Below are 41987 nucleotides of genomic sequence, written 5' to 3'. Positions count from 1 at the left end.
AAAGGAAGCTGATCTTTTTTGTCCGAACAGCGTTCGGATTAATTTTACAATCTACCACAAAATAAAAAGAAACCCTTAAACGGGCTTACAAAGAGAAATAACATGATTAATGAATTAAAGGATAATAGTTTCGAAGTTGTCGGAGCTTTAACTGATGTTCACCCAACTAAAAATGATGTGACTAAGGTTACTTTTGAAATTCCTACTGATTCACTGGAAACTAAGATGATGAGCCTAACTAAGGATTACGCCAGCACAAACAGAATTAAGTACTGATGAAGCTGACGGTCAGACTGAACTTGATGGAATGGATGAAGAGGTTTAGCTTTTTCAAAACGCTAAGCCAAACAAAAAAAGCTGCATCCCCAATCACGGGAACACAGCCATCGCTATATGAACTCAACAACTCATTATAGCAAAGGATGGCGGAGAATGTGAATGAGGATGCGGTGATTGAAGCGTCAAAACGTGAGTTGAACAAATGCGGTCAGCTTATGCGTCAAGCAGGAAGAAGAATGTCAGAACTGAAGTCACCAGTATTCGATGCACAGCCGAAGTCGCCATCGTACAGCAATCATACAGAAGAGCGAATGGCTAAGCGGTTAGATGCAGAGAATGAATTGCGTGACATACTGTTGGCAATTGAACTCTGTGACAACAAGTCTAAGCAAATACTGTACGACCTTTATGTTGATCCATCTGAATATAGTGACATTGAAGTCATGTTACACGTTGGCTATCAGTCATCTCGCTATGCCTACTACAAGCGGAGAGCTTTGCTTAGGTTCGCTGAAGGCTACAAGCAAGGTGAGATATTCGAGAAGCTGGAAACATTGGCATAAAATCGTAAGGTTATTGGACTAAGAGCGTAAGCACAGACCGTTTACAGGGGTTATATTGGTATCAATCAATTACTGGTTAACCGGTGCCGAGGTTGGTTACTTAGGTGGTTCGATTCCACCTCTCGGTGTAGTAAGGTAGAACGACACTTTACTAGCCTGGCAGAGGCATTGTATCTGACCGTTAGCGAGGCTGTGGGCGATAACACAGTCCAGTCGTTAGAGATGTGGTGGAATGGTAACGTTCGAGTCAGTTGAGTATCTCTACGGGGACTGACCTGACTCGGTTAGCAAAAAGACGAAGAGGAAGGTTATCAGGTTCGAATCCTGGTCAGTGACATTGTGCGCTTTCAAACTTAACCAGTAAGGGTGCAGGAACACCCAATGCGCAGTTAATTTAAAATTAAACGGCCACTTCATTGTGGCATTACATAACTAGTTAAAGTCACATTAACATGTGGCTTTTTTATTTGGCCTTGGGGAGGACACATGGACGTAAAATTATTACAAGGTGATTGCCTTGAATTAATGAAAGATATACCAGATGGAAGCGTTGATATGATTCTGGCAGACTTACCATATGGAACGATGAAAAATGCTAAGTTAGATGGCTGGGTAAACCAAACAACAGAATGGGACGAGGTTATAGATACAGGCAGACTTTTTTCAGAATATGAGAGATTGTTACGCATGAATGGTGTCGCTATTTTGTTTTCACAGGAACCATACACGTCGCATTTGAGAATGTTCAAAAGCGAAAATTTGATTTTTTTATACCCCATGATATGGAAAAAAGACCATTTTGCAAATGCTTTAATAGCTAAGAAAGCGCCAGTTTCGTATTTTGAAGATATAAATGTTTTTTCAAAAAAATATGACAAACAAAACTTACACCCATTGAGAGGATATTTCCAAAAGATTTTAGAATTTGCGGACGTTGATTTAAGCAAAATAAATTCAGTTTTGGGACACAGACGAGCTGAACACTGTTTTTATACAGAATCTTCTCAATTTGGATTGTGTACTGAAAAAACCTACCAAGAATTAATTTCAAATTTTGAAATAAATAAAATGAACGGATTTAAAGATTTTTCAGAATTGGAAAAAATAGATAAAAGATTTGAAAGAACGTTCAATTTACAGAACGGGAAGAAATATAACTCAAATGTATTGGAGTTCAAAAAAGATTACGAAGGACTACACCCAACCCAAAAACCAGTAGCATTATTTGAATACCTAATAAAGACATACACAAATGCAGGTGATACTGTACTAGATAATGTAATGGGCAGTGGTACAACAGGAGTGGCATGCAAGAACCTAAACCGAAACTTCATCGGCATAGAACTGGATGATAAATACTTTGAGATAGCAAAACGGCGGATAAGCGAAGCGTGAAATAAATCCGATACGAGCGGTTCCGCAAGCTAGGCTATCGATCAATGCCAGTCGTCACAATCTACAAGGTAGACGGCACACATGATGAATGGTGCGATTTACGGGTTGACAATATCAAACAATACACGGAAGACTAATAGGTGTTGAAAATCGGGATGGAGCGTTATGGACATTAACCTGCTACACGGCGATTGCCTAGAATTGATGAAAGATATACCAGATGGAAGTGTTGACATGATTCTGGCAGACTTACCATATGGGACGACCTCAAATAAGTGGGATGTTGTAATCCCATTTGAACCACTGTGGAAGCAGTATGAAAGAATTATTAAAAATGAAGGTGCTATTGTTTTATTTGGGCAAGAACCGTTTAGCAGCCGTTTGAGGCTTAGCAATGATAAAATGTATAGATATGATTTTGTCTGGGAAAAATCTAGGGCAACCGGGTTTTATAACGCCAACAAAATGCCTTTACGTTGTAAGGAAAATATCACAATTTTTTACAAACATTTGCCAACATATAACCCTCAAAAAACAAAAGGATCCCCTTACTATCACAAAGCAACAAAAAACAGATCTGGAAGCAATTATAGTTCTACTTCAAAAAGCACTGACACTAAAAGCGATGGTGACAGATACCCAAGGGACATAATTAAATTCAACAATGTAATTAGAAATATATCACATCCAACCCAGAAACCAGTTCCGCTACTTGAATACTTGATTAAAACGTATACTAATGAAAATGAAACCGTACTAGATAACTGTATGGGGTCTGGTAGTACTGGCGTGGCATGTGTGAATACTAAGCGCTCATTTATTGGCATGGAATTAGATGATGAATACTTTAAGATCGCTTCATCTCGTATTGAAGATGTTGAGCAATGTTAGGCGGTTAGTCATAGTGACTGGCCGCTTTTTTGCATGGGGGGGAATTATGAAACATAGACAACGCTGTTACCACACAGTAGCAGGAACTAACTACTTAGATAAGATTGAAGTCTTGTATGGTAGTGGAGAAGAGATGTACTACCGTGAGGGTGATCCATACACAGAGCTGCCATCACAGTATGTGAGAGCAGTGCAAGGCTACCAACGGTTCCGTAAGTTCTACCAGCCTAAGCCAGTGAAGCACTATGCCAAGGGTTAGAAGGTGTAGACAACAGGGCTGTCATGCTATGGCTATGTTTCCTAACCATTATTGTCCACAACACATTGAGCATGAAGCAGAGTACATTGCTAAGCGTGAGCAGTTCGCATCACAGCATAGCAAGACTTACGAGCGGCACTACAATCTTGTGACACGTAAGCGCAATGAGGTTAAGGCAGAACAGGACAGCTTCTATCATACGAAGCAATGGCAGTCATTAAGAGCTGAGGTCTTGGCAAGAGACAACCACCTTGACCAGTACGCATTGCTCCAAGGCGAGGTGAAGCAAGGTAACCTAGTAGATCACATCGTACCGATTGAGTATGCACCAGAGCTTAAGGATGACGTGAACAACCTAGCAACAACTACCTTCGCTAGTCATAAGGCCAAGACTAAGTGGGAGCAGTCATACTATGGCACAGGACAAGGCAACCAGTTGAAACAAGTGGCAATGATAAAAAATATTCACGATTTGCCATGCTTTAAATGAATCGATTTAAAGACGTTTATCAGGCGATTACAGCTCGTTTAATTATTTGAATGTAGTTACACCAAAAGACAATTCAAATAGTTTTAAGCCCCCCCGTGTGTTGTGTCACAGAGGAGCACGCACAGTACCATCGTCTTGCGTAAAAATTGCAGAAATTAAAAGTTTTCAAAATCTGGGAAAGGAGACGCCACATGAATTCGAAAAATGCAGGTCGAAAACCAAAATTGCAAGCTAAAAAAGGCGACCGAAAAGATCAACAAAAACGTGCTGATGACTTTAAGAACGCACAATCAGGGTTAAAAGATATTCAACAAAATCCACCAAGATATTTAGACGCTACTGCGAAAAGCATGTGGCGTTTTTTAGTCTCCGAACTGACTAAGGGTGATCTAATTAAGCAGCTCGATGCAACAGAATTAGAACTCTTTTGCAAACAGTATTCAATTTACCGTGAAGCGGTCAAAGCTGTTGATGAACACAGTGTCGTTTTTCCAATTTACAAATGGTATGACACTGGCGATGGTAAGATGAAGCGTGAACTATCGGGGATGGGCAAAAATCCTGCTGTTAGTGTTGTTGATTCGATGTCACGTCAATTGAAATCCTTAGCCAATGATTTAGGGCTTAACTTCAATGCACGTTCATCAATGAAGATGGCTAGCAATGATGCTGACAACAAAGATAAGGACGCACAAGCTGCACTTATGAAGATGTTTGGCGGTGGTGCTAAATGATGCGAGAGATTGATTTAACACAATCGCATGATGTATTCGGTGAGTTTGGACGTGAAGACTATAAGGACGTTCGTAAAAAGTACACCGACCCTGGTACTCAATATGCGTTTGCAGTTTTAGAGAAAAGACAGATGGCTGGGTACCTCATTAAGTTGGCTTGTTTCCGTCACCTTCAAGATTTGAAACGTGCAGAAGCTAGTGAGTTTAAGTACCACTATGACCTCGATGAGGTTAATAAGATCCTGTCGTTTGCAGCCTTGTGTCCGAACGTTGACACTGGCAAGCCCACGAAACTAATGGGCTGGCAGAACATGATTATGTGTTCACTGTTTGGTTGGCGTGATGAACAGAACCAGAAACGCTTCACCCATGCAATTGTCTCTGTTGCCCGTGGACAAGGTAAGACTTACTTTGCTGCGATTGTGATGTGTTATTCACTACTGATCGAGACTATGGGCCTGCGTAACCAAGATTTACTAGTTGCATCAATTAACTACAAGCAGACTGGCAAACTATATGGCTATGTTCATGACATGCTGTCAAAATTGACCGCAGAGTTCCCATTTAAGGAGTTAGCTGAATCTAAGCAATTAAAACTGCTGACCGACCAAATTATTGAGCGTGAGCCTAATAACATTGTTCGTGCCATCTCACATGAAGCTGGTCAGTTCGATTCATTTCATTTCAGAACAGCTGTTTTTGATGAAATCGGTGAGATTAAGTCACGAGACAAGATTTCAAAAATCACATCTGGCCAAACAAACGTGGATAACCATCAGTTTATTCAGATTTCGACTGCTTATCCTGACCCATCTGTGCCATTTCATGAAGACCAGAAACGTGAACAACAAGTTATGGAGCAAGACTTTAAGCGTGCTAATGACTCACATCTTTGTCTTGTGTGGTCACAGGACAGCTTAGAAGAAACGTTTGAACCTGATACGTGGGTCAAGTCTAATCCGTTACTAGATTTACACGATCCAACAGGAAAGCTGCTTAAAGGATTGATTGATGAACGTGACTCACACGCAATGAGCGGCACGTTGTCAGATTTTCAAAACAAGAACATGAATATGTGGCTGCAAGAAGCTACTAACAGTTTTCTCAAGCTGGCCGACATTGAACGGGCTGTCATACCCAAGTTCAATATTCATGGCCGACAAGTCTACATTGGCTTTGATTACTCGATGTTTAGTGATAACACTGCGTTCTCATTTGTTTATCCGTATCAGGATAAGCATGGAAAGAATAAATGGCACATTGAACAGCATTCATTTATTCCATGGCAAAAAGCTGGCTCAATTGAAGCCAAGGAAAAGCAAGATGGCATTGATTACCGTGAGCTGGCTAAACAAGGCTGTTGCACGATTACGAGCCACCCACAAGGACTAATTAATGATGATCAGGTCTACCAATGGCTGGTTGGTTATGTGACTGATAACGAATTGGACGTAGTGTTCTTTGGTTACGATGCCTGGGGTGCAACGAATGCGATTAAACGTCTTGATTTGAACACAGAATGGCCGCTTGAACCTATCAGACAGCGTACTAGCGAGTTAAAAGACCCAACCAAGTTCTTACAAACGGGATTTGTTGAGAACTCGCTGTCTAGACTAGACGATAAAATCATGGAACAAGCCTTGATGAATGCTCAAGTAATCGAAGACAAGATAGGCATTCAGGTCGACAAAGCCAAGGCCACACTCAAAATTGATGTGGTTGACGCAATTATCGATGCGTTTTATCAGGCTATGTATCACTTTGAAGACTTTGCAGATGTGAATGACCCGTCAAAACAGGTTGAGCGAATGAGTGAACAAGATGTACTGGACTATATTCGCAGTGGCCAATACGGATTCTGAAATAAGGAGGAAGATAATGGTTCGACAAATAAATAAGCTACTTGGAGGACTTGCGGCGTACACACCAACAGTCCTTTTTTTGTGTGGAATTATTCTACTGTGTGTGACCGCCTATGTGTGTTTAGGAGTGATGGTGGGTGGATTCACAACAGGAATCTTACTGGTTATTGTGGGTTTGGTTATGGATAAATCCAACGAGAAAACTGTTGGAGGTAAATAGCCATGGCACTTTTTAAACCAATGAACTTAGCACCGACTATGCCACAGCCAGTCAGTATCAACGATTCATCAATCATCAACTTTTTGCGTCCTAACGGCTACTTACCGTTAGACAAGGCGTTGCATAACTCAGATGTGTACTCGGCTGTTTACCAGCTGTCAGCAGACTTAACAACGGCTCACATCATTGCCAATCGTCCGCAAAACCAAGCGTTAATCGACAATCCATCAGCCACTAGCAACCGTCATGGATTCTGGCAGGCGATGTTCGCTCAACTTTTGCTTGACGGTAACTCATATGCGTATATCTGGCGCAATCAAAACGGAATACCGCAACGATTCGAGTATCTTCGGCCAAGCCAAGTGCAGGTTGATGAGTTAGCCGATGGCGGTGGACTGTTGTATTCACTAACATTTGACGAACCAGAGATCGGATTGATGAGTAACGTCAGCCAGTCAGACATGGTTCATCTTCGATTGATGAGCAAAAACGGTGGCATGACCGGTATCTCACCGCTTTCTGCATTGCAGGAAGAACTAAACATCAAGAACTCGGCCAATGATTTGACTCGCAAGGCTCTGGGCAAGGCAATTGTGCCAAACGGGATTCTCAAAATCACTAAAGGTGGACTGCTCGGACGAGATGACAAGGTTAGCCTGTCGAACGATTTTGCAGCACAGGTTGATCAGTCTAACGGACCAGCAGTGCTTGATGACTTAACCGAGTACACACCGCTTGAGGTGTCGACTGATGTTACTAGGTTATTAGCACAAACAGACTGGACTTCTAAGCAGATTGCCAAGGTGTACGGCATTCCGGACAGCTACTTGAACGGTCAGGGTGACCAACAAAGCTCATTGACCATGATTCAAGGCATGTATGCAAATGCATTACGCCGTTATGCAGGCTCTGTTGAAGCAGAGTTGAACCAGAAGCTAATAGCTAAGGTGACGGTTGACATTAACCCAGCCATCGATTCAAACGGGACTTCGTTCGCTGGAGTAATTGGCACGTTGGCAAACAACAAAGCCATCACAGGCGAACAAGCCACTTATATGTTGAAGAATATTGGATTCATGCCTGAGGGTGCACCGGAGTACGTTGACCCAACGGCAAATACTACGAAAGGAGGCAATGATAATGACAGTGAAGATACCAATCAAGGGTGATGTGGTTGATTCAGACACAGCCGCCTTTTATAGCTACTTCAACATGCAATGTGTTAGTCCACAAGCAGTCTCAGATGCATTGCAAGAAGCTGACGGAGATGACGTTGAATTAGACATTAACTCAGGTGGCGGCGATGTATTTGCCGGATTCGAAATCTATACCACGTTACGAAATTATTCAGGAAATGTGGCCGCCATTGTTTCAGGTCTGGCCGCTTCAGCAGCGTCAACAATTGCAATGGCAGCCAACAACCTGAAGATGTCACCGGTCGCGCAGATCATGATTCATCAAGCTCAAAGTGTATTGCAAGGAAACACTGATGACTTAACCCATGAAGCGGGTGTGTTACAAGGCATTGATCAGTCAATTGCGGCTGCTTACGAGCAACGAACTGGCATTGGCCAAGGTGAGCTGCTCAACATGATGGCTAAGGAGACCTGGCTTGGCGCTAAGGACGCAGTCGACAAAGGCTTTGCAGATGAAATCATGTTTAACGACAAACCAGTCGTATACAACAGCGTTTCACCAATCCCAAGTAAAGCGGCGTTAGCAAAGTTCAAGACGTTGTTGGCAAAGGAAACTACACCAAAAGAACCAGTACAACCAAATACTGACAAAGAACAGCCAACTACTGACGATTTACTCGCTAGTAAGTTGGCTGTTTTAGCAGACGAATAAAAAGGAGATTCATATGTTTAAAATTAACGAAATCAATGATGCCTGGATTGAAGCCGGGCAAACAGTTGATGAAATGAACAACAAAATAAACACCGCCTTGATTGACCCTAAGTCAACTAAGGAAGATGTGGAAGACTTGAAAAATAAGCGTGATAACAGTGTTGCACGCCGTGATTCGTTGAAAGAACAATTAGACATCGCACGCAAAGATGCAGAAACAATCAAGCCCACAAACAGTGCTAACAATGTTGACCCAATTAAGCCTAAGGCTGATGAAAAGGGTACGTTTGTTAACAAGTTTCGTGGCATGGTTCGTGGCGATTCAGCTATTGTTGACGAGTTAAAGTCTGACTTAGACGCCAACGGAAAAGGCGTTGGTCTGACCATTCCACAAGACATTCAAACAAGTATCAACACTCTCAAACGGACGTTCCAAAGTCTTGAACCATTAGTTACAACTGAAAATGTTAGCGCACCAACTGGCACACGAGTAATCGAACCAGACCAAACAATCACACCTTTTGCCTTAATTGATGCAGAAGATGGCTTGATTGGTGACAACGATGACCCAACTTTGACGCAGATCAAATATGCCATCAAACGTTATGCAGGTATCTCAACACTGACGAACTCACTTTTGAGTGACAGTGATGAATCATTGCTTGCTTATATTACGAACTGGGTTGCTAAAAAGGACGTCATTACTCGCAACAGCGCTATTTTGACTGAATTAGGAAAGCTTCCATCAGCTCAAAAGACTACTGTTGCCAGTGTTGATGCTTTAAAGGACATTTACAACAAGGAAATTGACCCACTTATCTTTGCAACTTCCGTATTTATCACTAACCAATCGGGCTTTGCTGTATTAGATAAGGTTAAGGATAATTTTGGCCACTACTTGTTACAGCCATCAATTACTAACCCATCACAGAAACAACTTTCTGGTAAGGATGTAGTAGTGATTAATGACCGTTTCTTGCCAAATGACGGTTCAAACTTCCCACTTTATATCGGTGACTTGTCACAAGCTGTTCACTTATTCGACTTGCAACAGATGAGCTTATTGACTACCAACATTGGCGCTGGTTCATTTGAACATGATTTGACTAAGCTTCGTGCAATCGACCGTTTCGATGTTCAATTATGGGACGCTGGTTCAGTTGTATATGCACCATTCAGTGCAATCGCTGATGTTGTTCCAGCTACTGGTACACCAGCAAAGGCTTAGTAGGAGGTAATCCGAATGGCCCAATATAAAGTGATTCAGGATTTTACCGACAGCAATGATAAAAGCGCTGATGCTAATGGTGACCTACACGTATACAGGGCTGGTGATGCTTACCCGTTCCAACCATATGCAGGTGCACAAACAGCAGACCGCATTGCATTGCTGACCAGTTATGATGGTCCGAATGATGACTTCGATGGGCCTGTTATTGAGCAACTGACTGACTAGGAGGTGCAATATGCAGGCAGATTTAGCGACGTTGAAGAACTCGTTGCGACTAGACATTAGTGACGATGATGACCTGCTACAGGGCTATCTTGATGCTGCTAAGTATAATTTGTGTAACGCAATTGGTGCGCCTGATGGCGATGCATTCTATCAGAACGTAACCGTCAAAGATGAGCTTCAAATGGCGATATTGGCACAGGCAAGTGCTTATTACCAGAACCGTTCATCAATCACTACTACTCCAGTTGTGACTGTCGACCTAGTTGTTAACAGCATTGTTGGCCAGCTAAGAGGCAGATATGCCACATTGAAGGGTGGTGGAGCTGATGGCACGCAATCTGAACCCAAGTCGAATGAGGCAACGGGTGAAGTTCGGGACAGTGAAGTCACAACGGAACAAACAGGGAATAACAGTACCAACGTTTAGCGAAGTGACTTCTGTTTGGTTCGGTCCATGGACATTAACACAATCACAAGAAATGGCCTTGTCTGGCACAACTTTAGCCGGAACAAAGGTCATTTTTGTATATCATAATCCAGCATTGGCTAGGCTTAATCGTGCACAGATTAGCGGTCTTGAATATGAAGTTGTTGATTTAAACATTGAAGAAGACCCAGGGCCATCGTCATTTGACTTGATCACATTAAGACGGGTGACAGCTCGTGAGTGATGATTTTGAAGAACAACTCAATGGCTGGCTGGAACGAGTAACTAATGACGCTACGGTCACACCAGAAGAGCAAGCACAGATTACTGGTGCTGGTGCAGAGGTGTTTGCTAAGTCGTTAGAGCAGCACACGCCATATGATGCTAGTCGGCAACATAAGCATTTACGTGATTCCATTGTCTTTGATCCTGGTAAAACAGTCGATGGCAAAGCAGGCAACACTGACGTTGGATTTACGGCAAACAAGGCTTATATTGCACGGTTTCTGAATGATGGCACTAAAAAAATGGTACCAACACACTTTAGAGAAGAAGCAGAAGCTGATTCGAAGAACAGTGTGTTGGCAGCCATAGAAGCAAAGTATAGAGAACTAAAAGGAGAGTGAGTGTAGATGATAGTAATCCAAGTTGCAGAGCTAATTGAAGAAGCCAAAATTGAGGGAATCAACAACGTCTATACGAACAACATTCCTGCTAGTGCTCCAGATGATAAGTCAGTCACTGACTTACGTATCACCGAGCTTCCAGAAATTGATGATGATGCAGGTTCAGACCAAACAACCACCATCACAAAAGGTGTCTCAATTGACATCTTCTACTCAACTGATGCAGATTCAGATGACCTTGAGAGTCGCATTCTGAATTTGATGATGAATAATGGTTGGTTCCGCATATATAGCCCTGGTCATACGTTAGATCCGGAAACTATGCAGTTGAGTAAAACAATGCATTTCACACAAAAATTTGATCGAAATCTAAAAGGCATCGCTTAGGCGGTGCCTTTTTAGTGGAAAAGGAGATTCAAAATGGCAAGTTCAATCGGTTTATCCAGTTGGAAACTGGCTTTAATTGATCCAATGACTAATTTAGTTATTCCAACTGAAAAAGGTGGTTTACCAACCACTGATTCAAAATATAACGGAGTATTTATTGCTAATTTATTGACCTCACGCGGGGCAACAACAGCCAACCTTTCGGGAATGGATGGAGCTATTCAAAAGATTTACGGGTCTGATGCAGTTGCCGATGTCTCTGTCGGTAATCCAGAACCAACTGTTGCATTGGCTGCTAACTCACTTCCCCATGAAGTACAAGCCTTAGTTCAAGGGTTAACCAAGATTTCAGAATCAGGATCATATCGTAAGCAAGCTGGTTCACGACTGCCTTACGTTGCCTTGATGACGGATTCACACGATTGGGACGGCAACCGTATTCACTTTGGCTTCTTCATGGGTGTTATGGCTCTGGCAAATGCTAACCAAGCAACCAACAATAACCAACAGCAACGTGCTACAGATTCCTACACGTACACGGCTATTGCGTCTGATGCCGGTGATCCATATGAAGTTCTTTGGGAAGCAGAAAATGGTTACGACTATGACAAGTTCGCACATCATATCTTCCCTCAAACGGCTGCTGATGTTATTCAGCCTTCGGATCAAGCTGAAGGCAGTCACCCTGTTGCTAACGTCAAACCTGATGCTGGTGTAGGTGGAACTGGTAACAAATAGTCGTAAACATTTTGTCGCCAACAAATACACAGTACCGAACGGGGCGGCTAATTATGGAGGAATTTTAAATTATGTCTGTAAAAATCGATGCAAAAATTATCGGTATCAAGGCACCAATTGTAGTTAAAACAACAAATAAAAATATGCGGCTAGTCGTTAAAGCAAATAAGGCATTAGCTAATGCGAGTGATCCCGTTGAAAAAACTGATTTACAAACTTTAGGAGCGTTAGAAGACGCTATTACCGTTCCGTATGAATGCATTGTTAACATCTTAAAACTGACTAAAACACAGGCTAATAAATTGGACGAGTTGGAATTTGATGAAGTTATTGAATTCACGGGACGTATTAGTAATGCCATTCTGAATAACGAAGATGATGATGGTAAAGCCATCGACACGGCAGATTCAAAAAAGTAAGCCCGCATCGTCGCAACATGGAGATGCAAAACTTTTATGAGGCACTACGTTACGACGAACAAGTCGGGTTAAAAGACATGAACGTTTTACCGAAGGATTGGGACGACATTGACTACTTCGAGCTGCATGAAATTATGTCAGCACGAAGTGAAGAGAATCGTCCGCAAGACCCTGTTGCAATGATTAACCGTTAGGAGGCGATTAAATGGCGGGTGGTACACCTAGTGGCACAATTGGTACCCGAATTAGTATGGACGGGTCACAACCGATTGAAACCATGAAACAATTGCGTGAGGCCGTTAAGTCGTTAACTAACGGATGGAAGGCACAAGAAGTTGAACTAAAGTCTGCGGGAAAATATTTGGACGCGGCTAAGGCTAGATTTGATGGACTTAGTGAATCAATAAAGCAGCAGCAGACTTTTATAACACGATTAAAGACAGAACAAAGCGGGTTAGACACTTCTACAAAGGAAGGTTCGACCCGTTTTACTGAGCTCTCAAATCAAATTAATGAGGCAACTGTCAAAATGGGGTCAATGCAAGGTCAATTAGATCGTGCAAAAAACTCCATGAACTACTACAAGTCAGGAATTGCTGATTTACAGTCTGAACTAAAGCGAACTGAATCAGTGTCTGCATCGTTTGTTGCACGTTTAACGGCTGAGGGAAAGGCGTCGGAGGCAATGAAGGCCAAGTCCGATGCTTTGCACAGTTCGTTAAGTAAAATGAGCGAGCTTTACACGAAGCAAGAAAGTGAGCTTTCTCGCATTGCCAACGAAAGCGGTAAAGGATCTGATGCTTACGCCAAGCAATCAGTACGCGTTGACGAACTGGGTGCCAGAATGGCGAAGGCACAAGGCGAAGCTAAAAGTCTTGATGCAACCATCAGTCGTGAACCGCATAGCTGGTTTGGACGCGTCACTCAAAGTGCACAACGATTGACTGGTCAGCTGAACAAGACGGAAGACGCAGGAAAGAAGACTGGGTCAGTTTTCGGCGCTACATTCCTGGGCAATGCAGTTGCCAATGGTGTATCTGCATTGACCAGCCGTCTAACAGACACTGCAAAGCAGTCTATTCAATTGGCACAGGCTGGAGAACGTGCTAGTCGTGCTTGGGAAACGATGGGATTGTCCGCAAAAGATGTTCAGTTGTTGCAAACCCAAGTTGGAGAACTAAGAAACAAGACAGGCTACAGCGTTGACAGTGTTCGAGCGTTGCAAAAGTCATTCTATGGACTGACCGGTAATGCTAAGGACACTGATCAACTAACAAAGTCCATTGTTGGGATGCAGTCAGCGGCAGGATTAAGCGAAAACTCGCTATCACGTGTCGGCAAACAATTAGGACGAATGTCCGGTAGTGCGAATGTTTCCACGCAACAATTTAAGCGATTGACGCAACTAGCACCAAATATGGGTAACGAGCTTGCTAAGGCTGCTGGTATGTCACGTAAAGCCTTTGATGAAATGGTTGCTTCAGGGAAATTAAGCGGTAAGGAGTTACTTGATTTAAGTGAAAAAGCCTCAAATCAAGCAGACGGTAACTTCAAACAGCTTAACAAGACCTCTGAAGGTGCTATTAATCAAATTAAAGGGTCTTGGACATCGATGAAGTCAGAGTTTGGACAAAAGATTGTTAGTGTTCAGACTACGGGACTTGGCGATTTAGCTAATATTATGCAATCTCCAGCAATGAAAGGTGCTGTTGATTCATTAGCACAAGGAATCGCGCACATTGCTGATGAAGCTTCAAAATTAATCGGTTATGTATCAAAGCATCAAGCCGATATTGGTGGAATTATTGGCAGCCTAGCACAAATCACCAAAATGCTATTTTCCGGTGCATGGTCTGCTGTCGCTGGGACAATCAATACTATTGCCGACGCATTTGGTTTGCTATTTGGAAATGCGCATAAGAGTACCGATCCACTTAAAAATCTGAATCGATTGCTTGCTGGAATTTCTAAACATCAAACGGCAGTTAAGGCAGTCGGTGCCGCGTTGATTGGAGCATTTGCTACAGCCAAGTTAATGAGTGGTATCACAGGGCTTGCCAAGGGTATAGGCGGTGTGACTGCAGCATTAAAAGGGGTTAGCGATGCAGAAGGAATAGCGGCTATTACTCAGAAAGCTTTGAACGTTGCTATGAAGGCTAATCTATTTGTTGCGATTGCTGCTGCAGTAGTAGCTGTTGGTGTGGCTCTCTTTGAGTTATACAAGCACAACGAGAAGTTCCGTGATTTCATCAATGGAATCGGAAAAGAATTCAAAAAAGGCTTCGATGGCATGGTAAAAGTAGCCAAGAAGTCTATTGATGCTATTGGAAAGTTATTCACTGGCAAGCTTGGTTGGGAACAATCACTTGGCAAGGAAGCCGGTAAGGCTGGCAAAGCCATAAAAGATGGCTTTGCCAGCGCGATTGACTGGTTCAAGAAGAACTGGAAGGGTGTCGCACTATTGATTGTTAACCCGATTGCTGGTGGTATTAAGTTTCTCTACGACAACAATAAGGGGTTCAAGAAGTGGGCAGACAGCGTTATTAGTACCATAGCTAATGCTTTGAAGCCAATTGGTAAAGTAGTTGGTGCCATTTGGGATGGATTGAAGAAGGCGACAAAGATTGCTTTTGAAGGAATCAAGATTGTTGCCTTAGCTCCGATTGTTTTATTGGCTGCAACATTAGTCGCTGCCTGGAAAAAGATTCAAAAACCAATGGAAGTTGTTTGGCAGGCAATGATTAAAGTAACAAAAGCGACTTGGACTGTTATTCAAGCTGCTGTCATCAAGCCTGTTGAAGCAATTTGGAAGTTTATTTCTAATGTTTTCGGTAAAATCGGTAAGTTTGTTGGTGAACTATGGGGCACTGTCGTTAAAACCACAGAGCGTCAATGGGCAGCCACCGGTCGAGCTGTTTCAAAACCGGTTAATGATGTTGTAAAGTTTGTCACCAACGCATGGAAAGGGCTGGAAAATCTCACCAGTCGAACATGGGATGGTATTACCAAATTTGTATCTAATGCCGCCACGAGCATCTGGCGTGGTGTCACTAAAACGTTCACCACATTAGGTAAAGATATCAGTAACATCTGGAATAACATTCAAAAATGGACTAGCAACACATGGAACCTAATGGTTAGTTTGGTTTCTAAGCCTGTGGATGCTATCTGGAATAAGGTTACTGATGTCTTCGGAAAGCTGTCCGATTGGATTAGTAGCACACTGTCAGGAATTCAAAAGGTATGGCACAACATTTGGTCGGATGTTAGCTCGTTCTTTAGTGGTATTTGGGATGGCATTAAATCAGCTGCTAAATCCGGTATTGATGGGGTTATTGACTTCCTTAACGGTGGGATCAATGGAATCGATTCCGTTATTTCGTTCTTAGGTGGAGACAAAAAAGCCATCTCGCCAATTAAGCGTTTAGCAACTGGTACGACTAACGGTCGATTGAATGAAGACACAATTGCATTGTTGAATGATGGTCATGATTCGCCGGAAACTGGCAATAAAGAAATGATTGTTAAGCGTGACGGACGTGCCGGAATCATTCAAGGAACGAATATAATGGCACATCTCGACGCTGGGGATGCAGTTGTAAACGCCAAAGATACAAAACGTGTAATGAACATGATGGGTATTCAAAAGTTTGCTAATGGTTCTGGTTGGATTAAGGGTATTGATTCAGCGGTTAGTTGGATCGGTGATAAATTCGATGACGTTGGTAAATGGATAGGTGATAAAGAAAAAGCAGTTGAGAAGTTCTTTAAAAATCCTGTTGGCGAACTTACAAACGTTTTTGATAAATTCACATCTGGAATTAAGGTGCAAAGTCAATTAGTAGCAGACATGGCAAAGCCAGCTGGTCATTATATTATTAAGACGGGTGAATCGTGGTTCAAAAAACTATTCGATAAGTTAAATGAAGATACTAATTCCCCAGCCGGTGCTATGTCGAAAGATGCATTCAAGGAAATTGCTGAACATGCAGGAGAATTGATGCACCAAAGCCTTTCTGATCATGACATTAGTCGATTATATTGGCAGGCTTTTGATGAATCAGGCGTTAATCCTGCAACGGGTGGTGGGGTTGATGACCACGATGGTACCGGATTACCAGTTGGGCTGTATCAGTATAAATTGGGAACTTGGAAGGCGTATCAAGTTGGTAATCACAATAATATTCATTCGGCACTAGACCAAACAATGGCTGTATTAAACGATTCGAATTGGCGTAGTGATTTAGCACCAATCGGCGTACGTCGTGGCTGGAGTCCGAGCGGTCATAGAATGATGGCCAATGGTGGATTGATTTCTTCCCATCAATTTATTGAAGCAGGAGAAAACAATATGGCCGAAATGATGATTCCTTTATCAACGATTAAGTCTAGTCGTGGTTATGAACTGCTTGGCAAGACTGCGGCAACAATGGCCGCACGTGATGGGATGAACGGAAGCAGTTCGTTTGGTCGCAATGACTTATTTCGGTTAGAGCAGATTGCTGGCCGAATTGAAGATGCACTTAACGTGTTAGTTGGCTTTGCCTATCAAAACCAGAACCAGCCACAGGGTAGAACAGCAAACGCGTTTGACGCGTTGCTGACAACCATGCAGAAACGCGGTCAGGTATTAGACAATCAGAATTTAGTTCAGGAGGTGTAATTGGTGTACGGTAAATTCTTTATCAAGAAACAAGGCGAACCAGAATTTGAGATTCACGATAAGTTATCTTCTGTGAGAGTGCTCGGAATGGATAATTCTGCGCCACAAATTACACCAAGTTATTTGAAGTCTGCTGGTAGTGACGGTCAGCTGTTACAGAACGTCACTTACAACACGTCTACTGTCACGTTACACTTGTTCGCACGTGGCCTAGACATTCATGACTTTAAACTAACGGCCGCAAAAGTTTACTCACTGTTAAGCTCTCGGACGCCAATTCGGATACGTGACAGCATTAGCCCAGGCAAGGTTGCCTATGTGGTTGTCAAACCTTTTGAAGTCCAGCCGCTGAACCATACAGACGATGCAACGATTGATGTTCAATTTGACAACGTATCTGGCATGTGGTATTCGCTGGTTAACAGTGATGAATTTGCTACTAGTCCGGACGCTTTACAAATTGGATTGGAGTTGCCTGAGCAGCTACCTGTGTATCACTTTAATAGCAATGAATTTACTGTTTTCAACCCTTCTGATGTGAATATTGACCCGTACCGACAACGGCATAGTTTGAAAATCACAGTGAAGGGATCCGGAACGTTTGAAATGAAAAATCAGACAAATGGAACGTCTTTTAAATGCACGCATTCGATGAACAGTGGGGATAAATTTGTTTTAGACGGTGTGCATGCGTTTCTCAACGGTCAACTCGACAGTTTAGAAACAGACTACGGCCACATCGTCTTAAATAAAGGGAATAATGACATTGTAATTACTGGCTTGAACAATGCCGATATAACATTTTCCTTTCCCTTTGTTTATTTGCAATGATCACTAGAGATAAAGTTGTGGTTCAGGACATCCAACGCCAGTACACGGATGTTCTGGACTGTTTTGATTGGGACAGCTTTCAAGTTACTCGGCAACGTAATAGCCAGTATCAATTGGACTTTGTTGCCTTTGACGACAATAGCGTTGGGTTCGAGCTACTACAGATTGAGAATTCTGTGTGGTGGAACAATCAAGAGTTTATCGTCAAGCAATTGACGGACGACTGGAACGGTGACACGCATGAGGTAACTGTGACGGCCACACACGTGTTTTACCAACTGAACGGCCGACGACAGCGACAGCAGAAAGCAGGTGCAGTGACGTTCTCTTTGAACGATGCTGTGGCCTTTTTGTTAGACGGACTGAACACGGGCTTTGATTATCAGATTCATGGAACGTTTGCCAACACAGTGATTACTGATTTTGGTAAATGTTCGGTGATTGATGGCATCAGCACGTTGATTTCGGATTTTGATGTTTATGCTGTTTGGCCGGATGGCCGGACGATTCACTTTTACGATGAGAATTCGTGGAAGCATGATACTCAAATGGCGATTCGCTACCAGAACAACTCGAATGAGGTATCGTTGGCCGTTGACAGTTCCAACCTTGTTAACACAGTCATGGTATCTGGCAAACAGAACGACAACGGGGATGCTGGTTCAACACCAGCCTTTCCGCCATTCATGGTGCAGGACGATGATAGTGTTAAACGCTGGGGTCAACGTGACGGTGACGACATTTCTGATGAACGTTTTACGGATCCTAATGCAATGCGTACTTACGCACTTGGAAAAATGCAAAGTGAACCGCCAACAACGATTACAGCAACCATGAATAATAAGGACTCACCGCAACTTGGCGAGATGTGGATGTTGCAGGTGCTTCCGGCGCACTATCAGACGATGATCGAAACAGTCGCGGTACAGGAGTATCCGTTTAGTCCTAAGGCTACTGTGATTACGTTGAACAACTTGGTGGCTAACTTCTTGGAAACACAAAATGCCAGCCATCGGCGTTTGAACATCATGGCTGACAAGGTAAAAGATATTCAGGCTGAGCGTGCCGATATAAGCGCGTTACCACATATTTCAATCGAGATGGACGGTGAGAGCAATTACTAATAAACGTTATTGGGTAAAGAATGATGATGGCGAAAAGGTAGTTGTTTGGTCAGCATGGGACGCTATTCTTGGTATGCCTAACGATTTGGTTAATCAGAAAGACTTAGCTGATGCAATCAAAGGCGAAGAAGGTAAAACTAGCTATACTCACATTGCATACGCCAATAGTGCTGATGGTAAAGATGGATTCTACGTTGGTGGCGGACAGAATCTGATAAGTAACAGCAGTGTAGAGTTACAAGGTAAGGCTTATAAATTTGGTGATGTAAGTTTAACTATTGACCACTTGGAAGCTGGCGAAACTTATACTATGTCTTGGTATGGTAAAGTTGATGCCAATGCTACTAACCACAAACAACCTTTGCAGGTATTCATCTACAATGATAATTGGAGTTGGTCAGTAAAGGGTACCATTCCATATACGGCTAATGAATATCAAAGGAATGTATTCACTTTTACTGTTCCGAATAATGTTACAGATGCTAAACGTGTGTCATTTTATCTGAAACATTACAATGATGATAATTCACAATCTCAGCATGATAATGATGTTGATGCTGGTATTGGATATGCTAAAAATTATATGCTTGAAAAAGGCACGGTAGCCCATCCATGGTCACCAGCACCATCTGAAGCACATCCTATCTACATGGGAATCTACTCGGATAATGTGCCCGGTCAAAGTACCGACCCCTCAAAGTATATCTGGACGCTTACGCTAGAAGGACGTCCTAATAATTTAGCAACTACTGATTATGTTAAGACCGCAATTGCGGCTATTCCAAAGCCTGATTTGAATGGACCGTTCTTGTACCATCAAATCGAACCATTGCTGGATTGGAACGATATTAATAGAAAGCCAACTGTTGATTCACAGTCAGTCACATTTACTCCACTAAACGGTTTTACACTAGGCGCCCCATTCACGTACGAGACAGTAAAATTTGGTCCCAACGCACAGTTGATTACCCTACATGGAACCGTAAGGCCTGGTAGGAAGATGGAGCCTTATTCTTCAAGTACAGCTGGCGTGTTTACAAATCTTCCCAAACCATTGACTAGCCAATATGGAAACGTAGTTGGTAGCATAACTCGTAGTGGTTGGGGAAAAGCATTCGTGGTCGCCTTCGATTCTACTGGTACACAGCTTATTGTTGGGACACCATCAGGTCATCCTGGTAACGGTGATCAAATCTATATCGACGTGTCATTTTTGAGTGAGGAGGCAGTAAATGATTAATCAATCTTATGTATTGGCTCGTCGCAAACCTTTCAATGAACGATTCGGTATGTTCTTGTGGCCATACGATCATTCTGGTTATAACGCTGTTTTCTTTAAAAAACAGCTGGATGCGGCCTTAGATTTAGGCGTTGGCCTAATCTCAATCGGTTCACGTCCAGATAATGCTAATGATGACGTTGGTGCTATTGATGGTGCGTTTGACATGGCACAGAACGCAGGCATGGCAGTCCGTACAACATTAGGTGCTGGTGCAGCACTGAATGGTGATGCAGTCGATTATCCTAATCATATCCACGATATGGACGATTGGAATAAGCGTTATGTGCAACATTTAGCCGGTCGCAACCTGATTTGGGATGCCTCTAACGAAGCAAATAACCCAGGATTTTGGTATGGTAAGTCATCGTACTATGATCATTCCTTGATTAAGGATTGGCTGAGTGTCGACAAGGTTTTGTATAACTACGTTCGTCAATACGACCCTGGTTCAATATTCTTAAACGGGGATTTGTTCCGTGGCCCTTATGATTTGCAAAAGGGTCAATGGGCAGACGAATGGGATGTGATGATTCAAGATGGACTCATGAATTTTGGTGATGCAGTTTCTGTGCATCCTTATCTAGAGGACGGCTTTACAGGTTATCAACACTCACCTGAGTCTCTGCTGCAGGAAATGGCAACGCCAGATAACGCAACTTTGCCACTAGTTATTACGGAGTTTAGTTACAATCGGTCAACGATGGACGCTAATCAACAGGCTGATTGGCTTGCACGGGCGTGGTTCATTTTTGACTATATGCAAGTACCATTTGTACTACATTACGGTCTTTGGGATGAATACCAGGACGATAATGGTAGTTACGCAATTTTCGATCATGATTGGAACGCTTACCCAGCCGCAACTTCTCTGAAGTATTGGCTGCATGAACTGAAAGGCTACTACTTCAATCAGCGAATCAGCGTTGGCAATGATGCTGCTGACTTTGTTTTAGATTACATTGAAGACACTGAACACAAGCTAATTGGTTGGACTAGCGGTGCTGATCATCAAGTGACAGTAAATGGCCATACGTATACGATTACGAACTCACCACAATTGTTGAGCACGTACACGGCACCAATCAAACTAGTAACGGTTGATAGTATCTGGCATTTAAAAGATGTGCTGAATACTAATTTCAGCCAAATTGCCCAGTTCACAACCACATGCCTGACCAAGCTCAAAAAGGTTTATCCCGATTTGGATGTCAGCGCAAACGTTGATCAAATTACTGCGACTACATTAGGTCGTGAGTTTCGGCTGCAGGTTATTCAGGGTTCGCAACAGTCTGTTGAATTATTGGAGCGAGTAGCAACTGTAATTCGCAAAATTGGTCATCAACTGCAACTAGTCAATGTGCCAATACCGAGAACGTTGATGCTACGTAAAGAAGACTACAATTCAATGATTGCAGCCTTAACTCAGAATATTAACTTAATTGAACAATTCGAATAGTCATTGTTGAGGGCTATTTTTTATGGAGAAAAGGAGGCAACAAATGATTCCAAATATTGATCCGACTAATGCAAAGGGAGTCGTAACCGCTGCTTGGAATGGGATTTACGAACAAGTTAATCTCAATCTGAACGGTGCTAATCAAGAAGTTGCCATCAGGCAACTGAACGGTCGGCAAGGGGATAATCATCGGCCGGTTAACCTGCAGTTAGTCAAGAGTGATGGGAACAATGCGAACAACGTTATTCCATATAATTACGGTGCTCTATATCCACAAATCGTGGGTAAGGATGCAGAGGACAACACGCTTGAATTCGGTGACGACTGGCACGCAGAAGATCCACAGTCAGGCTTTATCAACATTAGCGTGCCAACACAAGCGTATGTGGCAGTTGGCCTGAGTAAGAATATGTATCTACGGATGATTGACGATAACGGTACCGTAGTCAGTTCTGTACCAATCGTCTATGAGACTGAACAGGATTCTGCCATGTTGAGTAATCCCGAGGCTCAAACGTATATGCAGAAGGTCGACCAAATGATTGACCTGGTCAGTAACCGAATTGGTCCACTGTTGACGGCACTCGCAACTACTAAGCAATCAGCCGATATTACAGACGCTGACGTAAAAGACCTCGTTAAAAAGATTGCTGACAATACTGTTGGTGTTCTGTCTCGCGACCAAACGTGGACAGGTCATAATCAATTTACAGGCCTGCTGACTGCAAAAATTCTAGATGCTGCTGGGACTATCCACATCAATGGGTTTGACATGCAGCAGCTCATCAACTTTTACAAGACGTTCAGTGACACCGGTTGGACGCATGACGCGACAGCTTGGTTGAATGGTGCTTACGCATGGAAAGGCACACAAGGCTTTTGGATGCGCAAAGTTACCTTTATGGGCGTGCATCTAATTTTCATCTCGCTCGCCTGCTGGTTGCCAGATGGCTCGAATGGGGACATTCCCGTTGTCGCCATGCCACTTGATTGGGTCGGTGATGTGACTGATAACAGCTACTTTAATGTTCCAATCTGGGGTGTTGCCAACGGTTCAACGGCTTTGCTTGGGGCTAGCATTAATACGTCCTCACAGTTGGTCATTAAGGCAAGTGGCGGCAAGAACATCGGTGTTAATGGCACCATGCTTTACGTCAACTAAGGAGGTCTAATATGGATAACGAACAAACTCAAAAGATTTCTCAAGTACCGATGTATTACGCGGATAATCATGGTCACTTACGTTCGAAACTTGTTCCGCAAGATTATATTTGTCAAGCGTACGAGACACTTGAAACGCCAACTAATTCACCATATGAGCCAGTAATGGTAGCTAATGGCCACGTTACCGGAGCAACGCTAGAGGAACACCTTGCCTGGCAGAAGCAACAGCCTGATTACGTTGAGCCGGCCATACCTGAACCAGATGCGACAGCTGTTCTTGGCGGTCAAGTTGCGGTACTCACATCTAAAGTAACGAATTTAACACAGGTCAACGCTCAGTTGGGCGCTCAATTAGCAACAGCCCTGGCAGGCAAAAAGGAGGAAAAGACAAATGCATAGTGCAATGTTTGAGATTGTTAAATCGTGGCGTGAAACAACGCCGGATGTTTGGAACGATACCATGTTAAAGACAGCAGTTTCCATTAGTTGGATTACCGATGCTGAACGTACTGAGATTATTCAAGGCAATTAGCTGAGTGAAAGGGGTGAGGCTATGCCAGTCAGATTTTTCAAGAATCATTTTTGGATTGAACAAGGCGCCGAAACCCTGTGGATGGCCTGGTACCTAGAATACTTTCAAAACTCTTTTGCAGCACATGATCATCTGTGGATTGACAGCATGTTCGGCCACCTAGATGATCCGTGGGTACCGATGATTCTAACGGCAATTGGAATTTTCGCACTGATTGTCGGTATCTGGGATTTGCACAGATTCTACGCTCGCCAAATTATGGTCGGTAGTCTTCAATTTGTGTGGACACTGTTTGCTGTGGCCTTCGTTTGGCATGACCTTCACACGGGTATGTTAGGTTGGATGACTGGTATCAGCGTCATTGTCTGCATCAGAATATTTGTGAATTACATCAAGCCAACGTTTCATGGCAAGATGTTAGAAAATGAAATTAAATTGGTAAACGGCGGTGATAAGCGTGAATGAAATTACTATTGCGCTGATTACTGCTGTTGTAACCGCAATTGCAACGATTGGTGCTCAATGGCTAGTGAACAAGAGCAACGTTAAAGTGGCCAACATCGAATCATACCCAGACATGGCAGAACAATTAAGTAAGGCGATTGAACAGAACCTTGCCATAAATGCAAAACTGACTGAAGCAACTGAAAGACTTAGTGATGCGACTGCTCAAACGAAACAATCAAATGAAAACTTGGTCAAGGCTACTGCCGTCATTCGTGAAATGGTCGACGAGGTCAAACGCATTGGTGGTGACGCCTCTGTTGGCATTGCATACCTAAAGGAGAGAAATAATAATGAACAGTAATTTTTGGAATGATTTATTGACGCTCGGTGTAGTCACTGGGCTTTTTTCATGGTTTTATTTTGGCTTGCTGTCACCAGCAGTCCATCAGTGGATTGCGACGCAAAATGCTTCTAAGGCCAAACAAGTTGAGGAGTTGTTGATTACTCTAGCAGACACCGCTGTACGTGGCCTATCAGTCAATCTGGCTGCTACTGGTGCTGACAAGAAAGCCGAAGCTGTTAAGCGAGTTAACTCTGCATTACTGGCTAAGGGTATCAACGTTGATACACAAAGAATTGCTGACACGGTTGAACGGTCATTTCAAGGCTTTGCACAAACAAATGCGCCGGCACTTGCCAATGCCCAGTCAGCCTACGAACGGCAATCAGCTTCTGCAGCTGCACAATTGTCAGCTGCTCAAAGCGCTGATAGTGTTGCGACTAGTGCGCCAACTGGTCTGAATCCGACAATGGGAGCGACTGCACCATCATCGACAGCTAGTCCATTAACTTCGAATGCACCTGAAAGTGGGGCGACAACTAATGGCCAATCTGTTCAATGATGTAGCTGTTTTTCAACGCGACGATTTAGCGTTCTTTCAAGCACTGGCCGCCAAAGGTTCTAAAGCCGTAATCATCAAATTGACGCAAGGCAGCTGGTACGTTAATCCTAAGTTCGTTAACCAATATAACAATGCTCAAGCAGCTGGTCTACAAGTGCACGTCTACCATTACTTTACCGGCCAACCAAATGAAGCACAGTGGTTGATTGCCAACATCAAATCTATGGGAATTAGTGGTGATCCTATCAATATCTTGAATGACGTTGAAGATCCGTCACTGGTTTGGAATCCAATGATTGCGGTTAATCTGTTCACGCAACAGATGATCGACGCTGGTTATGGAGCTGACATCAACTGGACGTATGGTCCCGCTTCGTGGTTTAAAGAAGGCCGTTTAGTGAAGAGCCAGCTGACTGCTAAGCACATCTGGCCCGCTTCTTATGGCACATCGCAACCCGGCGTTGATGATGCCGAAGCGTGGCAATATACGGATAACTTCGATGGCATGCCAGTTGACGCTTCGTATGACTTTAGCGGCCTACTTACTTCTGGTCAGACACAGACAGCAGGTAAGTGGGTTGATGGATCACAAGGCTGGTGGTATCAAAACGCTGACGGTTCCTATCCTACGGGTTGGTCACAGATTGACGGTCAATGGTTCTACTTTGATGGTAATGGCTGGATGCAGATTGGTTGGCAGATGGTCAACGGTGCCTGGTATTTATTGGACAGCAACATCGATGGTCATCAGGGTCAGATGTTGACAGGCTGGCAACTCGTTAATGATCACTGGTACTACCTGAATGACCAGGGACAGTTACAGGCCGGTTGGTTGAATCTTGACGGCGGTTGGTACTATTGCGACCCGTCTAACGGTGCCATGCAGTCGTGGTGGCAGTTGATCAACGGCAACTGGTATTTCTTGGACAGTCATGGAGTCATGGCAACCGGCTGGTACCAAGTTAGTGATAAGTGGTATCTGTTTGATGATCAAGGTCATTTGTTGAGTAATTGGCAAGCCGTTGATGGCAAGTGGTACTATCTTGACCCAACCGACGGTCATATGGTTACTGGCTGGCTGCAGTATCAGAATCAGTGGTACTTGTTGAACAGCGATGGCTCGATGGCAACCGGCTGGGTCTCACGTCCGGTCTGGTATCACATGGGTGCCAATGGTGCGATGCAAACCGGCACGCAGACGATTGACGGTAAGCAATACACGTTTGATGAAAATGGGAAAATGAAATAAAAATTGAATAACTAGTTTTACTGATACTAAAGGCGCTCATTCCGTAATTGGAGTGAGCGCCTTTTTTGCATTTTATGAATAATTTTTATTTTCTTAAAACTATGTATTTTCCGTTATGCCTGCCGATACTGTACACAAAATCGTGCACATAAGTTTATAATGCTATCTAATCGTATCAAATAATTTGGCAATTTTGAATGTTTCACAATCCCATGTGTAGCAAGCAGAATGCCGATTTAATAAGGATAATAGGCAGTGTACTCACAGCCTATCTTTTGGTATAATTGTGCATTGAAATTGTCGTTTTTGAAAGGAGTTCCACATGGCCAAAGATATTGGAATCGATTTAGGCACGGCCAACGTGTTGATCTATGTTGTTGGTAAGGGCATCGTGTTGGACGAACCGTCCGTCGTCGCCGTAGATACCAAGACTGATCGTGTTTTAGCCGTGGGGTCCGAAGCTTACCGGATGGTAGGTCGGACACCAAGTAACATCCGGGCGATTCGCCCATTGAAAGACGGGGTCATTTCAGACTTTGATGTTACGGAAGAAATGCTGTCATACTTTATTGATAAGCTTAACGTGAAGGGCTTTATGTCACGTCCAAATATCATGATCTGTGCCCCAACTAATATTACTGAAATTGAACGTAAAGCAATCATTCAAGCTGCTGAAAAATCAGGTGGTGCGAAGGTTTACTTGGAATACGAACCAAAAGTTGCCGCAATCGGCGCTGGCCTAGATGTCTATCAGGCTACTGGGAATATGGTTATTGATATTGGTGGGGGAACCTCTGATATTGCCGTTTTGTCGCTTGGCGATATTGTTGCCAGTACCTCTTTACGCATGGCTGGAGACCGCATGAATGCGGATATCGCAGCTTATGTTAAGCGTGAACATGGATTGACTATCGGTGAACATTCAGCTGAAAACATCAAGATTAAGATTGGGACAGCGATTCAAGTTGATCATCCAGAAACGATGGAAGTTCGTGGTCGGGATTCATCTGATGGGATGCCACACTCTGTTGAAATCAATGCGAATGAAGTTGAAGCAGCCTTGCATGATACTTTACAGCAGATTATCGACGCTGCTCACGGGGTTTTGGAACGAATTCAGCCTGAATTAGCAGCTGATATTATTGACCGCGGTATCATTTTGACCGGTGGTGGCTCATTACTTCATGGTATTGATCAGCTTGTTTCCCGCGAACTACAAGTGCCAGTCATGATTTCTGAACAACCATTGGATAATGTTGCCAAAGGTGCTGGTCAATTATTGGAACGGATGAGTAAGTCAAACGGGTAAATGAGGTGTTGGGGATGAAGTGGTTATTGACCAAGCTAGTGCGTGGGTACCAACGCTTTATTTCACCACTGTTTCCACCGAGCTGTCGGTACTATCCAACGTGTTCAAATTACATGCTGACGGCAGTGACGAAACATGGCGCATTCTTGGGCTTTATCATGGGCTTTGCGCGAATTTTACGGTGCAACCCATTCATTCGCGGCGGCTATGATCCAGTTCCAAATTACTTTACTGTGCGTCGCAATCCAGATCCTGATGATATGGATCCGATTGTGGCGGCATACTTTCATGGAGAACATAAGCGAAATGGCAAAAAAAGATAAGACGATTCCCGTAACCATTGATGATGTGACTGTGGGTGACAAAACTGTTGCTCAAATCACAGTAAATAAGCAGGTTATCGGACAAATTGAAGAACAAGAAGCAGATAAAAAGTACTTGGCCACACTAAATGATGGTCAGAAGTTTATTGCCAAGAGCCAAGAAGCTGCTTTACAGGCTGTTTTAGCTGATTATAATTTGCACGGCTAATTAGTCGTTACGTAGTTTTAATGGTCTATGAGGCTTGGCTTGGCGCTCTGCAGGGAGGTTACACGTGCAACAACGAACTTCAGCCAGTCGTGGTGAAAAGGACATTGACGTTCGTATCGACTGGGGCATTATTTTTTGTGTATTAATGTTAGCTTTGATTGGCATTGCGTCTATTTATGTAGCTGCTGCGCATGACGCTAAAACCGTCAGTGTTGTCAGACAGGTAATCACCCAAGTTGTGTGGTACGCGATTGGGACAGTGGCCATTGTCATTTTGATGCAGTTTGATTCAGAACAATTGTGGCGGTTGGCACCTTTAGCGTATGGTGTCGGGATCTTCTTACTGGTCGCGGTGTTAGTGTTTTACAGTCGGGCATACTATGTTCAAACTGGGGCCCGTAGCTGGTTTGCGATTGGGCCGTTGACATTTCAACCGTCTGAAGTGATGAAACCGGCCTACATTTTAATGATGGCGCGCGTAATCTCGATGCATAATAACCAGTATCCAACGCACACGATGAAAACCGATTGGTGGCTCATTGGAAAAATGATTGCCTGGACGTTACCAATTTTTGTGTTGATGAAATTGCAAAACGATTTTGGGACCAACCTGGTTTTCGCCGCCATTTTAGCGGGTATGATTCTAGTTTCGGGGGTTACGTGGCGAATCATTGCGCCGGCCTTTGGGATTGTCGCCGTTGTTGGTGGCACGGCGTTAACACTGGTTGTAACGAGTTGGGGCCGCGTTTTGCTGAGTCACGTTGGTTTTCAGGCGTATCAGTTTGCGCGTGTCGATACCTGGCTGCACCCGGCGGCTGATACTTCAAATCAGGGGTATCAGTTATGGCAAAGCATGAAAGCGATTGGCTCCGGTGGGATTTTTGGAACTGGTTTCAACGTTTCCCACGTGTACGTACCAGTGCGCGAATCAGATATGATTTTCTCCGTTATTGGTGAAAACTTCGGGTTTGTCGGCGGCTTGCTGCTAGTCATGTTGTATTTCTACCTAATTTGGCAAATGGTGCGGGTAACGTTTGATACGCAAAATGAATTTTACGCTTACATCGCAACTGGTGTGATCATGATGATCTTATTCCATGTTTTTGAAAATATCGGAATGAACATTGGGTTACTGCCACTGACGGGGATTCCACTGCCGTTTGTTAGTCAGGGGGGCTCAGCTTTGATTGGTAACCTAATTGGAGTCGGGCTGATCATGTCGATGCGTTATCATTACACAAGTTATATGTTTAGTAATTCAGGACGGTTTAAATAAACAATAAGAGGATGAGTCATATGAATGATGCAGAAAAGTATTTTTGGACAAAGCAAGATGGTGATGTAACCCGTTTGGGACTTACCAAAGATGCCCAAGATGAACTGGGCAACATTACGTACCTTGACTTACCAAAGGTTGGCGATCAGGTGCAGGCTGGTGAAACATTTGCCAGTATGGAAGCCGAGAAGGCCGTTTCTGATATGCCAAGTCCAGTTAGTGGGATTGTTAAAGAAATCAATCCAGCGCTAAAGGATGATTTGGACGTATTGAACGGTGATTGGGATCAAGCTTGGATGCTGACATTAACAACGAAATAGATTTTTGAATAGATTAAAAATGCCGTTGAGATGACCTGTTAGGGCCAACTCAACGGCATTTTTGTCGATTGCTTCAAGAAGCACAGTTTCATTCAGCTAAATACGTGCAATAAAAGCGGCGAATAATTTTGCTGCCTTGGGGTTCGTTTCTGCCATCATTTCTGGGTGAAATTGAACAGCAATAATTTTCCGACGGGAATCTTCCATGGCCTCAACAACGCCATCGCTGGCAGTTGCGGTGACGGTTAAACCAGGGGCTGGCGTCGCTACAGCTTGATGGTGGAAGGTATTGACAAAGCCCGTGTCACCCCAAATTTCATTGAGCAAACTGTCAGGTGTTGTCATGATTTTTTGGGTAGGAGTTCCCCAAGCGGTTGGGTATTGATTGTGACCAATAGGCGTGTTGACTTGAGTCGCAAGGTCTTGAAAGTTGGTACCACCGAGTGTGGCGTTAATGATTTGCAAGCCACGGCATATGCCAAGAATTGGTTTGTGGGCAGCGACAGCTCCCTTGATCAAGGCAGATTCAAATTGATCACGTTGCCAGTCATTGAGACCGTTTTGCGGCAGTGGATCTTCACCGTAAAGGCGTGGACTTACATCCTGCCCACCAGTGAGTAATAAAGCATCAACGTGGCCGATATACGTATCTGCCAGTGTTGGGTCGCCAATAGGCAGTAATACTGGTAGCGCACCAGCTGCAGTTACTGCAGCGACATAATTTTTCTGAGTGTAATCCACATAATTATCATCGAAATGATCACTTGGACGAATTAAGTGGTTAGTTCCAATACCGATAATAGGTTGCATGGGTGAACCTCACTTTCTCTAAATGCTACGACTAGTTTACGCTAAAAGTGCCACAAGCGGGTGAATTTTGTATTTGCCCGTCAAACACCATCAGTTGCCTTTGTAGAAGAACGTCGGTAAGATGAATGCAAGTAAGAAAGGATTAACGATTATGGCGGATGAATTAAAGCAAATTGATGATGTACGAGAACAGTTGCAAGATCTTCGTAAACAGGTTCAAGCAGGCAGTGTCTATCAGTCCTTGGCACCTAAACTGACGGCGTTATTAGAAGCGTTACCACAAAATGATGCACAACCAGTTACACTACCGGATGATGACGACGGTATCGTGGAACTGTTGACCTCGTTACGGGAGCAAATGCAGGCTGCGACGCTCGACATGATTACAGATAAGCAACTTTTAAAATTGATTAATCATTTAGGATCCCCCAGCAGTGACATTCGTGATTACGGTGTGTATTACTTTTTTAATGATGCCTTACAGCAACAGGTATTGACCGATGATCAGATGCGTTTGGCAATGAATGCACTGTTACAGGATAAAGTTCTGTTTAGCCACATTACTGAACCAGAAAATGATGGTGTTTTTGGCCGGTCGTTTGCTGTGATGATTCTTTCCGTTTTAGCCTATGCAGACCGTGTTGGCTATCAGTTTATGTCAGCGGAAATGTCAGAACGGCTCGTCGTCCAGTTGATGACATACATGGCGCTTGAAAATGACACGCGCGGATTCGTAGGTGAAAAGGGATGGGCGCATGCTTATACCCACATTGGTAATTTGCTGGATGAACTAGCAGACAGCAAAACGTTGGCACGCGCTGATAAAATCTTTTTAATGGACGAATTGTTGGTTAAATACCAACACTTAAGTTCCCCACTTATCTTTGGTGAAGATCGTAGGTTGGCCGCGTACTTAGCAACGCTCATCAACACGAATGATCTTTATGCCCAGGCCTTTTTGCAGACATGGCGTCAGTGGCGCGTTCAGCTGCGGCAAATGAACCAACCACAAACAGAGGGGGAATGGACGAAGTTGTTCAATCGCTCACGGTTATTGTCATCATTACTGTTACGTGATGATTTGCCGTCTGAAGTCACAACGGTTTTATTAGCCGAAAGTGATTTCATGGCCTGATTTACTTCCTGTGTAAAAATTAAAAAATTGATTAGGGGTGCCGGCTTTTTTGCTGGCACCCTTAGTTGTCTGTTATACTTAGGGTTCGATAAAGCGAACGGAAAAAATAAGAATAGGATGATTAATTTCATGGATAATAAGAAACTACACATTGCCCTATTGTTTGGCGGAAACTCTTCAGAACATGATGTTTCCAAACGGTCTGCACATAACATTTATGATGCAATGGATAAAGATAAGTATGACGTCAGCTTGTTTATGTTCACCAAAGATGGTGTGTTGTTAGGCAACGATGCATCACATCGAATTTTTGACGGCGAAGATGAAGATCAAGTGGTGGCAGAGGCATTGCCACATATTGATCAGCATAATCCGTTAGCGCCTTTAATGGCCTTGTCTGAAGTAAAAGACATTGATTTGTTTTACCCTGTCATTCACGGGAACTTAGGCGAGGATGGTACGATTCAGGGCTTATTCAAACTGTTAAAGAAGCCTTTCATTGGTAGTAATGTTTTGGGCTCTGCAATGGCTTTTGATAAAGACATTACAAAGCGGATTTTGACACAAGCGCGTGTCCGTAACACGGAATACGTGGTCATTACTCCTGAAAACAAGAGCGCTATGGACTATGAAACAGTTGCTGCCAAAGTTGGTCGCGTGATGTTCTTGAAGCCTGCCAACCAAGGGTCTTCTGTTGGGATTCATAAGGTGCGTAATGCCGAAGAATTCGACGCTGGTTTAGCCGACGCCTTGCAATATGACTTTAAAGTGCTGGCAGAAGAATCCATTGATCATCCACAAGAAATTGAAATTTCAATTTTGGGTAATGAACAGCCACGAGCATCTAAACTAGGTGCGGTTCGTGTACCTGAGTCTGACACGTTCTATGACTACAACAATAAGTTCGTTGATGCGAGTGGTGTCGTTTTCGAATTACCAGTTGTGTTGCCTGATACGTTGGCCAAAGAGATTACAAAAATGGGCCTAGATGCATATGTTGCTTTGGGCTTGAAGGGCTTGGCGCGGATTGACTTCTTGGTTTCAGAAGACGGTGTGCCTTACTTAAGTGAACCGAATACACTACCAGGCTTTACAAATATCAGTTTATATCCACAGCTATGGGGTGTTTCAGGGATTGATTATGCCTCTCTGATTGACGAAATTATCGCGTATGGTTTGGCTGAATATAAACGGAATCAAGAGATTAGCTACTCCTTTACGAAGCTTGGCACGGAACGTGTTGGTGAAAAGAAGTACAACGAATAAAGAGATAAAAATCCTACGACAGAATTACTTTTGTCGCAGGATTTTTTTAGTTATGAACTTAAATGGCGAAAACGTAGTCCAAAAGTCAAGTCGTTGTGCAGAGGATGAACTACCTACCAGGTTGAAGCCCAACCCGTACGGCAGTTCTAGGTCTTGCTCACGACTTATATACGACAACCCACAAGTAAATTCCGCCTTATTGCGTATGTAATATAAAAAAGGCAGGAACTGAGAATGACACAACGATGTGCTTGGGCAAATAAAAGTGCGCTACTGATGCACTATCACGATGAGGAGTGGGGCCGACCAGTGGTGGATGATGATCTTTTATTTAAGCAACTATGCTTACAGATTTTTCAAACTGGACTTAGCTGGTCGTTGATTTTACAGCGACGTGATGCGTTAAGCAATGCGTTAGCACAGTTTGATGTCGATACGTTGGCTGGTTTTACACAAAGAGAAAAGCAGATGTACTTAAATAAAAATGGTGTCATTGCCAACCCACGGAAACTGGATGCAATTGTTCATAACGCACAATGCTGGCAAGAAACGCGTCACGAAGGTTTAGCACCATTGGCACAATTATTGCTGTTACAGGCAGATTATCAAACTGATGAGGATCCTAAAATGAGTGCAGAAGCAGTCTGTACGTTTACTGGACAAACTCGCCAAAAATTTATGGATTGGTCGATGATCTGGGTCGGTCCTGGTGTAACACGTAACTTGCTTGCTGCAACGGGCTTTATCGACGGGCATGAAGTGACTTGTGATGCTAACAAGTAGTAAGTAGCATTGGTCCATACCACTAGACGCCTCCTAGAAAACATGCGAAAATAGCATACGTAAAAATCATTTTCTTAATGGTCGCTGATGCCTGCTGGTACAGACGTTTGTCGATCGGTTGATCTTTATGTGGGGGACAAAGTGAATTGAAAGTCGTCACAAGTAGAATTATTTATTGGGATTGCAAAATTTGTAAGTAGAAGGGTGTTTGTGATGGAAGACGTAACGTTGCGACTGGCCACAGCCGCGGACTTGGATCAGGTTATGGTGATTATTCATGCCGCACAACAATTTATTGCCCGCCAGGGATTTGATCAGTGGCAAGATGGTTATCCAGCACAGACAGATATGTTGGCAGATATTACGGCGCAGCAATTATATGTACTGACCTTACATGGACAGGTGGTAGCCGTTGCGGCCGCGGTTCGTGGAATTGATCCGAATTATCGTTTGATTGAGGAGGGTGCCTGGTTGCAAAGTCACGATTACGCAGCTATTCACCGAGTGGCTGTTGCCAATGATTTTCGTGGCGAGCACTTAGGGCAACGGCTATTTGAACGGCTCTTTGCTAAACTTAGTCAAGATGGTGTTGACGCCGTGCGCGTAGACACGCATGCAGGTAATGTACCGATGCAACACTTGCTAACGAGAATCGGATTTGATTTCTGTGGATTTATTTATATTGATGGAACCGCGAAGAGACGTGCTTACGAACATGTTTTACAACCTGCACACTAAAACTGCGCCCAGTTATGAACAACGAGGCAGAGAGAATGAGAATATTAGGAACCCGAATGCGTGCTTATCGTAAGGCACGGGGATTGTCGCAGGCAGCGTTGTCAAAGGACATTTGTACACAGGCAACGATTAGCTTAATTGAGAAACGCAATAAGATTCCGAGTATGCCGATTTTAATGAAATTATGTGCCCGTTTGGGTATTTCAATCAATGAGGTTATCGTTGAAAATAACTATCGTTTAGGACGGCTGTTTGGTGAGATTGGCAAAGCAATCCGCGACCGGCATTATCGCACCGCTGAAGCTCGACTAGACACAATTAAATTTAATAGTTTGAAGGAAAGAGATGAACTGAAAGCCTATTATTACTTTCGAGGAGAAATTCAGCTAGTCAATCATCGCAATACGGATGAAGCTATTTTCAACTTTGGCATGTTGTTGAACCAATTTGGTGGTCAAAAACAGGATATGTACATGGTGATGGGGCGTCTGGGACTCGGATTGGCGTATATGGAAAAACAGGCCTTTGATAAGGCCGATTTGCTTGTTGAACAGGCGGTGACCGATTTAGCACAGTTTGAAGCGGATGGTTTGGAAGCAATTCAAAATCAACTGCGCGTGTTATTAAATGCTGCCAGTTTCTTCCAAAAGCGACAACGCGCGACTAGGGCTTTGAAATTAGTCGATAATGGGATCAAATTAAGCATGGCCAACAGTAGCTTCTATTTATTAGAAGAGTTGTTTGAGGTTAAGGCTATGAGTCAACTAGCCTTGAAAGATAAGCAGTCAGCTCAGAGAAATCTGTATGTTGCCTATGCGTTAGCAACTATTTCTAGTAATAATCGCGTGCTTCATCGGGTCTATCAGGATGCGACGGATAATAATATTCCGCCACTACCACTGAGTGAAGTCTGAGCAAATAGTGTTAAAATGGCTCGATACAGAAGTCTATCGATAGCAAAAACAGGTCCAAGACAAAGGTAATTTTGTCTTGGACCTGTTTTGATAAAATACTTATTTATTTGCTTTCTTTGCTGCCATCAGCAGGCGTCACTGGTTTGTTTTCTAAATCAGTCCGTACGACGAGCACATCACAGATTGCAGCACGTGTAACGTATTCAGTAACAGAGCCAATCAGTAAGCGTTCAACGGCGTTAAGTCCAGTTGCACCAATCATGATTAAATCAGTGCCTTGTTCCTTGGGAACATCTTGGGCGATGATGGACTTTGGAGCACCATACTCAATGGAATATTCACACTTTACGCCGGCTTCTTTTGCTTCGGCAGCGTACTTATCAAGTGTCTTTTTGGCAGTCTCCGTTACCTGTTCCACCATGGTGGTGTCAAAACTAGAAATGTTTTGGAAGGCGCGGGTGTCAACCACGTGAAGTAAATGTAGCTCAGCATCTGCACCGTTACGCTGGGTAACTGCGACCGCTTTCTTGAATGCTAATTCAGCCTCATGTGAACCGTCAATTGGGACCAGAATGTGTTTATATTGTTGTGCCATGAGTTTCACTCCCCTTTATGTTTCTAACCACATTCTACTGTAGTTAGAAACAAAACTAAAGTGAAAGCGCTCTATTTTTACGCATTGTTCTGAAAAAGTGTGCTTTTTAATAAGGGAAGTCGACACATTACGCGGCTTTGTTCAGTTGCGTGGCGCGTTCATCAATGTGACCAAGGTAAGGCCCAGTCCCATGCCTGATAGGCTACCTACTGCAAGTGCAATAACCATGATCACAATGTTCACGGTACCGAGTAGGGCTAACACACCGACAACAGTTAATTCGATGGCCCAAAAGGTAATTACACCCGTGATATTAGGATAACGCTGCGGTGTAAAAAGACTAAAACCGGTTTGTCGATGAAACCATAGGTAGCCAGCTAATGTAAATAAAATGAGTGCGAAGATAATCATTAAGATTGTAATTGCCATAGGGGCCTCCTGCAATAACTGCAAATTTTAAATTAAAAGAAAAGCGCCATTCTCTAGGAGAATGACGCTCCAAAGTATGCACTTTGATGAAAACTAGTGGTGCCGACAATCGGCTCTTCAGAGTTGACCCGCGACAACGCAGGTGGGCTTGTCTGTTAAGGCGTTTGATTACCAAGAGAAAAGGCTTATCATCAACGATACTAGAGTCATGCCCAAAGTAGTAAGACTGTAAGGCAACACTGTAAGTTGAGCCTTGCGTACACCTTAGATTTCATAAAAAGCATAGCATGAAAAATACTGTAGCGCAATCAGAATGGCACCAAATTTAAGACTTTTTGGAATCGTTTTCAGGCGTTAACGCATGTCCGTTAGCGGCCATCAATTTCGTGTATTGTTCACCAAGTGCTGTTTCGAAGCGGCCATTTTGCTTGGGTTGATAATAGACTGCATTTACTAAGCCGTTAGGAAGGTATTGCTGTTTGACCCAGTCATTGGGAAAATCGTGTGGGTATTTGTATTCAACACCGCGGCCAAGCGAAGCAGCACCTTTATAGTGGGCATCCTTTAGATGCAGTGGTACGTCGCCAGAATGACCGGCGTTAACATCTGCTAGGGCCGCATCAACGGCGCTCATCCCAGAATTTGATTTTGGCGATAAGCACAGCTCAATGACAGCATCTGCCAACGGAATGCGCGCTTCAGGCAATCCAAGTTGCTGGGCGGCAGTGACCGCAGCAACTGTGTGTTCTGCCGCTTGCAAATTAGCCATACCGATATCTTCATAGGCGATCACCAGCAAGCGTCGACAAATGATTGGCAGGTCACCAGCTGCAATTAAGCGACTCATGTAGTGTAAGGCAGCATTGACATCAGAACCGCGGACAGACTTTTGCAATGCTGAAATCACGTCATAATGGGCATCGCCATCTTTATCGGCTGAAACGGCTTTTCGCTGTAAGCAGGCTTCGATGACACCCAAGGATATCTGTACGACACCTTTGTTATCCGGATCTGTTGATCGTACTGCTAGTTCAAGTGCGTTAAGTGCGCTACGCAAATCACCATTGGTCGCTGTGGTTAAATGGTGGCGTGCACTGTCAGCTAACGTCACTTGTTGGTCACCAAGGCCGTTTTTCTTATCTGTGAGTGCCCGGGTGAGTGCTGTGTCGATATCATCTGGCGTGAGGGGATGGACTTCGAAAATTTGTGTCCGGCTACGAATGGCCGGATTGATGTTGATGTAAGGATTTTCGGTGGTCGCGCCAATGAGAATGATGGCGCCACTCTCCAACAGGGGGAGTAAGAAGTCTTGTTTTGTCTTATCTAGCCGGTGAATTTCATCTAGTAGTAAAACAACAGTGCCACTCATTTTTGCTTCTTCCGCGACGATTTGAAGATCTTTTTTACCATCGGTGGCGGCATTCAGCATTCGAAATGCATACTTGGTGGACCCGGCAATGGCGCTAGCGATACTGGTTTTTCCAGTGCCAGGTGGGCCGTATAAAATCATGGATGACAACATCTTGGCCTTTACCATGCGATTAATGATCTGACCTTGGCCAACGAGATGTTGTTGACCAACAATGTCTTCAATTCGTTGAGGTCGCATGCGATAAGCTAATGGTTGCATGGACGAATATCTCCTTCGTTAAAATTAAAAAGCGCAGTCACATGACATCAGCGTCGGTAAACACTAAGCACGAGGCTCCGCAAAATTGATTACATAAATGATTAATGCTTGCCAAACAGTGATTTCCAAAAGCCTTGTTTAGGCTGCACTGTCGGTTCACTGTTCGCTTTTGTGGTTGGATACTTTTGGGCAACGTTAATGTGATCGACATCGACGGCTGTTTTAGCAGCGACAACCAAGGCCAGATCCTGATCGTCGGTTTTGAAAGTGGGGTCGTTTTTAATGGTGAACGAAGCCGCGTGCATGGTTGCTACACGAATATAAGGACTTAGTGTTTCTTGTCCTAAATTGCCGTTCAAAAAGACAGTGGTTTTTTCTTCACCTTGTTGATCAAGTTCGGTCGCAAAGGCGGTTAAGTAATCGTCGCTACGTAATTGCGCGACGGTCATTGAGAAGGTAACCCGTTCTCGGAAAGTACCTAAGTAATGACGTTGTTCGTCTGGATTGATTTTTGGCGCACCATAAACGGCATTTTCTAAACGTTGATTAGGATCGCTGTTGCCTTGATTGTCAGCCATGAAGCAGCCTCCTTATAAATTAATCTCTAGCGGTAAGTATAACACAGCTAGACAATGCGACTGATGTGTCGACATCGGCTGCTCGTATAAATAAAAAAAACCGCTGCCAGCGGCAACGGTTTGTAACAAGCAGTAAGGAAATTACAACTTGTTGTAGTATTCAACGATTAATGATTCATCGATGTCAGCATCCAGATCTTCACGTTCTGGTAAACGAACAAGGGAACCCTTTAAGTTTTCTGCGTCAAATTCAACGTATGATGGGCGACCAACAACTGCTTCAACGGCAGCTGTGATAACAACCATCTTCTTGGACTTGTCACGAACGGCAATTTCTTGGCCGACTTTAACTTCGTATGAAGGGATGTCAACACGCTTGCCATCAACAGTGATGTGACCATGGTTAACCAACTGACGAGCTTGACGACGAGTAGTAGCCAAACCTAAGCGGTAAACGATGTTGTCTAAGCGACGTTCCAATAATACTAAGAAGTTAGTACCATGAGTACCCTTACGGATCTTACCAGCCTTTAAGAAAAGGTTAGCAAATTGACGTTCGCTCATACCGTATGTGAAACGGAGCTTTTGCTTTTCGCGCAATTGCGTACCGTATTCTGAAACTTTACCACGACGACCTTGGCCATGATCACCAGGTGCGTATGGACGACGAGCTAATTCTTTACCTGTACCTGAAAGAGAAACGCCAAGACGACGTGAGATCTTCCAAGAAGGCCCTGTATAACGTGACATATTAAATGTCCTCCAAATATTTTTTTGGAGTAAAAGATGCGAAGTGTAGGTTCGGTATTCGTGCAGATTGCTTTGCAAGGTTCACCGGAGCAGCCCCGGGTACTACTTGAACTGATCAACTAACTAGTAGCCTCAGCACCAATCTGTTGACGAGCTTACCACCTACTGCTGCAAATTTTACAACTGGAACAGTATAACGTGGTTTAACGCGTGATGTCAAGGTGAGACATGAGAACGCCTGCAAAGGTTTCAAGTTCTTTTTGATCTGCTTCAGTGAATCGATTTAACGTCGGGGAGTCTAAGTCCAACACACCGAATTGAACATTGTCCTTAGTTAAGGGAATTACTAATTCGGCGTTACTAGCAGCGTCGCAGGCAATGTGATCGGCAAAGGCGTGAACGTTTGCGATGCGTTGGGTCGATTGCTCAGCGTACGCAGTGCCACAAACGCCGCGACCGATTTTGATATGCATACAAGCAACGTTACCTTGGAAGGGTCCTAAGACAAGCTCGTCCTTGTTGTCATCATATAGGTAGAAACCGGCCCAGTTTAAATCGGGTACCGTTTGTTTTAGTAAGGCGCTGGCATTGGCTAAGTTGGCGATAGTGTCGCGCTCATCTGTTAATAATGCATCCAATTGTTGGTTTAATAGGGACAGTGCTGATGTTGTCATAGAACCCTCCTGTATGAAAAAACAAATGCGAATATAAAATATTAGTAAAGTCATCGAAACGTAATCTAAAGCGAAAATGCCGCTATGCTATACTTTTCAGTAGTTAGTGACGTGTTTCTGTGTTAGTTTGGGTAATAATTGGTAATGCAGTCGTTATTAATGAAATAAAGTTTAAATAGTTTTTTCAAAAAAGCAAGTGTTAGACATACTTGCAAACGGGGATGGACGTACATAATGGTTCAAGTGTTAATTGGAATTATCGTTTTAGCAATCATTCTATATGGGTCAGTGTTTATTTTTCAGCAAGTGACCACTCGGCGCGTGCGTTCAATTCAAGAGCGTGCGACTGACTTAACTAAACTCGGTGTTGATCAGCAGGTTGCTGCTGGTCGCAACATGAGTTTAACAGGTCAGTCTTTGGCGGCGTTTAACGAACTCGCTAAAATGTTTCGTGATGTGGACGAAAAGCAATTGCCTACTTTAAACAAGTTATTGGACAAAGTCTTGCATGATGTCCGGGGGATTAACTTTGTCAAGACACGTCGGGAGCAAAAGCAGGCTGAAGCGATGTTGACCACTGCGACAGACCAACTCGATCATGTGCAACAGGGCATCGATGAGCTGAAAAAGGTCGACGGTGAACATCGGGCTGCTGTTGAACACTTGGAAAAGAAATATCAAGATTTACGGAAAGTGCTCCTTTCTCAAAACCTGAGCTTTGGTCCAAGCATTGATAAACTGGAACAAAATCTTGCCAACTTGGAAGAACAGTTCGATCAGTTCACAACGCTTTCTAACCAAGGGGATCACGTTGCTGCCCAAGAGGTATTAGATCAATTAACCACTGGGACAACCGAACTGGAAAACTTGATTGAAGTGATTCCGCCACTGTATGCAGACTTAAAGAGTGGCTTTAACGATCAGTTGACTGATATCACAGATGGTTATCAACAGCTAGCAGCTCAAAATTATGTCTTTGGTGACATTGACCTGCCAGGCCAGGTAAACCGAATTCGCACTGAGATCCAAGCTTCGACACGTAGTTTGGCAAATGTGGATGTGGCTGAAGTGACCACGGTCAACCATAATATTGAAACGCAAATTGATGATTTATATGCCGTACTTGAAAAAGAAGTTAAGGCAAAGCCACAAGTTGATGAGCAACGAGCAGAATTACAAGAATTTGTTGATCATGCGCAGCGTCAAAACCACGCGTTACAAGTTGAATTAGACCGGTTGAGCCAAAGTTATCTACTGAACCATGGTGAGTTAGACAACGCGCAGTCGCTCGGTGATCAAATTCATCAGGTTGTTGAATTACAGCAAACAGATGAAAATGCAATAGTGGCGCATACGGATAGTTTTTCTAATATTGAAAAGCATCAGTCTGAACAGTTGCAAACCTTAACGCAGATTGAACAAGATCAACGGCAAATCAACGATTCTGTAAAAGAGTTACCACAACAAGAAAAGGCTGCTCGGGATCGGTTCCAACGTTTTGACAACCAGTTGCATACGATCAAACGGCAATTGGAAGGGATGAACTTACCTGGATTGCCAAAGGATTATCTAGACTACTTCTACGTTGTGAGTGACGAAGTTGAAAAACTGGGTGGCGCACTGAGCCAAACACAAATCAATATGGAAGATATCACAAAGCAGCTGGTCATGATTCAAGCAGATATTGCCACGTTAGATGAAAAGAGTACCGACTTGCGCGACAGTGCCTTGTTGGCTGAGCAGATGTTGCAGTACGCCAACCGCTATCGTGATAACGAAGAAATGTCGGTTGCAAGTGCACATGCACAACATCTATTTGATAAAGAGTTCCAGTATGCGACGGCGTTAGAAACGATGGCTAATGCATTAGAAACAGTAGAACCAGGTGCTTACCAACGGTTGGAAAACAACTACTATGGCACAACATCAACTGATTAATGGAAGAGAGTTTGGGACAAGATAACTTATGTCCGAAACTCTCTTTTGATTTACACACTTAGATAGA

At 43.5% G+C, this 41987-nt stretch carries 50 protein-coding genes and 1 pseudogene; 44 read left to right on the top strand and 7 right to left on the bottom strand.

What is annotated here, in order from left to right:
* The first annotated feature begins 102 nt into the window (after positions 1–102).
* From IV55_RS10350 to IV55_RS06965, 38 genes and pseudogenes are all read left to right on the top strand, one after another.
* Complete coding sequence (locus tag IV55_RS10350) at positions 103–276, top strand: hypothetical protein (RefSeq protein WP_157047466.1); 174 nt, start codon at positions 103–105, stop codon at positions 274–276.
* A gap of 146 nt (positions 277–422) precedes the next feature.
* The gene (locus IV55_RS07130; protein ID WP_083483968.1) at positions 423–842 is read left to right on the top strand and encodes an ArpU family phage packaging/lysis transcriptional regulator; all 420 of its coding nucleotides are present in this window, start codon (positions 423–425) and stop codon (positions 840–842) included.
* Positions 843–1328: 486 nt separating this feature from the next.
* On the top strand, positions 1329–2237 hold the full coding sequence (locus tag IV55_RS07125) for a DNA-methyltransferase (protein ID WP_057810763.1): 909 nt from the start codon (positions 1329–1331) through the stop codon (positions 2235–2237).
* An 11-nt stretch (positions 2238–2248) separates the two neighbouring features.
* Positions 2249–2374, top strand: a pseudogene (locus IV55_RS10665) (ribonucleoside-diphosphate reductase); the annotation flags it as partial.
* A 28-nt stretch (positions 2375–2402) separates the two neighbouring features.
* Positions 2403–3128 (top strand): DNA-methyltransferase, encoded by a 726-nt coding sequence (locus IV55_RS07120; RefSeq protein WP_057810761.1) that lies wholly within the window; start codon positions 2403–2405, stop codon positions 3126–3128.
* Positions 3129–3174: 46 nt separating this feature from the next.
* Entirely contained in the window at positions 3175–3387 is a 213-nt protein-coding gene (locus tag IV55_RS07115) for a hypothetical protein (protein ID WP_057810759.1), read from the top strand.
* A 28-nt stretch (positions 3388–3415) separates the two neighbouring features.
* Positions 3416–3877, top strand: coding sequence for an HNH endonuclease (locus IV55_RS07110; RefSeq protein ID WP_371858867.1), 462 nt, complete (start codon positions 3416–3418; stop codon positions 3875–3877).
* Between the two features lie 191 nt (positions 3878–4068).
* Positions 4069–4611 (top strand): phage terminase small subunit P27 family, encoded by a 543-nt coding sequence (locus IV55_RS07105; protein WP_057810755.1) that lies wholly within the window; start codon positions 4069–4071, stop codon positions 4609–4611.
* Positions 4611–6473, top strand: coding sequence for a terminase large subunit (locus IV55_RS07100; protein WP_057810771.1), 1863 nt, complete (start codon positions 4611–4613; stop codon positions 6471–6473). The genes IV55_RS07105 and IV55_RS07100 overlap by 1 nt, the downstream gene beginning before the upstream one ends.
* A 16-nt stretch (positions 6474–6489) precedes the next feature.
* Positions 6490–6693 (top strand): hypothetical protein, encoded by a 204-nt coding sequence (locus IV55_RS07095; protein WP_057810753.1) that lies wholly within the window; start codon positions 6490–6492, stop codon positions 6691–6693.
* Between the two features lie 2 nt (positions 6694–6695).
* Entirely contained in the window at positions 6696–7862 is a 1167-nt protein-coding gene (locus tag IV55_RS07090; RefSeq protein WP_057810752.1) for a phage portal protein, read from the top strand.
* Positions 7834–8541, top strand: coding sequence for a head maturation protease, ClpP-related (locus IV55_RS07085; RefSeq protein ID WP_057810750.1), 708 nt, complete (start codon positions 7834–7836; stop codon positions 8539–8541). The genes IV55_RS07090 and IV55_RS07085 overlap by 29 nt, the downstream gene beginning before the upstream one ends.
* Positions 8542–8554: 13 nt before the next feature.
* Positions 8555–9769 (top strand): phage major capsid protein, encoded by a 1215-nt coding sequence (locus IV55_RS07080; RefSeq protein WP_057810749.1) that lies wholly within the window; start codon positions 8555–8557, stop codon positions 9767–9769.
* Between the two features lie 15 nt (positions 9770–9784).
* Positions 9785–9997, top strand: a complete 213-nt coding sequence (locus IV55_RS07075) for a hypothetical protein (protein ID WP_057810747.1) — start codon at positions 9785–9787, stop codon at positions 9995–9997.
* Positions 9998–10007: 10 nt separating this feature from the next.
* Positions 10008–10424 carry a head-tail connector protein gene (locus IV55_RS07070; protein WP_083483967.1) on the top strand — a complete coding sequence of 139 codons (417 nt, stop codon included), beginning with the start codon at positions 10008–10010 and terminating at the stop codon, positions 10422–10424.
* Positions 10378–10668: a phage head closure protein gene (locus IV55_RS07065; protein WP_162260740.1), complete on the top strand. Its 291-nt coding sequence runs from the start codon at positions 10378–10380 to the stop codon at positions 10666–10668. Before IV55_RS07070 ends, IV55_RS07065 begins: the two co-directional genes overlap by 47 nt.
* Positions 10661–11050, top strand: a complete 390-nt coding sequence (locus IV55_RS07060) for an HK97-gp10 family putative phage morphogenesis protein (protein WP_057810743.1) — start codon at positions 10661–10663, stop codon at positions 11048–11050. Before IV55_RS07065 ends, IV55_RS07060 begins: the two co-directional genes overlap by 8 nt.
* A gap of 6 nt (positions 11051–11056) precedes the next feature.
* Positions 11057–11437: a DUF806 family protein gene (locus tag IV55_RS07055; RefSeq protein WP_057810741.1), complete on the top strand. Its 381-nt coding sequence runs from the start codon at positions 11057–11059 to the stop codon at positions 11435–11437.
* A gap of 33 nt (positions 11438–11470) precedes the next feature.
* Positions 11471–12175, top strand: a complete 705-nt coding sequence (locus tag IV55_RS07050; RefSeq protein ID WP_057810739.1) for a phage tail protein — start codon at positions 11471–11473, stop codon at positions 12173–12175.
* Positions 12176–12246: 71 nt separating this feature from the next.
* Positions 12247–12594: a phage tail tube assembly chaperone gene (locus IV55_RS07045; RefSeq protein ID WP_057810737.1), complete on the top strand. Its 348-nt coding sequence runs from the start codon at positions 12247–12249 to the stop codon at positions 12592–12594.
* A gap of 23 nt (positions 12595–12617) precedes the next feature.
* The gene (locus IV55_RS10345) at positions 12618–12788 is read left to right on the top strand and encodes a hypothetical protein (protein ID WP_157047465.1); all 171 of its coding nucleotides are present in this window, start codon (positions 12618–12620) and stop codon (positions 12786–12788) included.
* A gap of 11 nt (positions 12789–12799) precedes the next feature.
* A complete protein-coding gene (locus IV55_RS07040) occupies positions 12800–17257 on the top strand; it encodes a tape measure protein (RefSeq protein WP_057810735.1) in 4458 nt (1485 codons plus the stop codon).
* 3 nt (positions 17258–17260) lie between these two features.
* Complete coding sequence (locus tag IV55_RS07035; RefSeq protein WP_057810733.1) at positions 17261–18088, top strand: phage tail domain-containing protein; 828 nt, start codon at positions 17261–17263, stop codon at positions 18086–18088.
* 17 nt (positions 18089–18105) lie between these two features.
* Complete coding sequence (locus tag IV55_RS07030; protein ID WP_057810731.1) at positions 18106–19212, top strand: phage tail protein; 1107 nt, start codon at positions 18106–18108, stop codon at positions 19210–19212.
* Positions 19213–19285: 73 nt separating this feature from the next.
* Positions 19286–20452 (top strand): hypothetical protein, encoded by a 1167-nt coding sequence (locus IV55_RS07025; RefSeq protein WP_162260739.1) that lies wholly within the window; start codon positions 19286–19288, stop codon positions 20450–20452.
* Positions 20445–21950, top strand: a complete 1506-nt coding sequence (locus IV55_RS07020; RefSeq protein ID WP_057810727.1) for a hypothetical protein — start codon at positions 20445–20447, stop codon at positions 21948–21950. The genes IV55_RS07025 and IV55_RS07020 overlap by 8 nt, the downstream gene beginning before the upstream one ends.
* A 43-nt stretch (positions 21951–21993) precedes the next feature.
* Positions 21994–23112, top strand: coding sequence for a hypothetical protein (locus IV55_RS07015; protein ID WP_057810725.1), 1119 nt, complete (start codon positions 21994–21996; stop codon positions 23110–23112).
* 11 nt (positions 23113–23123) lie between these two features.
* Positions 23124–23513 carry a hypothetical protein gene (locus IV55_RS07010; protein ID WP_057810723.1) on the top strand — a complete coding sequence of 130 codons (390 nt, stop codon included), beginning with the start codon at positions 23124–23126 and terminating at the stop codon, positions 23511–23513.
* A complete protein-coding gene (locus IV55_RS10340; protein WP_157047464.1) occupies positions 23506–23646 on the top strand; it encodes a hypothetical protein in 141 nt (46 codons plus the stop codon). Before IV55_RS07010 ends, IV55_RS10340 begins: the two co-directional genes overlap by 8 nt.
* 21 nt (positions 23647–23667) lie before the next feature.
* On the top strand, positions 23668–24111 hold the full coding sequence (locus IV55_RS07005; protein WP_057810721.1) for a hypothetical protein: 444 nt from the start codon (positions 23668–23670) through the stop codon (positions 24109–24111).
* Entirely contained in the window at positions 24104–24454 is a 351-nt protein-coding gene (locus IV55_RS07000; protein ID WP_057810719.1) for a hypothetical protein, read from the top strand. Before IV55_RS07005 ends, IV55_RS07000 begins: the two co-directional genes overlap by 8 nt.
* Positions 24444–24995 carry a phage holin, LLH family gene (locus tag IV55_RS06995; RefSeq protein ID WP_057810717.1) on the top strand — a complete coding sequence of 184 codons (552 nt, stop codon included), beginning with the start codon at positions 24444–24446 and terminating at the stop codon, positions 24993–24995. The genes IV55_RS07000 and IV55_RS06995 overlap by 11 nt, the downstream gene beginning before the upstream one ends.
* Positions 24976–26244 (top strand): GH25 family lysozyme, encoded by a 1269-nt coding sequence (locus IV55_RS06990; protein WP_057810715.1) that lies wholly within the window; start codon positions 24976–24978, stop codon positions 26242–26244. Before IV55_RS06995 ends, IV55_RS06990 begins: the two co-directional genes overlap by 20 nt.
* Before the next feature lie 322 nt (positions 26245–26566).
* Positions 26567–27553 carry a rod shape-determining protein gene (gene mreB, locus IV55_RS06985; protein ID WP_057810713.1) on the top strand — a complete coding sequence of 329 codons (987 nt, stop codon included), beginning with the start codon at positions 26567–26569 and terminating at the stop codon, positions 27551–27553.
* Positions 27554–27567: 14 nt separating this feature from the next.
* Positions 27568–27876 (top strand): membrane protein insertion efficiency factor YidD, encoded by a 309-nt coding sequence (gene yidD, locus IV55_RS06980; protein WP_057810711.1) that lies wholly within the window; start codon positions 27568–27570, stop codon positions 27874–27876.
* A complete protein-coding gene (locus tag IV55_RS06975; RefSeq protein WP_057810709.1) occupies positions 27860–28084 on the top strand; it encodes a DUF2969 domain-containing protein in 225 nt (74 codons plus the stop codon). The genes yidD and IV55_RS06975 overlap by 17 nt, the downstream gene beginning before the upstream one ends.
* 64 nt (positions 28085–28148) lie before the next feature.
* Positions 28149–29360 (top strand): FtsW/RodA/SpoVE family cell cycle protein, encoded by a 1212-nt coding sequence (locus IV55_RS06970; RefSeq protein ID WP_057810707.1) that lies wholly within the window; start codon positions 28149–28151, stop codon positions 29358–29360.
* A 20-nt stretch (positions 29361–29380) separates the two neighbouring features.
* Positions 29381–29680, top strand: a complete 300-nt coding sequence (locus IV55_RS06965) for a glycine cleavage system H family protein (RefSeq protein WP_057810705.1) — start codon at positions 29381–29383, stop codon at positions 29678–29680.
* 96 nt (positions 29681–29776) lie between these two features.
* Here IV55_RS06965 and IV55_RS06960 read toward each other — a convergent pair whose 3' ends face one another.
* Positions 29777–30490 (bottom strand): gamma-glutamyl-gamma-aminobutyrate hydrolase family protein, encoded by a 714-nt coding sequence (locus IV55_RS06960; RefSeq protein WP_057810703.1) that lies wholly within the window; start codon positions 30488–30490, stop codon positions 29777–29779.
* Between the two features lie 121 nt (positions 30491–30611).
* On the opposite strand from IV55_RS06960, the gene IV55_RS06955 reads away from it, so the two are divergent.
* The 5 genes from IV55_RS06955 to IV55_RS06935 all read left to right on the top strand — a co-directional run bounded on the left by IV55_RS06955 (position 30612) and on the right by IV55_RS06935 (position 35326).
* Positions 30612–31625, top strand: a complete 1014-nt coding sequence (locus IV55_RS06955) for a DUF2785 domain-containing protein (protein ID WP_057810701.1) — start codon at positions 30612–30614, stop codon at positions 31623–31625.
* 129 nt (positions 31626–31754) lie between these two features.
* Complete coding sequence (locus tag IV55_RS06950) at positions 31755–32891, top strand: D-alanine--D-alanine ligase family protein (RefSeq protein ID WP_057810699.1); 1137 nt, start codon at positions 31755–31757, stop codon at positions 32889–32891.
* A 234-nt stretch (positions 32892–33125) separates the two neighbouring features.
* Positions 33126–33674, top strand: coding sequence for a DNA-3-methyladenine glycosylase I (locus tag IV55_RS06945; RefSeq protein ID WP_057810696.1), 549 nt, complete (start codon positions 33126–33128; stop codon positions 33672–33674).
* 213 nt (positions 33675–33887) lie between these two features.
* On the top strand, positions 33888–34412 hold the full coding sequence (locus IV55_RS06940; protein ID WP_057810695.1) for a GNAT family N-acetyltransferase: 525 nt from the start codon (positions 33888–33890) through the stop codon (positions 34410–34412).
* A gap of 35 nt (positions 34413–34447) precedes the next feature.
* Positions 34448–35326 carry a helix-turn-helix domain-containing protein gene (locus tag IV55_RS06935; RefSeq protein WP_162260738.1) on the top strand — a complete coding sequence of 293 codons (879 nt, stop codon included), beginning with the start codon at positions 34448–34450 and terminating at the stop codon, positions 35324–35326.
* A gap of 103 nt (positions 35327–35429) precedes the next feature.
* Here the strand turns inward: IV55_RS06935 and IV55_RS06930 are convergent, their stop codons facing one another.
* The 6 genes from IV55_RS06930 to IV55_RS06905 all read right to left on the bottom strand — a co-directional run bounded on the left by IV55_RS06930 (position 35430) and on the right by IV55_RS06905 (position 39982).
* Positions 35430–35921: a universal stress protein gene (locus tag IV55_RS06930; protein WP_057810692.1), complete on the bottom strand. Its 492-nt coding sequence runs from the start codon at positions 35919–35921 to the stop codon at positions 35430–35432.
* 141 nt (positions 35922–36062) lie between these two features.
* Positions 36063–36350, bottom strand: a complete 288-nt coding sequence (locus IV55_RS06925) for a hypothetical protein (RefSeq protein WP_057810689.1) — start codon at positions 36348–36350, stop codon at positions 36063–36065.
* A 325-nt stretch (positions 36351–36675) separates the two neighbouring features.
* A complete protein-coding gene (locus tag IV55_RS06920; protein WP_057810687.1) occupies positions 36676–37980 on the bottom strand; it encodes a replication-associated recombination protein A in 1305 nt (434 codons plus the stop codon).
* 101 nt (positions 37981–38081) lie between these two features.
* Positions 38082–38558, bottom strand: a complete 477-nt coding sequence (locus IV55_RS06915) for a YueI family protein (protein ID WP_057810685.1) — start codon at positions 38556–38558, stop codon at positions 38082–38084.
* 141 nt (positions 38559–38699) lie between these two features.
* On the bottom strand, positions 38700–39308 hold the full coding sequence (gene rpsD / locus IV55_RS06910) for a 30S ribosomal protein S4 (RefSeq protein ID WP_057810683.1): 609 nt from the start codon (positions 39306–39308) through the stop codon (positions 38700–38702).
* Positions 39309–39511: 203 nt separating this feature from the next.
* Positions 39512–39982, bottom strand: coding sequence for a GAF domain-containing protein (locus tag IV55_RS06905; protein ID WP_057810681.1), 471 nt, complete (start codon positions 39980–39982; stop codon positions 39512–39514).
* Between the two features lie 234 nt (positions 39983–40216).
* Here IV55_RS06905 and ezrA point away from each other — a divergent pair, with 234 nt between their 5' ends.
* Complete coding sequence (gene ezrA, locus IV55_RS06900; RefSeq protein ID WP_057810680.1) at positions 40217–41920, top strand: septation ring formation regulator EzrA; 1704 nt, start codon at positions 40217–40219, stop codon at positions 41918–41920.
* The last annotated feature ends 67 nt before the right edge of the window (positions 41921–41987 follow it).

It is taken from the genome of Furfurilactobacillus siliginis (genome assembly GCF_001437435.1).
Classification (GTDB): domain Bacteria; phylum Bacillota; class Bacilli; order Lactobacillales; family Lactobacillaceae; genus Furfurilactobacillus; species Furfurilactobacillus siliginis.
This window is presented reverse-complemented; position numbering and strand designations above follow the sequence as displayed.

Bases quoted from the DNA above. Each gene is read 5' to 3' on its own strand.
- IV55_RS07015 (WP_057810725.1), top strand. From the start codon at position 21,994: ATGATTCCAAATATTGATCCGACTAATGCAAAGGGAGTCGTAACCGCT.
- IV55_RS10345 (WP_157047465.1), top strand. From the start codon at position 12,618: ATGCAAAACTTTTATGAGGCACTACGTTACGACGAACAAGTCGGGTTA.
- IV55_RS06955 (WP_057810701.1), top strand. From the start codon at position 30,612: ATGAATGCAAGTAAGAAAGGATTAACGATTATGGCGGATGAATTAAAG.
- IV55_RS07105 (WP_057810755.1), top strand. From the start codon at position 4,069: ATGAATTCGAAAAATGCAGGTCGAAAACCAAAATTGCAAGCTAAAAAA.
- IV55_RS07085 (WP_057810750.1), top strand. From the start codon at position 7,834: ATGACAGTGAAGATACCAATCAAGGGTGATGTGGTTGATTCAGACACA.
- IV55_RS07125 (WP_057810763.1), top strand. From the start codon at position 1,329: ATGGACGTAAAATTATTACAAGGTGATTGCCTTGAATTAATGAAAGAT.
- IV55_RS07100 (WP_057810771.1), top strand. From the start codon at position 4,611: ATGCGAGAGATTGATTTAACACAATCGCATGATGTATTCGGTGAGTTT.
- IV55_RS07020 (WP_057810727.1), top strand. From the start codon at position 20,445: ATGATTAATCAATCTTATGTATTGGCTCGTCGCAAACCTTTCAATGAA.
- IV55_RS07010 (WP_057810723.1), top strand. From the start codon at position 23,124: ATGGATAACGAACAAACTCAAAAGATTTCTCAAGTACCGATGTATTAC.
- yidD (WP_057810711.1), top strand. From the start codon at position 27,568: ATGAAGTGGTTATTGACCAAGCTAGTGCGTGGGTACCAACGCTTTATT.
- IV55_RS07110 (WP_371858867.1), top strand. From the start codon at position 3,416: ATGGCTATGTTTCCTAACCATTATTGTCCACAACACATTGAGCATGAA.
- IV55_RS07075 (WP_057810747.1), top strand. From the start codon at position 9,785: ATGGCCCAATATAAAGTGATTCAGGATTTTACCGACAGCAATGATAAA.
- IV55_RS07115 (WP_057810759.1), top strand. From the start codon at position 3,175: ATGAAACATAGACAACGCTGTTACCACACAGTAGCAGGAACTAACTAC.
- IV55_RS07130 (WP_083483968.1), top strand. From the start codon at position 423: ATGGCGGAGAATGTGAATGAGGATGCGGTGATTGAAGCGTCAAAACGT.
- IV55_RS06925 (WP_057810689.1), bottom strand. From the start codon at position 36,350: ATGGCAATTACAATCTTAATGATTATCTTCGCACTCATTTTATTTACA.
- IV55_RS07070 (WP_083483967.1), top strand. From the start codon at position 10,008: ATGCAGGCAGATTTAGCGACGTTGAAGAACTCGTTGCGACTAGACATT.
- IV55_RS07095 (WP_057810753.1), top strand. From the start codon at position 6,490: ATGGTTCGACAAATAAATAAGCTACTTGGAGGACTTGCGGCGTACACA.
- IV55_RS07090 (WP_057810752.1), top strand. From the start codon at position 6,696: ATGGCACTTTTTAAACCAATGAACTTAGCACCGACTATGCCACAGCCA.
- IV55_RS06965 (WP_057810705.1), top strand. From the start codon at position 29,381: ATGAATGATGCAGAAAAGTATTTTTGGACAAAGCAAGATGGTGATGTA.
- IV55_RS06905 (WP_057810681.1), bottom strand. From the start codon at position 39,982: ATGACAACATCAGCACTGTCCCTATTAAACCAACAATTGGATGCATTA.
- IV55_RS06920 (WP_057810687.1), bottom strand. From the start codon at position 37,980: ATGCAACCATTAGCTTATCGCATGCGACCTCAACGAATTGAAGACATT.
- ezrA (WP_057810680.1), top strand. From the start codon at position 40,217: ATGGTTCAAGTGTTAATTGGAATTATCGTTTTAGCAATCATTCTATAT.
- IV55_RS07120 (WP_057810761.1), top strand. From the start codon at position 2,403: ATGGACATTAACCTGCTACACGGCGATTGCCTAGAATTGATGAAAGAT.
- IV55_RS07025 (WP_162260739.1), top strand. From the start codon at position 19,286: ATGCCTAACGATTTGGTTAATCAGAAAGACTTAGCTGATGCAATCAAA.
- IV55_RS07005 (WP_057810721.1), top strand. From the start codon at position 23,668: ATGCCAGTCAGATTTTTCAAGAATCATTTTTGGATTGAACAAGGCGCC.
- IV55_RS07055 (WP_057810741.1), top strand. From the start codon at position 11,057: ATGATAGTAATCCAAGTTGCAGAGCTAATTGAAGAAGCCAAAATTGAG.
- IV55_RS06935 (WP_162260738.1), top strand. From the start codon at position 34,448: ATGAGAATATTAGGAACCCGAATGCGTGCTTATCGTAAGGCACGGGGA.
- IV55_RS06990 (WP_057810715.1), top strand. From the start codon at position 24,976: ATGGCCAATCTGTTCAATGATGTAGCTGTTTTTCAACGCGACGATTTA.
- IV55_RS06930 (WP_057810692.1), bottom strand. From the start codon at position 35,921: ATGGCACAACAATATAAACACATTCTGGTCCCAATTGACGGTTCACAT.
- IV55_RS06945 (WP_057810696.1), top strand. From the start codon at position 33,126: ATGACACAACGATGTGCTTGGGCAAATAAAAGTGCGCTACTGATGCAC.
- IV55_RS06960 (WP_057810703.1), bottom strand. From the start codon at position 30,490: ATGCAACCTATTATCGGTATTGGAACTAACCACTTAATTCGTCCAAGT.
- IV55_RS07080 (WP_057810749.1), top strand. From the start codon at position 8,555: ATGTTTAAAATTAACGAAATCAATGATGCCTGGATTGAAGCCGGGCAA.
- rpsD (WP_057810683.1), bottom strand. From the start codon at position 39,308: ATGTCACGTTATACAGGGCCTTCTTGGAAGATCTCACGTCGTCTTGGC.
- IV55_RS06915 (WP_057810685.1), bottom strand. From the start codon at position 38,558: ATGGCTGACAATCAAGGCAACAGCGATCCTAATCAACGTTTAGAAAAT.
- IV55_RS07050 (WP_057810739.1), top strand. From the start codon at position 11,471: ATGGCAAGTTCAATCGGTTTATCCAGTTGGAAACTGGCTTTAATTGAT.
- mreB (WP_057810713.1), top strand. From the start codon at position 26,567: ATGGCCAAAGATATTGGAATCGATTTAGGCACGGCCAACGTGTTGATC.
- IV55_RS10350 (WP_157047466.1), top strand. From the start codon at position 103: ATGATTAATGAATTAAAGGATAATAGTTTCGAAGTTGTCGGAGCTTTA.
- IV55_RS07045 (WP_057810737.1), top strand. From the start codon at position 12,247: ATGTCTGTAAAAATCGATGCAAAAATTATCGGTATCAAGGCACCAATT.
- IV55_RS10340 (WP_157047464.1), top strand. From the start codon at position 23,506: ATGCATAGTGCAATGTTTGAGATTGTTAAATCGTGGCGTGAAACAACG.
- IV55_RS06975 (WP_057810709.1), top strand. From the start codon at position 27,860: ATGGCAAAAAAAGATAAGACGATTCCCGTAACCATTGATGATGTGACT.
- IV55_RS06950 (WP_057810699.1), top strand. From the start codon at position 31,755: ATGGATAATAAGAAACTACACATTGCCCTATTGTTTGGCGGAAACTCT.
- IV55_RS06940 (WP_057810695.1), top strand. From the start codon at position 33,888: ATGGAAGACGTAACGTTGCGACTGGCCACAGCCGCGGACTTGGATCAG.
- IV55_RS06995 (WP_057810717.1), top strand. From the start codon at position 24,444: ATGAACAGTAATTTTTGGAATGATTTATTGACGCTCGGTGTAGTCACT.
- IV55_RS07040 (WP_057810735.1), top strand. From the start codon at position 12,800: ATGGCGGGTGGTACACCTAGTGGCACAATTGGTACCCGAATTAGTATG.